Below are 57,196 nucleotides of genomic sequence, written 5' to 3' on the forward strand. Positions count from 1 at the left end.
CGGGCCCGGTCGCCACGGGCCCCGCCACCACGGGCCCGGTGGCCCACGGCCCGGTCGCCGGTGTTCCGCCGGTCGGCCGGGGACCGGCCGGCCCGGTGCCCCCGGCCCAGGTGCCGCCGGGCGCGGTGCCGTCGCCCGGTGCGGTGGAGATGTCCGGCGGGGCGGTGCAGGGGTTGCTCTTCGTCCTGGGTGGACTTCTGCTCGGTACCGCCGCGGTGGTCTTCACCGCCGTCGCCTGGGCGGCGGTGGGGGTCGCCGGCCGGGCGCTGATCCTGGCCGCGGTCACCGCGCTCGTGCTGGCCCTGCCGCTGGTGGCGGTCCGGCGTCGGCTGCGCGGTACGGCGGAGACGCTGGCCGCGGTGGGCCTGCTGCTGGTGCTCCTCGACGGGTACGCCGCCTGGACGGTCGACCTGTTCGGCGTGACCGCCTGGCCGGGTACCCGGTACAGCGCGGTGGTCGGGGTGGTCGGCGCGGCCTTCGCCGCCGGGTACGCCCGGCTCAGCGGGCTCACCGGGCCGTGGTTCTGGGCGCTGCTGACCGCCCAACCGTTGTTGCCGTTGTTCGCCGCCGGGGCGCGGCCCTCGGCCACCGGCTGGACCCTGGTCTTGCTCGGTACCGCTCTGCTCAACCTGGTGGTGGTGACGGTGCTGCGCGGCCGGTCCCCGGAGACCGGTGGCCCACCGGAACCGGGCGCGGGGCAGGGCCCGCCGCACCGGCCGGCCCGGATCGTCGGGCAGGTGGTCGCGGGGCTCGGCTACGCGGTGGCGCTGGCGGTGGCCGCCGGCTTCGCGCTGGCACCGCTCGCCGGGGGGCGGGCGTTCGGGGTGCCGGCGCTGGCCGGGCTGCCGTTGCTGCTGGTGGTGGCGGTGCTGGCGGCCGCCGCGCCGGCCCTGCGGAGCCGGGGGATCGGCGGGACCGCCGCCGGGCTGGCGGTGCCGGTGCTGGCCGCCGCGATCCTCCGGCCGGTGGTGCAGCAGTGGCCCGCGCTGTCCCTGCTGGCGGTGGTGCTGGTCGCCGTCGGCCTGGCCGGGGCGGTCCGGCTGGTGCCCGACCGGTGGCGGACCGGCCCCCGCATCGGCGCGCTGGTGGTGGCGGGGAGCACCGCCCTGGTGACGACGCTGGTGACGGTGGTCTTCGCCGCCGCCACCGTGCACCGGTCGATGCTGTGGTGGCGGGGCGCGGATGCCGGTCCGGACCTCACCTGGGGCTGGCAGCTTCCGGTGGCGGTCCTGCTCGGCGTGGTCGCGCTGGGGCTGCTCGTGCCCCGTGGCGCCCGGCTCGGCCTCGGGGTGGCCGCCGGGGCGCTCGTCGTGCTCGCCCTGCCGGCGGTCGGGCCGACGTCCTGGCCGCTGGTGGTGACCCTCGACCTGGTCGCCGGGGTGGGGCTGCTGCTGGCCTCGGTGCTGCGGCCGGGTACCCGGGCCGGGGTGGCGGTGCCGCTGGCGAGCGCCGGGGCGGTCCTGGTCGGGCACGCGCTCCCGGTGGCCCTGGCCGCGCCGGCCGGCGCGGCGCTGGCCCTCGCGGTCACCGCGCTGACCGGGCTGGTGCTGGCGTGGCGGGGCCGGTCCGGCAGCGCCGGGCAGCGGGGGATCGCCGGGGTGGGCCTGGCCGTGGCCCTGGTCGCCGCGCCGCTGGCGGTGCCGCTGGGGGCGTTCGCCGCCGGGGTGCCACCCTGGTGGCAGGCCCGGTTCCTGGTCGCCGCCGTCGGGCTGGCGGCGGTCGCCCTGGTCGCCGTCCGTCGCGGGTGGCCGGACCTGCGCGGGTACGCCTCCGTGGGGTACGCGGTCGCCGTGACGCTGGCCGGGCTGGTGGCGATGGTGGCTGCGGCCGACGAGCCGGTGTCGCTCTACGCCGCGCTGGGCGTCCTGCTGGTGGTCCTGGCCGCGCCGGGGTTCCGGCCGGACCCGCTGCTGCGCGCGCCGGGGCTGGTGCTGCTGGCGGTGGCGGTGCTGGTGGCCCTGCCGGTCACGGTGAGCGCGCTGGTCGTGCCGTACGGGCCGCCGTCGGCTCTCTGGGCCGGGGCTCCGGCGGGCCGGCCGGCCACCGGGGACCTGCCGGTGGCCCTCGCCCTGCTGGTGCTGGCGGTCGCCGCCCTGCTGACGGGCCGGGGCCGGCGTGGCCGGCTGCTGCTCGCCTGGCCGTTCGCGGCGTTCGCGGCGCCGGTGCTGCTGACCGCCGTGGGTGCCCCCTGGCCGGTCGTGCCGGCCGTGGTGCTGCTCATCGGGACGGCCGCCCTGCTGGTCGTGGCGCTCGTCCGGCCGTACCCGGCGCTGGTGGCCGGCGCGCCGCCGGTGGGGCTGGTGGCCGGCGCGCCGCCGGTGGGGCTGGTGGCCGGCGCGCTGCCGGTGGGGCTGGTGGCCGCCGGGTCCGGGCTGCTGGGGCTGCTCGCCACCCGGGCCGGCACCCTGGCCGGTACCGGCGTGGTGATCGGGGCGGCGCTGACGGTCGGGGTGGCCGCCCGGTACGACGCCGTGCGGGTGCTCGGCTGGGTGGTGGCCGTACCGTCGGCCGTCGGGTTCGCGGTGACCGCCGCGCTGGCCGGTGGGCTGTCGCTGCGGACGACCGCGTTCGCGGTGCTCGCGGTGGCGGCGCTGGCGCTCGCCACCGCACCGGTGCTGGCCCGCTGGCAGCCGCTGTCGGCCCGGGTGCTGGAGGTGCTGGCCCAGGCCGCCGCCGGGCTCGCGCTGCTGCTCACCGTCGGGGCGATCCGGCACGCCGCCGTGGTCTGCGTCCTCTGGGGGACGGCGGTCGCCGTCCGGGTGCTCGTCCCGGGCGGGTCGGCCGGCCGGCGGTGGGTCTTCGCGGCCGTCGCGGGCGGCAGCGAACTGCTCGGTGCCTGGCTGCTGCTGGTCGCCGGCGAGGTGCTGCTGGTGGAGGCGTACACGGTGCCGGCGGCGGTGCTGGCGCTGGCCTTCGGGACGGTGGCGCTGCGGAACCGGACGGGGCTGACGAGTTGGCTCGCCCTCGGTCCGGGGCTGGCCGCCGCGCTGCTGCCGAGTCTGGTCCCGGCGCTGGTGGCGGCGGACCCGCAGCCCTGGCGGCGGCTCGGGCTCGGGCTCGCCGCGCTCGCCGTGGTGCTGGTGGGGGCGGCCCGGCGCTGGCAGGCGCCGGTGGTGCTGGGCGCGGTGACGCTGACCCTGCTGACCCTGCACGAGCTGGCGCGGGGCTGGGACCTGCTGCCCCGGTGGATCTACCTGGGCCTGGGCGGGATCGTGCTGATCTCGGTGGCCGCCACCTACGAGCGGCGGCGGCGTGACCTGTCCCGGCTCCGCTCCGCCGTCGGCCGGATGAGCTGAGCCGTACCCGCCCGCCGCCGACCCGGACCCGGTGGCCGCGCCGGGTACGGCGGCGGGGGCGGCACCGTCCGGTGCCGCCCCCGCCCGTACCGTCGTCGGTGTCGCTCAGGTGGTGGTGCCGCTGAACGAGCGGATCAGCTCCTCGGGGGCGTCCTGGGTCTCGCCGGCCGGGGGCTTCTGCACGTCCACGGCGGTGCCGAAGTCCGAGTACGTGGTGGTCATCGTGCCCAGCGACTCGTGCAGGACGCTGGTGTCGACCACCAGCTCCACCAGGCGGCCCTGGCCGTCGACCTTGGCGGTGAAGGGCACCGCCTTGCCCTTCTCGCCCATCTGCTCGACGGCCTTGTCGCCGGGCTTGGCCTTGGTGTAGTCGATGGTGCCGGAGAAGCTGTCGTCGCCGGTCTTCTCCACGTCGACCACGCCGTTGACGAGCTGCTGGGCACCGCCCGGGTCGCCGTCGGGCATCAGGTTGAGCTGGCCGTTCGCGCCGAGCTTGGTCACGTCGAGGCGCAGCCACTTGTCCGGCAGCCCCGGCACACCGGAGAACTTGAGGTAACCGTCGTTCTCGATGGTGATCATACGGAACGTGCCCTGACCACCCATCTCCATCGTCATGTCGGCGCTCTTCGACTTCGGGTCCATCACGCCGCCACCGCTGAGCACGGACGACGCGATCTTGACCCGGAGGCTGTCCTCGTTGAGCTTGAGCGCCGCCGCGCTGAGCTCGGCGCGGGCGTCCGCCGGGGCGGAGCTGGCGGCCGGGGCCGCCTCGCCGGGGCCGGCCGGGGTGTCCGACGTCCCGTCGGTGCCACAGCCGGTCAGGGTGAGACCGAACGCGGCGACGAGTGCGGCCCCCGTGGTCGCCAGCCGTCGAGTCTTCATACTGGGATTTCTCCTTGCGCAGGGTGGGCCGGGCCGCCCGGAACGGGCCCCGGCCGGGTCACCGCCAGGGTAACGGCGCGGTGTGACACCCGCCGGGCGACGACGGCCCGGCGACGCTCGCCGGCCACCCCGCCCACCCGGCGGTCATCACCGCTGACCAGCCTGGACCGGCGTGGCGGCCACCGCCCCGACCTGCACCGGTAGGGTCTTCCCCATGGCAGACGCGCTCACCGCCGAGGCGGTACGAGACGAGCTGGGCCGGTTGACGGGCTGGTCGGGAAGCCCGGCCGGGATCAGCCGGACCGTCGAGTTGGCGAGTTTCCCGGCCGCTGTCGCGGTGGTCGACCGGGTCGCCGTGGTGGCCGAGGAACTCGACCACCATCCCGACATCGACATCCGGTGGCGCACCGTGACGTTCCGCTGTGTCACCCACTCCGTCGACCGGGTCACCGTCCGTGACCTGGAGCTGGCGCGACGGATCGACGAGATCATCGGAGGTGCTCGGTGAGGTTCGAGATCAGCAAGGTGCTGGACGCGATCGAGGGCCGGGTCTGCACCGACCCGTCCCTGGCGCGGGCCGTGATCGACCTGGCCGAGGTCATCCGGTACCAGGATCTCGACGGTGGCCGGCCGGCCAACCTGCTCCGGCTGGGGATGATCATCGACGCCCTCTCCCGGCAGTTCGAAGAGGACAGCGTCCCGGTCTACGCGGTGGTGCACCGGGCCGTGCTCTCCGACGCGGACCTGACCTCCAACGAGCGGATGGTGGTCCGCCGCTGGGCCGACGACGGGCTGGTCGAGGTGCTCGACAACCCGGGCGACCGGATGCTGGAGGTGGCCGACCTGCTCGGCCTGCCGGTGCTCAGTCGGGGGCGCTTCGACGGGCTGCGGGGACGGTACCCGTGGGTGGTCGAGCAGCCCGGCCGGATCCTCGCCCCGGTGCCGGGGCCGGGCGGTCCGGCGTTCGTCGCCCACGTCGGCTCCGCGACCGTACCGGTGGAGGGCCAGCCCTCGCCGGTCGGCGAGAAGCTGCTCGCCCGGCAGTGGCGCTGCCCCGAGCCGGGGTGCGCGCTGTTCGGCGGCGGGGGTGGCGGCGGAGCCTTCGCCGACCTGGCCCGGGTGGACCGGGCCCCGGCCGGCCAGCCACCGCCGTCCCTGCGCAACGGGGTGCCGACCTGCCCCCGGCACGGCACCCGGCTCTCCGACGCCGGCCCCCGGCCCCGCGCCGAGGTGTTGGCGGTCAGCGTCGGCGGCCTGATCCGGCGGCGCTTCGTGCTCACCGCCGACCAGCCCGTCCAGGTCGGCCGGGCACCGGACCAGCCCGGCGGCGTCACCCTCGGGCAGTGGCTCAACGACGAGGCCCGGCGCTGGATCAGCCGCAGCCACCTCCAGTTCGAGCTGCGGGCCGGCGAGGTGATCGTCACCGACGTCAGCACCAACGGCTCCGGCATCCGGCCGGGTGGGTCGATGGACGAGGCCGACCGGCAGCCGCTCAAGCCCCGGCAGTCCCGGATCCTCGACGGCGGGGACATGGTCGAGCTGTACCCGGGTGTGCAGGTCGGCCGCCCCGGCGAGCTGGCCAGCGGTGCGCCCATCACCCCGGCCTCGGTGATGGCGGAGGCGCCCACGATGGCGATGCGGCTGCCCAACGCCTGACCCCCGCGCGCAGCCTGACCCCCGCGCAGCCTGACGCGCGCCTGACTGACGTGCGACGGCGCCCCCGCCCGGATCGGGGCGGGGGCGCCGCCGGTACCGGGGTCAGCCGGCCAGGACGGCGGCCAACTGGGTCAGCGCCTCGTCGATCTCCGCCTCGGTGACCACCAGGGGCGGGGCCAGGCGGATCGTGGAGCCGTGGGTGTCCTTGGCGAGGACGCCCCGCTCGGCGAGGCGTTCGCAGGCCTGCCGGCCGGTCATCAGCGCCGGGTCGATGTCCAGCCCGGCCCAGAGGCCCCGGCCCCGGACCGCCACCAGGCCCTCGCCGACCAGTTCGTGCAGGCCGGCGTGCAACCGCGCGCCCAGCTCGGTCGAGCGGTGCTGGAACTCGCCGGTGGCGAGCAGCCGGACCACCTCGGTACCCACCGCGCAGGCCAGCGGGTTCCCGCCGAAGGTGGAGCCGTGCTGACCCGGCCGGAGCACCCCGAGCACGTCGGCGTCGGCGGCCACCGCCGAGACCGGGACGATACCGCCGCCGAGCGCCTTGCCCAGCAGGTACATGTCCGGCACCACGCCCTCGTGGTCGCAGGCGAAGGTGTCCCCGGTCCGCCCCAGCCCGGACTGGATCTCGTCGGCGAGCAGCAGCACGTCCCGCTCGGTGCAGACCCGGCGGACCCCCGGCAGGTAGCCCTCCGGGGGCACCACCACCCCCTGCTCGCCCTGGATCGGCTCGATCAGCACCGCCACGGTGGTGTCGTCGATCGCGGCGCTCAGCGCGTCCAGGTCGCCGTACGGCACGATCCGGAAACCCGGGGTGTACGGCCCGAAGTCGTCGTGCGCGTCGGGGTCGGTGGAGAAGCCGACGATGGTGGTGGTCCGCCCGTGGAAGTTCCCCTCGGCGACCACGATGGTGGCCTGCCCGTCGGGTACCCCCTTGACCCGGTAGCCCCACTTGCGGGCCACCTTGATCGCGGTCTCCACCGCCTCGGCGCCGGTGTTCATCGGCAGGACCAGGTCCTTGCCGCACAGCTCGGCCAGCTCCCGGCAGAAGTCGGCGAACTGGTCGTGCACGAACGCCCGGCTGGTCAGCGTCAACCGGTCGAGCTGGGCGTGCGCGGCGGCGATCAGCCGGGGGTGCCGGTGGCCGAAGTTCAGCGCCGAGTACCCGGCGAGGAAGTCCAGGTACCGGCGGCCGTCCACATCGGTGAGCCAGGCGCCCTCGGCGGAGGAGATCACCACCGGCAGCGGGTGGTAGTTGTGCGCGGTCCAGCGTTGCGCGTCCCGGACCGCGTCCGGCGTCCGCAGCCTGTCGTCGACGATCACGTGTCGGCCCTCCCCTGACGGAGTCGCAGTGTGCAGCACTTCGGTCCACCGCCGGCCCGGCGCAGCTCGGAGAGGTCGACCCCGATCGTCCGGTACCCCCGGTCGCGCAGCGTCGCGGCCAGGTCGACGGCCTGGGCGGGCAGCACCACGTGCCGGCCGTCGCTGACCGCGTTCAGCCCCAGCACCTCGGCGTCGGCCATGGTGGCGTGCACCGCGTCCGGGAAGAGCCGGCGCAGCACCGCCCGGCTGCCGGGGGAGAAGGCCTCCGGCAGGTACGCCACGGTCTGCTCGTCGAGCACGGTCAGCGCGGTGTCCAGGTGGTAGAAACGCGGGTCGACCAGGTGCAGGGTGACCACCGGGTAGCCGAAGACCTCCTGCACCTGCGCGTGCGCGGCGTGCGCGGTGCGGAACCCGGTGCCGGCGAGCAGGTGGTCGCCGGCCAGCAGGAGATCGCCCTCGCCCTCGTTGACGTGCTTCGGGTCGGCCACCGTGAAGCCGGCCGCCTCGAACCAGGCCCGGTACGCGGGGGCCTCGTCGGTGCGCTGCGGGTCCCGGAACTGCACGGCCATCGCCGTACCGTCGATCACGGTGCCGCCGTTGGCGGCGAAGACCATGTCCGGCAGGCCGGGCAGCGGCTCGATCAGCTCGACCTCGTGGCCCAGGTCGAGATACGTGCGGCGCAGCCGCTCCCACTGCCGGACCGCGAGGTCGGTGTCGACCGGGGTGGTCGGGTCCATCCACGGGTTGATCGCGTAGTCCACGGCGAAGTACGTCGGCCGGCACATCAGATAGCGCTGGCGGATGGCGTCCATCGTCACTGTCCCTGCTCCCAGGCTCGGGCGCGCCCGGCCACCGTCGGCCCACGGGCTGGCGCCGTCACTCCACGCTATGCGGCACCCGGCGACGGCATCCACCGCTGAGACTTGCGTGCACCGGCGGATCGTTGCGTCTGCCCGGCCCGCTTCTGCGATTCGTTGCGCCGACGGCGTGGCGCGTCCGGCCGGGGCGGGAGGCGGCGCGGGACCCGGACATGCTTCGGGGGGCGGCTGCGTCGCCGCCCCCCGAGAAGGTGTGCCCTCGCTGGTGAACCACCGGCTGGCCGGGCCTGCCGCCGGTGAACCACCGGCGAGCCGATATGTGCCCGTCAGAAACGACCGACAAACTGTGAGTCAAGCCACTCCCGCAGCCGCAGCACCCAGTCGCCGTCGGTGCTGGGCCAGGCGTACAGGCCGGTCATCGCCAGGATGCCGACCACCACCGCGCCGAGGCCGAACCCGATGCCGAGCAGCGCGTCTATCTTGCCGGCCACGTGCCGGCGGCGGGTGGCGACCAGGCCGAGCACGCTGAGCACCGCGCCGGCCGCGCCGAGCCCGATGCCGTACCCGGCGAGGGTGCCGGTGAGCACGAAGAGCGCGCCGGCCACCCCAACGACCAGGCCGAGGGTGGCGAGCAGACTGGCCCGGGGCTTCGCGCCGGCCACCACCGGGGCGGGCCGTGGGTCGGTGGTCGGCTCCGGGGCCGGCACGTCCCGGTCGACGGTCGGCGCGGTCCGTTCGACGGTCGGCGCGTCCCGGTCGGTGGTCGGCGCGTCCCGGTCGGTGGTCGGCGGGGGCGGCGGTGGCGGGGCGGACCGGCGTACCCGGTCGGTCAACGCCGTCCGGCGCGCGGGCGGCGGGGGCAGCGGTCGCTCGACGGTGCGGTCCCGGTCGAGATCCACGGTCTGGTCGGTCTCGGTGGTGCGCGCGGGTGCGGTTACGGGTGGGGGTGCGGTCGCGGTGGCGGTCGCGCGGTCCGCCGCGTCGACCCGTCCGTCGCCGTTCTCGTCGCCCGCCGGGGCCGGTTCGGTCCGGCGCGACAGCGAAGGAATCCTCATGTTCCACCTCCTGGTGAGCGCGGGGCGGCCAGCGCCGGAGAGCGTCGCTCGGCGGCCACGCGGTAACACCCAGCGAGGTACCCAGCCGGCATCGCGCTGACACCCGGACCGCGCCGACCACCCGACCGGGTGACGTCGCGGCGACGTCACGGCCCGCCGGGGTCGACGGTCCCCGACGGATGCCGGGCGGGTCAGCGTCGGGCGCGCGACGAGAGCCGGGTGAGGCCGGCCAGGGCCGAGGTGAGCAGGGCCATCCGACGGGGGCGGGAGACCTGCACCGGACGGGTCCGGACGCAGTCCATCAGGATCTCGACCGCCCGGTCGACCGACAGCATCAACGGCCGGACCGGTCCCTTGGCCATCTTGGTGTCCACGAACCCGAACCGCACGGTGGTCACCTGCACGCCGTGTCCGCGCAGCGCCGCCGACAAGCCCCGCAGGTACGTCGACAGCCCGGCCTTGGACCCGGCGTACCCGGGGGCCTCGGGGGAGACCATCCGGTCGGCGAGGCTGGACAGCCCGACCAGGTGCCCGGAACCGGCCGCCACCATCACCGGTACGACCACCGCCACGGTCCGTACCGCGCCCATCAGGTTCACCTCGACGGCGTGGGTCTGCGTGGTCAGGTCGGTCACGTCGACCGGCTCGCCGACGCCGGCCGCGTAGACGCAGAGGTCGACCCGGCCGAGGCCGGTCACCGCGCGGCCCAGCACCTGCGGGTAGTCCGCCGAGGTCACGTCCACGGTGTGGTGGGCGTACCCCGGTTCGGTCAGGTCGACCGCCCGCCGGGAGAAGCCGGCGACCCGCCAGCCGTCGGCCAGCAGCCGGCGGGTCAGCGCCAGCCCGATCCCGTCGCTGTTGCCGACCACGACCGCGTTCCGTACCGCATCCGACATGGAGATCCGTCCCTCGCCGCGCCCGGGTGGTGCCCGTCACCGGCGCACCGGCCCGCCATTGAACCACCTGCCCCGCCCGCCGTCCGCAGCGGAGGCGACGTCGGCGGTGGCGCGGCCTGACGCCGACGGGGTGGGTACTGCTTCCGCGAGAGGCGCGGCGCGGCTGTCGCGTTACGCTTGCCGTCGTGCCGGAGGGTCACACCATTCATCGTCTGGCGGCGCGGCACGGCGACCTGTTCGCCGGGGACAAGGTGCTCGCCGCCAGCCCGCAGGGTCGGTTCGCCGAGGGCGCCGCCCGGCTCTCGGGCACCGTGCTGGAGGAGACCGAGGCGTACGGGAAGCACCTGCTGCACCACTACGCCCACGAGCTGACCCTGCACGTCCACCTCGGGCTGTACGGCAAGGTCACCGACGGCGACGGGGAGCCCCCGGAGCCGGTGGGGCAGGTCCGGCTGCGGCTGACCAGCGACCGGCACTGGCTCGACCTGCGCGGCCCGGCCGCCTGCGAACTGCTCACCCCACCCGAGGTACGGGCGCTGCGGGCGCGGCTCGGCCCCGATCCGCTGCGCGCCGACGCCGACCCGGCGCGGGCGTACGCCCGGATCGCGCGCAGCGCGACGCCGCTGGCCGCCCTCCTGCTCGACCAGTCGGTGGTGGCCGGCACGGGGTTGATCTTCGTCACCGAGGCGCTGTTCCGGGCCGGGCTGCCGCCCACCCGGCCCGGCCGGGAGCTGACCCCGGCCGGCTGGCGGGACCTCTGGGCCGACCTGGTCGAGCTGATGACCGCCGCCGTCGCGCACGGCCGGATCGACACCGTCCGCCCCGCGCACTTGCCGGAGGTCACCGGCCGGGCACCCCGGGTCGACCGGCACGGCGGCGAGGTGTACGTCTACCGTCGCCCCGGGCAGCCGTGCCACGTCTGCGGCACCGGCATCCACCGGGGCACCCTGGCCGGCCGCAACCTCTACTGGTGCCCCACCTGCCAGCGCTGACGCCGCGTCCGGTGGTGCCCCGACGCGCCGGCGGCGGTCGCGGGCCGGCGCGGGTCCGGTGCTCCGGCCCGGCTCACCGCTGCTCGACCAGCCACCGGACCACCTCCAGGTGGGTGGGGATCACCAGGTCGGGGCCGGTGCTCCAGGCCAGGGTCTGCCCGATCGTCCAGCCGAGCACCCGCTCCCGGTCCAGCCCCAGGTCGGCGGTGAGCCGGTCCAGCCGGCGGCGGAGCAGCGCCGGACCGTGCCCCAGCTCCGGCCCCCGGATCATCGGTACCACGCTGAACTCCCGTTCGCCGACCAGCGGCTTCGGGTCGATCACCAGCCACGGCTCGCGGGTGGCGGCGAGCACGTTGCCGGCGTGCAGGTCCTGGTTGACCAGCACCTGCTCGCCCTGGGTGCCGACCAGCCCGGCCAGCCGGTCACAGGCCACGTCCAGCAGCCGCCGCTCGTACGGCCGGCCGGCCCGCTCCCACTCCACCGGGAGCTGGGCCAGCCAGCCGGTCGCCTCCTCGGCCAGCGACCTGATCGGCGTCACCGCCTCGGGACGGGCCGGTCGCCAGAGCCGGGGCAGCAGGCCCGCCGTCACGTCGAGCGCCTCCTCCAGCGGCAACCGGTGCAGCGGCCCACCCGGTTCGCAGCGCTCGACCAGCAGCGCCCGCCGGTCCGCGTCGTACGCCAGCAGCCGGACCGCCCCGGTGCCGTCCCAGGCGGCCAGGGCCGCCGCCTCGTGCCGGCTGTCCGGCCCCGGGTACTGGAGTTTCAACACCGCCGCCGTCCCGTCCGGCCGGTACGCCGGCAGCGCCAGCGACACCATGGCGTACGGGAACGGCGGGCCGAGCCGCAGCGACCACCGCTGCGCGCACTCGGCGACCAGCCGGGGCAGCTCGGCCAGCCAGGCCCGTCCGGCCGGCACCTGACGCATCCAGCCCAACCCGGCGGGCAGCGTCCCGTCGAACCCGGCCGATGGCTCCACCCTGCTGCCCATCCGGCCATCGTGGACCACCGGCCGGGGCGGGCGACAGCGGTTTCCACGCCCGGCCGGTGTCACCGCCCCCGCTGCGCCCGCTGGCGGACGCGGTGGCCGGCCGTGTCACCGGACGTCGCCGTGGTCGGCACCGTCACCGGCCGCGTCACCGCGCCGGGCGGGGTCGACGTCGTGGTCGGCCGGTGTCAGCGCAGCCGACGGATGTCGCCGTAGGCGCGGTAGAAGCCGCCCCGGCCGGACTCCCGGATCTCGCTGACCAGGTAACGGGCGCCCACCTCCCGGATGCCCTTGGGGAACTGCACCGACCAGTCCCGCCGGAAACCGTCGGAGAGCACGTGCATCCGCAGCCGGCCCTGCTCGGTCACACACTCGACGATCACGCCGGCGCTCGTGTCGGTGGTCACCTCGACCACCGTCGGCGCCGCCGGGACCGGGGCGGTGGTCGGGGCCTTGATGTCGACCGGCTTCGGCACGTCGCCCGCCTCGGCGGCCCGGATCGCCGGCTCGCTGGCGTCCACACAGGCCAGTTGACCGCTGGTGGTCACCACGTACAGCTTCTCCTGGTGGTACTGCATGGAGTACGCCGAGCCGCAGCCGGTGCCGAGCTTCCACAGCCGGTTGCCGGCCGCGTCGAAGCAGTAGATGGAGGACTGGTTGTCCCCGGCGAAGACGTACCGGCCGTCGGAGGCGGTGGCGCAGGAGAAGACCGGCGCGTCACAACGGAAGGTCTGCTCGCTGCGGCCGTCCTTGCCCAGCCGGACCACCTGGCGAGTCGCCGTGCCGGCGAACACCGAGCCCGACTCCTGCCAGCCGAACAGCACCGCCCCGGTGCCGGTGTGCCAGAGCTCCTGCCCGGTCCGCCAGTCGTAGCCGGTGACCCCCTGCGAGTGGCCGTGGTAGAGCGCCGCCGCGTCACAGCGCACCATCCACGCCGCGCTGCCGCGCCCGCCCCGCCGCCACAGGAACTCGTCCTCGTGGTCCACCGCCGCGATGCCGCCGTCGGCGTCGGAGACCCCGAGTACCCCGTCGTGGATGTCCAGCCAGTAGATGTCGATGTCCGGCGCGATGGTGTACGCCACCCGGGGCATCTTGCCGGAGAGGTCGTAGACGTTGCCGTCGTCGCAGCCCGCGTAGAGCCAGTCGTCGTCGGCGACGATGCACTTCACCCCGTCGGGGAGCTGCACCTGACCGACCACCCGGGCCTGGTGGTCCAGCGTGGTGATCACGCCCCGCTCGTTGCCGACCATGCACCGCTCGCCGTCGACGAAGATGCCGAACGCCGGGGCGCCGGAGTTGTACCGCCAGAGCACCGGGGCGGTCCGGGCGGTCGAGCGGGTGCTGACGATCTGGCGGCGGGAGACGGCCCGCTTCTGCCGGAGACCGGGCACCGCCGGGGCGTACCCCTTGCGGACCTTGTCCCCGATCTTCTTCGCCGCCGCCGCGCGGGCCTTCGCGTTGTCCGGGTAGGCGGTGGACTTCACCTGACCCGAGTCGCCGATGCGGCCGTAGCGGACCGTCAGCACGGTGTCGTCGACGACCACCTCGTAGAACTTGTGCGCGCCACCGCCGGCCTCGGACAGTTCGAGGTACGTCGTCTCCTGGGCCATCGCCGGGACCTTCCGCTGAGGGGTTGATCAGTCGTCGCCGACCCTAAACACCCCCACCGACATCTTCTCCGGGTGCATCCGTGGTCGCGGTGACCACAACGGACGCACCCGGAGCGTGGCGCCTCCGCACGGTGGTCAGGGGTGCCAGCCAGCGGCGGTGAGCGCGGCCCGCAGCTGCGCCACCACCTCCGCCGGCCGGTGCCGGACGTCGAACGCGGTGAACCGGAGAATCCGGTCCCCCTCGATCCAGACCTGGTTCTGCCGGCGCAGGTCGGCCGCCCAGCGCCGGACGTCCATGTGGTGGGCGCCGTCCACCTCGACGTGCAACCGCCACCGTGGCCAGTACGCGTCGAGGAACCGGAGCCGGCCGGTGGCGTCCCGCCGTCGCTGCTGACCCTGCGGAGCGGGGAGCCCGTGCCGGCGGCACAACCGGACGAGATTGATCTCGGAGAGGGCCTCGGCGCCACCCGCGACATCCGCCAGGGTCTGCCGGATCAGCGGGCGCCGCCGGGCCCGGGGCAGCCGGTCCAGGACCGCCGCCAGCTCCGCCGTGGTCACCCGCCGCTGCTGACATCCGGCGGCGAGGATCTCCTGCGCCTGCTCGTCGGTACGCGCCCACTGCGCGGCGTCCACCAGCGAGCGGGCCATGCCGGTGCGGTCCGGATGACCTCGTTGCAGATCCTCCGCAGGCAGGATCCGGGTCCGGCGGACCCGTACCCCCGGCAGCCCGGGAGGCAGCCGGCGGGCCAGCCCGGTCGCGCGTCGCCGGTGCGGCACCAGCACGTCGACCACGTCGGGCGCCCAGCCGCCGCGCAGCCCACCGGCCCGCGCGGCGGCCAGGCCGGCGAGCAGCGCCCCCTCGCCGGCGGTCAGCACCGCCACCCACCACCCCTGTTCCCGCTGGTACGGCGTGTCTTCGGCGCCGACGCGCAGGATGCCGTGGCAGACCGGGTGCCACCGGCGGGTGGCCAGCAGGTGCCGTACCTTCGCCGGGGTCAGCTCGGCCGTGGCCTGCGCCCAGCTCAGCACCCCCGACTGGCGGAAGAGCAGCCAGTCCAGCCCTGACCCATCGTCACCCGGCATCCGCATGCTGGCAGCAGAACGCAGGACGGGTGCATCCGTTGTCGTCACTGCGACAACAGATGCACCCGAAACCGACAGTGGACGGTACGGCGGGTCAGCGGCTGTGCGCGGCGAGGGCGTCGACGGCCGTCCGGGCGGCCACCAGCACCGGGTCCCAGACCGGCGCGTACGGCGGGGCGTAGCCCAGGTCGAGCGCGGTCATGTCGTCCACGGTCATCCCGTTCCAGAGCGCCACGGCCAGGGCGTCGATCCGTTTGGCCGCCTCGGACCAGCCCACGATCTGCGCGCCGAGCAGCCGCCCGCTGGGCCGTTCGGCGATCAGCTTCACGGTCATCGGCCGGGCGCCCGGGTAGTAGCCGGCCCGGTTGGTCGACTCGATGACCACGGAGACGAACTCGAACCCGGCCGCGTGGGCGTCCCGCTCCCGCAGGCCGGTCCGCCCCACCTCCAGCTCGCAGACCTTGGTCACGGCGGTGCCGATCACGCCGGGAAAGGTGGCGTACCCGCCGCCGATGTTGATCCCGGCCACCCGGCCCTGCTTGTTGGCGTGCGTACCGAGGGGCACGTGCACCGGCAGGCCGCTGACCCGGTGCAGGGTCTCCACGCAGTCCCCGGCCGCCCAGACGCCGGGCACCCCGAGCACCCGCATCCGGCGGTCCACCTGGACGCCCCCGCTGGGGCCCAGCGGCAGGCCGGCCGCCTCGGCGAGCGCGGTGTTGGGGCGTACCCCCAGGCCCAGCACCACGACGTCGGCCGGCAGCGGCCCGTCGTCAGTGACCACGGCGGACACCCGCCCGTCCTGTTCGGTCAGGCCGGTCACCTCGACGCCGGTGCGGATCTCGATGCCCACCCCGCGCATCGCGGCGGCGACCAGCACCGCCATGTCGTCGTCGACGGTGCTCATCGGCTGTTCGCCCCGCTCGACGAGGGTCACGTCGAGCCCGCGCTGGACGAGCGCCTCGGCCATCTCCACGCCGATGTACCCGCCGCCGACCACCACCGCCCGCCGGGGCCGGGGCTCGGCCTCCAACCAGTCGCGCAGCGCCGCGCCGTCGTCGAGGGTCTGCACCCCGAAGACCCCGGCCACCCCGGATCGGGCCCAGTCGGGCAGGCGGGGCGTGGCACCGACGGCGTACACCAGGGTGTCGAAGCCGGCGCGGACCTCGCCGCCGCCGGCCAGGTCCCGGGCCACGACCTCGCGTCGGCCCAGGTCGATCGCGGTGACCTCGTGCTGCAACCGGACGTCGATGTCGTACTCGTCGCGGAAGGTCTGTGGGGCGCGGGCGATGAGCTGGTCCCGCTCGGGCACCAGGCCCCCGATCCAGTACGGAATGCCGCACGCCGAGTACGACGTGAAGTGGCCCCGCTCGAAGGCGACGATCTCCAGATCGTTTCGGCCCCGACGCCGTCGGGCCTGGGACGCCGCCGACATTCCGGCGGCGTCCCCGCCGATCACGATCAGTCGTTCCGCCACCGGCTCAGTCTGACACGCGGTGCCGGTCCCGGCCCGGCACGCCTGTGAGGAGGGGACCCTTTCCAGTCAGAAAGCGTTAACAGGGGGCCCTTCCTTGCATGGGGTCAGGTGCCGCGGGTCTGGCGGGCGACGTCGGCGACCACGTCGGTGAGGCGGCCGGTGCGGGCGTACACGGCCCGTTGCCGGGCGGCCCCGCTGCCGTGCCGGCGCAGCGTGTCCAGCAGGTCGGTGACCTCGGTCAGGTCGCCGTGCCGGTCCAGCGCCGGGCGGAGCCGGTCGACCAGGTCGTCCAGCAGTGCCCAGGCCGGGCGCAGGTCACCGGTGGTCAGGTCGACCCCGTCGCCCTCCAGCCCGTCGTGGGCGGCCCGCCAGTGCGCCGCCACCAGCAGGTGGTGATCGGTACGGAGGGCCGGGCGGCCCGCCTCGATGTCCGCCATGGCGGTGGAGACCAGTGCCCGGACCAGGGCGGCGACCAGGACGGTGTCGTCCACCGACGGGCAGACGTCACCGATGCGGATCTCCACGGTCGGGTACTTCGCGGAGAGCCGGGCGTACCAGTACAGCATCCCCTCGTCGAGCATCACGCCACTGGCGATCAGTTGCCGGATCAGCCGCTCGTAGTGCTCGTGGGACTCCAGCCACGGGGTGGGCGCCACCGACGGCCAGCGTTCCCACTCGATCGAACGCCAACTCGCGTACCCGGTGTCCACGCCGCCGCTGAACGGCGAGTTGGCGGTGACCGCGTGCAGGACCGGCAGCCAGGGGCGGACGTGGTTGAGCACCTGCACGCCGGTCTCCGCGTCCGGCACGCCGACGTGCACGTGCATGCCGTTGTTGCCGGGTCCGGGGACCAGCAGCCGGAACCGCTCGATCATCCGGTCGAAGCGCGGCTTGTCGACCACCGGCGGGACCGGACCCTCGACCGGGCCGGTACCGATCGCCAGCACCCGGACCCCGGCCCGCTCGGCGGCGTCGGCGAGCGCCGCGCGCAGCACGCCGAGGGAGTGCCGGATGGAGGAGAGTTCCAGCCCGGGCGGGCTGCCGATCTCGATCTGGCTGGTCTGGAACTCGCGTTCGACCTGCCCGCGCAGCTCCGCCGGCACCTGCGCCATCACCAGGTCGACGGCCGGCACCGCGGCGCCGGTGTGCGGGTCGACCAGCAGGAACTCCTCCTCGACGCCGACGGTGAGCAGGTCGGGTCGGGCCGTCCCTGTCGTCTCCACCGGCGCCTGCGCGACCTGCCCTGGCATCGTCACCACCGTCCGTTCGGTACCGTCGACGGCCCTCCGCCGTCGCTGCGTTGGTACCCGCGCTGGTCGGCGCGGGAAACCCGGACTCCGGCGTGTCTGTCCGGCATGTCCGGCGCAGCCGACATGTCCGTACTGCCGCCCGGCGTCGCCGCCGGTTCGCCCCGTCGCCTCCGTCGCCCGCCGCGCCGCGTGGCCGGCGTCGCCGGTGCCGGGGGTGACAGCCGGTTGTAGCCTGGCCGTGTGCTGGTCCGGATGCTGCTGCTCGCCTGGGTGTACCTGCTCACCCAGGTGACCCTGCTCGCCGACCGGCCGGCCGAGGCCCTGGCCGGGGCCGCCGTCGTCGCGGCGGTGCTGCTGGCCACGTTGCTCACCGCCCGTCCCGGCACGGACCGGCCGCGCCGGTCCGCCCGACGCGGCATCGCGCTGCGGGAGCGGTCCCGCCGACGGCGGGTGCCCCGACAGGTCGACCCGGACGCGGCCGGCCGACCCCGGCCCCGCGCGCCCGGGGCGCTCCCCTCGGCCGCGTAGCGCACCGCTCCCGTAACCCGTAGCCCAGCCCGCTGCCCGCCGCCCGCCGGTCGCGCGGGTCGGCCGACGTCGCCCGTTCCGTCCGGGTGCCGTCGGGCGGGTCCCGGTTCGGGGCAGGTCCCGCCGTGCGCGGCCGATTCCCCGCGTTCACCGTCTACATCGGACGACCCGGAATCGGACCGAGGGGTCACCCATGCTCGCTTTCGCACCATTCGACCACGCGGTCGGCGCCGCCGGCGCCGCCGTGCACCTGCTCGCCGGCGTGGTGGAGCCGCTGGCCGCCGGTGGCGCCACCGCCGCCGCGATCGTGCTCTTCACCGTCGCCGTCCGCCTGCTGATCTCCCCGCTCACCGTCGCGCAGGTACGCGGGGAGCGGCGCCGCGCGGCGCTCGCCCCCGCCGTGCGTGACCTGCGCCACCGGTACGCCGACGACCCGGCCCGCCAGCAGCGGGAACTGGTCGAGCTGTACCGCTCGGCCGGGGCCAGCCCGGTCGCCGGCTGCCTGCCCGCGCTGCTCCAGGCGCCCTTCTTCATCCTGATGTACCAACTCTTCACGACCGCCGACGCGGGGCGGAGCCTGCTGGCCGAGCAGGTCGCCGGGGTCTCGCTCGGGCACCGCCTCGCCGACGGGTTGGGCGGTGCCGCCGGGCCGCTGTTCGGTGTGCTCCTGGTGGTGCTGACCGCGTTGGCCTGGTGGTCGTCGCGGCGGATGCGCCGGGCCGCCGCAGCGACCGGGGACCCGGTCGGCGGGCTGGCCGCCGGCTCGGCCGGCATCGTCCCGGCCGACCCTGACCGGCGGGGGGATCGCATCGGCGGCACCGACCGGCAGACGGACCGTGCCGGCGGCACCGGGCGGCGGGGGGACCGCACCGGCGGGACCGGGCGGCGGGCGGGCGGCCCGGAAGGTGCGGGTGGGCAGCCCGGCGCGGACGGGGCGACGGCGGTGCCGGGGTTGGCGCTGCTCGGTCGGGTGCTGCCCCTGCTGCCGTACGCGACGGTGCTGGCCGCCCTGGTGCTGCCGTTGGCGGCGGTGCTCTACCTGGTCACCACCACGGCGTGGACCGCGCTGGAACAGGTGGTGCTTCGGCGCCCGGTACCGCAGCCCGCCGCGTGATCGATATTGACAAATGTGAGGAAGCTCCGTACAACCTCTGAGAGAGCGCTCTCTCGAACCGTCCCCGTTGAGAGGCATGCCCATGACCCCTGCCCCGGCGGCCCCCGCCGCCCTGCCCCCGCGACGCCGGCTGCGACTGGTCGTGGCCCTGGTCGCCACCGTCACCACCGGGCTGGCCGGCGTCGCCGTCAGCGCCAACGCCGCCGTCCCCGCCCCGGCTCCGGGCTGGAGCCTGGTCTGGGCCGACGACTTCACCGGCGCGGCCAACACCCTGCCCTCGGCGGCCAACTGGATCATCGACACCGGCACCAGCTACCCGGGCGGCCCGCCCAACTGGGGCACCGGCGAGATCCAGACGTACACGAACAGCACCGCGAACGTCAGCCACGACGGTGCCGGCAACCTGCGGATCACCCCGCTGCGGGACTCCGCCGGCCGGTGGACCTCGGCCCGGATCGAGACCGTCCGCAGCAACTTCAAGGCCCCGGCCGGTGGCGTGCTGGCCATCGAGGGGCGGCTCCAGATGCCCAACGTCACCGGGGACGCGGCGCTCGGCTACTGGCCGGCGTTCTGGTCGCTCGGCTCGCCGTACCGGGGGAACTACCACAACTGGCCGGGCATCGGCGAGTTCGACGTGATGGAGAACGTCAACGGGATCAACCAGGTGTGGGGCGTGCTGCACTGCGGGGTGGCGCCCGGCGGCCCGTGCAACGAGAACAACGGCCTCGGCAACTTCCGTACCTGCCCCGGCAGCAGTTGCCAGTCGGCCTTCCACACCTACCGCTTCGAGTGGGACGCCTCGGTCAGCCCGCAGCAACTGCGCTGGTACGTCGACGGGCAGCAGTACCACACGGTCACCCAGAACCAGATCGGTGAGCCGTACTGGAGCCAGATGACCAGCCACGCCGGGTACTTCCTGCTGCTGAACGTGGCGATGGGCGGCGGCTTCCCGAACGGCGTCGCCGGCTTCACCACCCCGACCGCCGCGACCGTCCCCGGCCGGCCGATGCTCGTCGACTACGTGGCGGTCTACCAGCGTGGCGGCGGCACCCCGCCGACCACGCCCCCGACCACCCCGCCGACCACGACCCCGCCGCCGACCGGGGTGCGGGACGCGTACTCGACCATCCAGGCCGAGTCGTTCAACGCGCAGAACGGGGTGACCGTCGAGGCCTGCTCCGAGGGCGGGCAGAACATCGCCGCCGTCGGCAACGGCAACTGGGTCCGGTTCGACAACGTCGACTTCGGCTCGACTCCGCCCCGGGACTTCGTCGCCCGGGTGGCGTCGGGCGCGGCCGGCGGGGTCAGCGGCCTGGTGGAGGTACGCCTGGACAGCCCGACCAGCCCACCGATCGGCAGCTTCGCGGTCGCCAACACCGGCGGCTGGCAGAGTTGGCGCTCGGTGCCGGGCAACGTGTCGTCGGTGACCGGCCGGCGGACTGTCTACCTCACCTTCACCAGCGGCCAGCCCGCCGACTTCGTCAACGTCAACTGGTTCCAGTTCCGCCGCTGAGCAGTAAGGCACCGAGCGGTAAGGAAGGGCCCCTTGTTAACGCTTTCGGTAGAGGAAGGGGCCCTTCCTAACCTCCGGCCGGCCGGTACACCCGGCCGGCCGGTTCGTGTGCCGGCCGACGGGGCGGCGGGGATCAGCGGGAGGTCGAGCCGGCGTGCGGGCGGGTACGGCGGCGGCGTCGGATCTTCTTCACCGCCCAGTTGGCGATCATGAGGACGATCAGGGCGACGATGGCGTAGTCGAACCAACTGCTGTACTGGTCGACCTGCTCCCAGCGGGAGCCGAGGGCGTACCCGAGCCCGACGAACAGGGCGTTCCAGATGCCGCTGCCCAGCGTGGTGAGCAGGACGAACTCCGTCAGCGGCATCCGGTTCGCCCCGGCCGGGACGGAGACCAGGCTGCGGACCACCGGGATCATCCGCCCGAAGAGCACCGCCCAGCGGTCGTACCGCTCGAACCACCGGTCGGCGCGTTCGAGGTCGTCGGTGTCGACCAGGGGGATTCGGTCGAGCCACCGTTTCAGCCGGTCCTCGCCGAGCGCCGCGCCCACCCAGTAGAGCACCAGCGCGCCGAGCAGCGACCCGGCGGTCGCCGCCAGCCCGACCACCACCACGTTGAACCGGCCCTCGCCGGCCAGGTAGCCGGCCATCGCCAGGACGATCTCGCTGGGGATCGGCGGGATGATGCTCTCCAGCGCGACGAGCAGCGCCACTCCGAGCGCGCCGGCCGACTCGATCACGCCGGCCACCCAGCCGGTCAGGCCACCGAGCTCGCTCGGCTCGACGTTCTCGGCGAGTGCCATGGGCGGGGCGTCCTTCCGCGCGGCCGGATGGTGGCGACGGCCGCACGGTGACGAAGGCGGCCGGCGATCACGCTGAAGTACCCTGCCCCCGCCCGGTCACACCCTGCCCGGCCCTCGGCGTCGAAAACCGGCCCCGGGCGTTAAGAAGGGGCCCTTCCTCTACCGAAAGGGTTAACAGGGGGCCCTTCCTTACACCTCAGTCGGTGGGGTGCAGGTCGTGGTCGGCGGGGCCCTGACGCCAGGCGGTGAAGTGGACGGTGAGCCCGTCCCGGGTCGGGGCGCAGCAGAACGGGCCGGCGAGCGCGGTCGCCTCCGGCGCCAGCGGGGCCAGCCGGACCAGGTGCCACGGCTCGCCGTCGACTCGGGCGCGGACGGTCAGCGCGTCCCCGGCCCGGCTGACCCGGACGCTGACCAGCCGCCCCGTCCACCCCGGCACCGGGGCCGTCGACCAGTCCGACATCTCCCGGGTGACCACCGCGCCGACCTGGGGCAGGCCGTCGCAGAACTCCACCCCCGTCTTGACCCAGTTCCGTTCGTCGACCCGGACCAGCACCCCGGCCTGGTCGAACTGCCCGGTGAAGTCCAACCGGAAGTCGACCTCGACGGCCTGCCCGACGGGCAGCGGGGCGAGCAGGGCCTCCCCGTTGTCGTGGACGAACCCGTAGCTGGTCTGCCGCCAGAAGTCCCCGCCCTTGCCCGGCTGCACCCGCAGTCCGCCCTCCGGGGTCGGCTCGGCGCTGACCGGCGGGTTCAGCCACACCCCCTGGGACCAGTCGACGGGGTGGGCGGCAGGTACCAGGTCCGGGCTCATGCCGCGACCGTACCGGAGCGCCCGCCCGGCCGTCCGACCCGTGTGCGCTCCATCGACCCCGATCAGCGGACGGGGTCGAGGGTTCTCGCGTTTGCCGTGGGTGGCGTCCGGAAAAGGGAAGTCCGCATGGGCGACAGGTGGTATCAGGAGGCGGTCGTCTACTGCCTCGACATCGACACGTTCGCGGACTCCGACGGCGACGGGGTGGGTGACATCCCGGGCCTCATCGGCCGCCTCGACTACCTGGCCAGGCTGGGCGTGACCTGCCTCTGGCTGCACCCGATCCACCCGTCGCCCAACCAGGACGACGGCTACGACGTCACCGACTTCTACGCCGTCGACCCGCGCTTCGGCACCCTCGGCGACTTCGCGGAACTGCTGCACGAGGCGGGCAACCGGGGCATCCGGGTGATCATCGACCTGGTCGTCAACCACACCTCCGACCAGCACCCGTGGTTCCAGTCCGCCCGTTCCTCGCCCGACTCGCCGTACCGGGACTGGTACGTCTGGGCCGACCACGAGCCGGCCGACCGGTACCAGGGCATGGTCTTCCCCGGTGAGCAGCACGAGACCTGGACCTACGACCGCACCGCCAAGGCCTGGTACTACCACCGGTTCTACAAGTACCAACCGGACCTGAACTTCCGGAACCCGGCGGTCCGCGCCGAGGTCAAGAAGATCATGTCGTTCTGGCTCCAGCTCGGGGTCGCCGGGTTCCGGATGGACGCGGTGCCGTTCATCATCGAGCTGACCGAGCCCGGCCACGCCGACGGGGCCAAGGACTTCGGGTACCTGACCGAGCTGCGCCAGCACGTGCAGTGGCGCCGGGGCGACGCCGTCCTGCTGGCCGAGGCGAACGTGGAGCCGGACGAACTGCCGCAGTTCTTCGGCGACAGTGGCGGCTCCGGCAACCGGGTGCACATGCTCTTCGACTTCATGCTCAACGGGCGGCTGATGCTGGCCCTGGCCCGCCACGACCCGGAGCCGGTGATCGAGGCGCTGCGGGACACCCCGACCCTGCCCACCGGCGGGCAGTGGGCCACCTTCCTGCGCAACCACGACGAGATCGACCTGTCCCGGCTCACCGCCGACCAGCGCGAGCAGGTGTACGAGCAGTTCGGCCCCGAGGAGGAGATGCGGATCTACGGGCGGGGCATCCGCCGCCGCTTCGCTAGCATGCTCGGCAACGACCGGCGGCGCATCGAGTTGGCGTACTCGTTGCAGTTCTCGCTGCGGGGCACCCCGGTGCTGCGCTACGGCGAGGAGATCGGCATGGGGGAGAACCTCGACCTGCCCGGCCGGGAGGCGATCCGTACCCCGATGCAGTGGTCGTACCAGCCCAACGCCGGGTTCTCCACCGCGGAGCCGGAGAAGCTGGTCCGCCCGGTGATCGACACCGGGGACTTCGGCTACCGGAAGGTCAACGTCACCGCCCAGCGCAAGGACCGGGGTTCGCTGCTCTCCTGGTTCGAGCGGATGATCCGGACCGTCCGCGAGTGCCCGGAGATCGGCTCCGGCTCCACCACCCACATCGACATCCCGATGCCGTCCGGCGTGCTGGCGCACCGTGCCGACGGGCCGACCGGGACGATGGTCTTCCTGCACAACCTCGGCACCGACGACGCCGTGGTGGACCTGGGCATGCTGGCCGCCGAGGCGGACCTGCCGATCGACGTGCTGACCGACCGGTCCTACGAGGACGTCGGCAAGCTGGACGCCCTGCGGGTGGCCGGATACGGGTACCGGTGGATCCGGCTCGGCCGGGGTTAAGCTCCTTCGACCAGTCGTGTTACCGGGAGGTAGTCATGTCGGAGGAGCCCCGCGTCGCCATCGTCACCGGAGCCGCGCGCGGCATCGGGGCGGCCACCGCCCGCCGGCTGGCCGCCGACGGCCTGACGGTCGCCGTGGTCGACATCGAGGAGTCGGCGACGAAGGAGACCGTGGCGGCGATCACCGCCGCCGGCGGCCGGGCGATCGGGGTCGGGGCGGACGTGGCCGACCGGGCGCAGGTCGAGGTGGCCGTGGACCGGGTCGCGGCCGAGCTGGGCCCACCCACGGTGCTGGTCAACAACGCCGGGGTGCTGCGGGACAACCTGCTGTTCAAGATGACCGACGCCGACTGGGACACCGTCCTGGCCGTGCACCTGCGCGGCGCGTTCCTGGTCAGCCAGGCCGCCCAGCGGCACATGGTCGAGCAGCGGTGGGGCCGGATCGTCAACCTGTCCAGCACGTCGGCGCTGGGCAACCGGGGCCAGGCGAACTACGCGGCGGCCAAGGCGGGGATGCAGGGCTTCACCAAGACCCTCGCCATCGAACTGGGGCCGTTCGGGGTTACGGTGAACGCGGTCGCGCCCGGGTTCATCGTCACCGACATGACCGCCGCCACCGCCGCCCGGATGAAGATCGACTTCGCCGACCTGCAGAAGCACGCCGAGGCGGAGATCCCGGTCCGCCGGGTCGGCCGCCCGGAGGACGTGGCGCACACCATCTCGTTCCTGGTCAGCGAGGGGGCGTCGTTCGTCTCCGGGCAGGTCGTCTACGTCGCGGGCGGCCCGAAGGACTGACCCCGCCCGCGGCGCGCCGCCGGGACCGGGCGTCAGACCGCGCGGTCCCGGGTCCGCCAGAGCCAGGCGAGGCCGAGCACCGGCAGCACCAGCGGGATGTAGCCGTAGCCGCTGCCGAACTCCGACCAGACCGTCTCGTCGGGGAAGAGCGCCGGTCGGGCCAGGCTCAGCGCGCCCACGCCCAGCACCCCGACGAGTTCCACCAGGCAGCAGACCAGCGCCGTCCGGCGTCCGCCCGTCCCGGCGCGGGCCAGCCCGACCGCGGCGACGATGTAGATCACCGCCGCCAGGCCGGAGAGCAGGTACGCCACCGGCGCCTCGGCGAGCCGCGTCGCGATCTGGAGCCCGGCCCGCGAGGTGGCCGCGATGGCGAACAGCAGGTACACCGCGATCAGCAGTCTGCCGGGGCCCCGGTTGGTGGCCGGCGCTCCCTCCGCCGTCGTGCCGCCCGGGGGCGTCGCCGCCGGACCGCCCGGGGACCGTACCGGGTCAGCCACCGGTGCCCCCGGTGCCGACGAACTCCCAGGTCTGCTGCAACCGGACCACCACCACCGGGGTGACCAGGCAGATCGCGCAGACGATCGCCGAGCCCCAGCGGGTCGGCTCCATCCGGGCCAGCACCGCCGCCAGCGGCGGCAGGCAGACCAGCGTCGCCACGTACCCGAAGAAGGCGCCCGGCTCGCCCGGTCGCTCCCCGCCGCCGAGCGCGACCAGCGCCACCACGGTCAGCGCGAGCAGCCCGACTTCGAGCACGGCCAGGCCGACGAACTGCACCCGGTCCGGCGGCCGGTGGCGCAGCGTCGCCACCAGGGCCCACCCCGCGAGGACGAGCGACAGCACGATCGTCACCGTCGCCAGGACGCCGTCCACCGGCGAGCCGGTCGCGGCTGGGCTGGTCACCGGGGAGCCCCGGTCGTTGCCTCGGTCACCGGCACAGCCTACTAAGCGTCGTAGTACTCGCCGACGGTGGCGGCGGTCGCCGGCGCGGGGGTGTCGGAAGGCACCGGCCTCCGGGAGGGCGGGGGCGCCGGCCTTCGGGGGTGCTGTGTCGGCCCGCCGCCCGCCAGCCGGGTCCGGGCACTAGCGTGGAGCGCGACCGCCGCGTCCGGTGGCGGACCACGACACCAAGGGGGTACCCGTGCTGCGGTTCGGCGTGTTCGGCACCGGCCACTGGGCGGCGAAGACGCACGCCGCCGCGCTCGACGCGCACCCCCGCGCCGAACTCGCCGGGGTCTGGGGCCGCGACCCGGCGAAGGCCGCCGCGCTCGCCGACCGGCACGGGGTACCGGCGTACACCGACGCCGACGCGCTGATCGAGGCGGTCGACGCGGTCTCGGTCGCGCTGCCGCCGGACGTCCAGGCCGACATCGCCTACCGGGCCGCCACCGCCGGCCGGCACCTGCTGCTGGACAAGCCCCTCGCGTTGACCCTGGCCGACGCCGACCGGGTGGTGGCCGCCGCCGGGCAGTCGGGGGTCGCCTCGGTGGTCTTCTTCACCGGTCGGTTCCACCCGGACGTCGCCGCCTTCCTCGCCTCGACCGCCGCCGCCGGGGGCTGGCACACCGCCCACGCGGTCCGGTACGGCTCGGTCCTGCAGCCCGGCAGCCCGTACCACAACTCGGCCTGGCGGCACCAGCACGGCGCGCTCTGGGATCTCGGCCCGCACGCCCTGTCGATCCTGCTGCCGGTGCTCGGCCGGGTGACCCGGGTGGCCGCGATGGACGGGGCGCGGGGCGTGGTGAACCTGCTGCTCACCCACGACGGGGGCGCGACCAGCACGGTGTCGCTCACCCTGGAGGCCCCGCCCGACGCGATCGGCAGGGACACCGTGTTCTACGGCGAGAACGGCGTGGAGACCGCCCCGCCGGGCGACGGCAGTTCGCTGACCGCGTTCGGGGTGGCGATCGACCAGTTGCTGGAGGAGATCGACGCGGGCACCCGCGACCACCGCTGCGACGTCCGGTTCGGCCGTGAGGTGGTCGCCGTGCTCACCGCCGCCGAGACCGCCCGCGCCACCGGCCGGACCGTCGACGCCTGACCCGGCCGGCCACCCCGTCAGGTGCGGCTGGCGAGGGCGTCGGCGAGGTCGACGGGGGAGTCGAAGCTCTCCGCCGGCAACGCCTGGAGGAGTTGCAACAGCGGGGTGCTGGCCCCGTTCTCCTGGCCCCAGCGGATCAGGTCCGCCCGGGAGACCGGGTAGTCGAGCCCGGCCAGGTACTCCTGCAACTGCGCCCCGGTGACGGTCATGGGCATCGGCTACCCGCTGCGCCGCGTCGCACACCGGTTTGTCGCCGTGGGCGCCGGGTAGCCGCGACCATGCTGGTACAGCGGCTCGGCGTGCCGAGCGACTTCGACCCGTTGCTGGCGCGGGCCCGGGACGCCCGGGTGGTCATGATCGGCGAGGCCACGCACGGCAGCCACGACTACTACCGGCTGCGGGAGCAGCTCACCCGGCGGCTGATCGCCGAGTGCGGCTTCTCCTTCGTGGCGGTGGAGGGGGACTGGCCGGACTGCGACCGGGTGCACCGCTCGGTGGTCGGCGCCGCCGGGGGCGCGGCGGACCCGCGTACCGCGTTGGAGCGGTTCGAGCGCTGGCCGACCTGGATGTGGGCGAACGCCGAGGTGGCGCGCTTCTGCCGGTGGCTGCGGGCGTGGAACCTGGAGCGACCCGAGGCGGGCCGGGTCGGCTTCCACGGGCTCGACGTGTACAGCCTCTGGGAGTCGATGCAGGCGATCTTCGACTACCTGGGCGAGGAGGACCCGGACTCGCTGGAGGCGGCCCAGGAGGCGTACCGGTGCTTCGAGCCGTACGGCAAGCGGGTCGAGGAGTACGGCATGGCCAGCCGGTTCGTCTCGGCCCGGTGCGAGGAGGAGGTGGTCCGGCTGCTCGCCCGGACCCGGGAACACGCCGCCTCGGACGGCCCGGACAGCTTCTCCGCCTGGCAGAACGCGGAGGTGGTGGCCGGCGCGGAGCGCTACTACCGGGCGATGGTCGGCGGTGGGCCGCAGTCGTGGAACGTGCGGGACGTGCACATGGCCGACACCCTGGACCGGCTGCTGGACCGGTACGGCCCGGACGCCCGGGGCGTGGTGTGGGCGCACAACACCCACGTCGGGGACGCGCGGGCCACCGACATGGCCGCCGACGGGATGGTCAACCTGGGTCAGCTCGCCCGGGAGCGGCACGGGGCCGGCGCGGTCTGCCTGGTCGGGCTGGGCGCGTACCGGGGGACGGTGGTCGCCGCGCCCCGGTGGGGGTCGGCCGCCGAGACGATGGTGGTCCCGCCGGCCCGGCCGGGCTCGGTGGAGCACCGGATGCACGAACTGCTGCCGGAGCGGGCGGTGCTGGTCTTCGGCGGCCCGGACCAGCCGGGCTGGGTGACCGACACCGTGGACCACCGGGCGATCGGGGTGGTCTACGACCCGAGCTTCGAGTCCTGGGGCAACTACGTGCCGACCCGGCTGGCGCAGCGGTACGACGGGTTCATCTGGTGCGACGAGGCCACCGCGCTGCACCCGCTGCCCGCCCTGGTCGCCCCCGGCGAGCTGGAGACCTGGCCGGCCGGGGTGTGAGGGGCAGCAGCCGCCGGGGCGGACGTGGCGCGGCCCCCGTCACCACGGGGGTGACGGGGGCCGGTCGGGCCGGTGTCGCGGTTACGCCCGGACGGGGGCCTGCTCGTCGAGCTGGGCGCGCAGCTTCTCGCCCTCGATGTCGACGTTCGGCGTGATCCGGTCCAGCCAGCGCGGCAGCCACCAGGCCTTCCTGCCGAGCAGGGACATCACCGCCGGGACGATGGTCATCCGGACCACGAAGGCGTCGATCGCCACGCCGATGGCGAGGGCGAAGCCGATCGACTTGATCACCGGGTCCTCCAGGAAGAAGACGAAGCCCCCGAAGACCGCGATCATGATCAGGGCGGCGGCGGTGACCACCCGGGCGCCGTGCCCCATGCCGTTGATGGTGGCCTGCTGGGCGGTGTCCCCGTGGACGAAGTCCTCCCGCATCCGGGAGACCAGGAAGACCTCGTAGTCCATGGCCAGGCCGAACAGGATGCCGATGAGCAGGATCGGCAGGAAGCTGATCAGCGGGCCGGGGGTGTCCAGCCCGACCAGCCCGGCCAGCGTGCCCTCCTGGAACACCGCCACCGTGATGCCGAAGGTCGCCGCCACGGTGAGCAGGAAGCCCAGCGCCGCCTTCACCGGGACCAGGATCGACCGGAACACCAGCATCAGCAGCAGGATCGACAGGCCGACCACGAGCACCAGGTAGACCGGCATGGCGTCGGCGAGCTTCTCGGAGACGTCGATGCCGACGGCGGTGACCCCGGTGAGCAGCACGTCGACCTGGTTGACGTCGGCCACCGCGGCGCGGATGTCGTGGACCAGGTCCTCGGTGGCCGGGTCGGTCGGCCCGGCCTGCGGGATGACCGCCAGCAGGGCGGTGTTCCCGCTCGGGCTGAACTGGGCCGGCGCCACGGCGATCACCCCGCCGGTGCCCTGGATCGCCTGGCTGACCTGCGGGATCGACGCCTGGACGGCCTGCGGCTGGTCACCGGTGACGACCACGGCGAGCCGGCCGGTGAAGCCCGGTCCGAAGCCCTCCCGGATCAGGTCGTTGTTCGCCCGGGCCGGCGAGTCGACCGGGGCGGTCCGGTCGTCCGGCAGGGCCAGGCGCATGTCCTGGGCCGGCAGCGCGAGCGCCCCCAGGCCGATCAGCCCGACCAGGATCACCGGGATGCGCAGCCGGGTGATCCAGTGCGCCCACCGGAAGCCGAAGGTGGTGCGGTCCTCGGCCGGGACCGCCCGCTCCGGGTCGCCGGCCTGGCCGGCGACGGCGGCCCGCTGCTTGCGGGAGAGCACCCGGTGACCGGCGAAGCCCAGCAGGGCGGGCTGGAGGGTGATCGCGACCAGCACGGCCACCGTGACGGTGCCCGCCGCGGCGAGGCCCATCGCGCTGAGGAAGGGGATCCCGACGACGGAGAGCCCGGCCAGGGCGATGACCACGGTGGCCCCGGCGAAGACCACGGCCGAGCCGGCGGTGCCGACCGCCCGGCCGACCGCCTCGTCCGGTGCCAGCCCTTCAAGGAGGTTCTGCCGGTGCCGGGAGGTGATGAACAGCGAGTAGTCGATGCCGACGGCCAGGCCCAGCATCAGCGCCAGGATCGGGGTGACGTCGGTCATCTCGAAGACGTTGCTCAGGGCGTACAGGCCGGCCATGCCGACGCCGACGCCGATCAGGGCGTTGAGCATGGTCATCCCGGCGGCGACCAGGGAACCGAAGGTGATCACCAGGACGACGGCGGCCACCAGGACGCCGAGCGCCTCGGTGGAGCCGACCTCCGGTACGGCGGCGAGCACCTCACCGCCGGGGGCGACCTCCCAGCCCTGCGCCTCGGCCGCCGCGCCGACCTTGCCGTACGCCTCGCGCTGCTCGTCGGTGATGCTGTCCGCCCGGTCGGCGAACTGCACCTGCACCAGGCCGTACCGGCCGTCGGGGGAGACGGCGCCGGCCTGCACGGGGTTCACCGCGGCGACCACCCCGGGCACCTGGGCCGCCTCGTCGACCAGGCCCTGCACCACCGCCTGCCCCTCGGGGCTGGCCAGCCCGCCCTCCGCCGGGGCCTTGACCGCGATGGTGCCGGTGGCGCCGCTGGCGGCCGGGAACTGCTCGGCCAGCAGGTCGATCGCGCGCTGCGACTCGGTGCCGGGCATCGAGAGGTTGCTCGACATGGGGCCGCGCAGCGTCGCCGCGGCGAGGCCGAGGCCGACGAGTACGACGAGCCAGACGGCGACGACGAGTCGCCGACGGCGCAACGATGCCCGGCCGAGCCGGTACAACAGGGTCGCCATGGAGATCCTTGTCCTCGGGGTTGGTGGGGTCGGTCGGTCCGGGGGCCGGTCGGGGCGGGTCCGCCGGAGGCGGTCAGTCGGGTGGTTCGACGGCCCGGCCGAGAACCGCCAGTAGGGCGGGGCGTAGTTCCTCGTCCGGCAGGTCGCCGAACTCCGGGCAGGTGTGGGCGATCCCGGCCAGCGCGACCAGCGCGGCGACCCGGGCGGTCGGCCGCGGCGAGCCGGCGAGCGCCTCGATCAGCCGGTCGGTGCCCTGGCGGACGTGGGTGAACTCGGGGTGGTGCAGCAGCTCGGGCAGGTCCCCCCGGAGCAGCGCGATCTCCCGGCGGAACCGCACCGCGAGGTCGACGAAGCCCTCGACCGCGGCCCGCTGGGCCGCGGCTCCGGTCAACCCGTCGAAGCGCGTGACCATCGCGTGGAACGCCGCGATCGCCGGTGCCATCAGCTCCCCGAGGAGCGCCTCCTTGCTGGCGAAGTGGTAGAGCACCGCCGCCTTGGAGCAGCCCACCTCGCGGGCGATGTCCTGCAACGACGTGCCCTTGTACCCGGACACGGCGAACCGCCGCGCCGCCGCGGCAAGGATCTCGTCGTGGGTCTCCGGTACCGCCCGTGCCATCCGGCCACCTCCCGGCGACCAGGATGCCTGACCGATCGGTCAGACCCTGACCGATCGGTCAGAATCGTGGCGCAGGACACACCGACTTGCCCGGATTGGTACCCGCCGAGGGGTCGGGTAGGAGGGCCGGCGAGGCTCAGGCGGCCGGGGCGGGGCGGGGGCGGACCAGGTACAGCAGAACGGCGGCGGCGACGAAGAAGACGCTCATCGAGGCCGCCATCGGCAGCAGCGAGTCGTACCCGAAGATGCCGGTCAGCGGGGTGACCAGGGCCCCGGTGAGGAAGCTCAGGCCGCCCTGGAGCGCGGCGGCGGTGCCGGCGGAGCGGCGGCCGGCCTCCTGGGCGAGCGCCGTCGTGGCCGGCATGGTGAAGCCCATCCCGCCCACGACGACGCAGAGCAGGGCCCACGGTACGGCCAGCGGCACCGTCGCCGGATCGGCCAGGGCGGCGCCCAGCAGGCCCAGCGCGGCCACGGTCGAGGCGACCACCCCGACGGTCCGCAGCCGGACCGCCCCGACCCGCAGCACCAGCAGCCGGAACAGCAGCCCGGCCCCGGCCATCGCGGCGGCGTTGGTGGCGAAGACGACGGTGTACGTCGACGGGCTGACGTCGAAGGCGGACTGGAGGACGAAGGACGAGCCGCCGATGTAGATGAAGAACCCGCCGGTGGCCAGGCAGACCAGCACCACGTGTCGCATGAACGCCCAGTCCCGGGCCAGGTCGGCCATCCGCGCGCCGGTCTGGCGCAGCCCGGCGGGCTGCCGGCGGTGCCGGGGCAGGGTCTCCCGGATGCCGAGCAGCACCGCGACGAACATCGCCACGCCGAGCCCGGCGAGGGCGGCGAAGACGGTACGCCAGGTGCCGTGGGCCAGGATCAGGCCGCCGACGGCCGGGGCGACGACCGGGCTGAGGAAGGTGATCGACGAGATCAGGCCGAAGGTGGCGGCGGCCCGGTCGCCCCGGTGCGTGTCGGTCACCGTGGCCCGGGCCAGCGCCACCCCGCCGCCCGCGACGACGCCCTGGAGCAGCCGGGCCGTCACCAGCACCGGGCCGTTCGGGGCGAGGGCGCAGACCACGGAGAGGAGGGCGAACAGGGCGCAGCCGACCAGCAGCAGCCGGCGTCGCCCCCATGCGTCGCTGAGCGGGCCGAGCAGGAGCTGTCCGGCGGCCAGCCCGACGACGAACGCGGTGAGGGTGAGCTGGGCGACGGCGGCGCTGGTGGACAGCGAGCGTTGCAGGTCCGGCAGGGCGGCGATGTAGGTGTCCGTGGCGAACGGGCCGACCCCGAGCAGGAACACCAGGGCCACCAGCGAGGGGGCCCGGACGGGCGACTGCGGGCCGGCCGGGTCGGGCCGGACGGCGGACTGCTGCGTCGTGCTCACGGGGGACCTCACACTCCGGGGCGGGCCGTGCGGGGACGGGCGGACGCCGGTGACGCGGGCGAGGGCGCGGCGGGCACCCTCGCCCGCGCCGGGACGTCCGGCGTGGTCAGTGGTGGGGGCCCGAGTACCGGGACATGTCGCCGCGCAGCACGACGGCGGGTCGGCCGTCCACCCCGACCGGTACGTCACCGGCGACGGTGACCCGTTCGCAGCGGCGGTGCGCGGTGCCGTAGTCGTAGATGGCGTAGTGCTGGGTGGCCCGGTTGTCCCAGATCGCCAGGTCACCGACGCGCCAGCGCCAGCGTACCGTGTGTTCCGGCATGGTCACGTAGTCCTGGAGGGCGCGCAGCACGTCCCGGGAGGCCTGCGGGCTGAGGCCGCTGATCCGCCGGGCGAAGCCGCCGAGGACCAGGGCGCGTTCCCCGGTCTCCGGGTGCACCCGCACCGCCGGGTGCTCGGTCTCGAAGACGGTCGAGACGTAGTCGAGCTTGCCGCGGACCACGGTGGCGTCGGTGTAGTCGGAGTCGTTGCTGTGCACCACCCGCAGCCGGTCGGCCAGCTCGCGCAGCTCGGTGGGGAGGGCGTGGTACGCGGCGACCGCGTTGGCCCACATGGTGTCCCCGCCCACCGGCGGGATGACCACGGCGTGCAGCAGGGCGAGGGCCGGCGGCCGGTCGACGAAGGTCAGGTCGGTGTGCCAGTGGTTGGCCCGGGTGCCCTGGGCCGAGTCGATCTCCCGCAGGTACGGCTTCTCCTGCGGCGGCGCGAAGATCGGGTGTCCCTTGGTCAGCTCGCCGAAGCGCTGGGCGAACTCCACCTGCCGGGCGTAGTCGAGGCGCTGGTCGCGCAGGAACACCACCTTGTGCTCCAGCAGCGCCGCCCGGATCCGGGCGATCACGTCGTCGCCGAGCGGGCCGGCGGCGTCCACCCCGGTGATCTCGGCGCCGATCGCGCCGGCCAGCCGGGTCACGCCGATCTCCGTCTGCGGCGGGGCGTACGAGTCGAGCATGTCGGTCTCCTCTCTGGGGGCGGGCGGCGGGGCCGGCCGGTCCACGCGCGTACCGGCCGGCGGACCCGCCGCTACCACGGGACGGGGCCCTGGTCGTCGAAGAAGCCGCCGGTCGGCCCGTCGGCCGGCAGGGTGGCGAGGTCGACGATGATCCGCGCGCCGTCGTGCACGCTGCGGGTGCCCCGGAACGCGTTCATGTCGGTGGCGGTGTACCCGGGCGTCGCCGAATTGATCTTCACGTGGGCGTGCTCCGGGTCGTCCCGGAACGCCCGCGCGTACTGGATGGTCAGCATGTTCAGCGCCGCCTTGGCGGCGGTGTACGCCATCCGGACGCTGGCGTCGCCGGGCAGGTCGGCGCCGTCGGCGGTGAGGGCGAGCGAGGCGGTCGTACTGGACACGTTGACGATGCGGGGGGCGGGGGAACGGGCCAGCAGGGGCAGCAGCGCCTGCGTCACGGTGACCACGCCGAAGACGTTGACCTCGAAGATCTCCCGCATGGTCGGCGCGGTGGTCGCCACGGCGGTCGCCGGGCGGAACGCCCCCGCGTTGTTGACCAGGATGTCCAGCCGGCCGAGCCCGTCGGTGAGCTGCCGGGCGACCGCGGCCACGCTCGCCGGGTCGGTGACGTCCAGCGGTACCGGCACCACGTGTGCGCCCTCGGTGGCCAGCTCGGCGGCGACCGCCGCCCCGCGCCCCGGGTCACGGCTGCCGAGCAGCACGGTCACTCCCTTGTGCGCGAGTTGGCGGGCGGTCTCCCGACCCAGCCCCCGGTTTCCGCCGGTCACCAGCGCGACCTCGCCCGATCCGGTCACCACGCCTCCCTCGCCGATCCGCCCGGTCCGTGGGACGTGCCCGATGACGCCGGGACGTCCGCTCTCTTCACCCTCGCACAGGGTTGTCTGAGTTGCCAATCGACGCGGCGATGGTTGGCAAATTTTGGCAAGAGTTGGCACACTGGGTGGGCCGCGCGCCGGGCGGGGCCCGTCCGGACGAGTCGGGCGACCGCGCCCGGCCGAGACCGTGGCCGAGCCGCCCGGACGAATCCGTGGCGGAACCCGAGCCGGAAGGCGTACCCATGACACCGCTGCACCGACCCTGTGCCCGGCCCCGTACCGACACCGCCCACCGGGAGCCCCGGTGAGCTGGCTGGTCGTCGGCGGCGCCGGGTACATCGGCTCCCACGTCGTCCGCCGGCTGCGGGCCGACGGGCGCGAGGTGGTGGTGCTCGACGACCTCTCCACCGGCGTCCGCGAGCGGCTCCCGGCCGACGTCCCGCTCGTCGTCTCCGGGCTCGACCGGGCCACCATCGCGGCGACCCTGCGCCGGTACGCCGTGACCGGCGTGGTCAACCTCGCCGCCCGCAAGTCCGCCCCCGAGTCCGTCGCCCAGCCGCTCTGGTACTACGAGCAGAACGTCGAGGGGATGCGGGCCCTGCTGGAGGCGGCGGTCGACGTCGACGTCCGACAGGTGCTGCTCTCCTCCAGCGCCGCCGTGTACGGCCGCCCGCCGGGCACCCGGGTCACCGAGGAGACCCCGACCGAGCCGATCAACCCGTACGGCGAGACGAAGCTGATGTGCGAGTGGATGCTCCGCGCGGCCGGGGTCGCGCACGGCGTCTCCTGGATCGCCCTGCGGTACTTCAACATCGTCGGCTCCACCGACCCGGTCTGCGCCGACACCAGCGGCGACAGCCTCTTCCCCCGGGTCTTCCAGCGGCTGACCACCGGCCGGCCGGCGGTGGTGACCGGCCGCCACTTCCCGACCCGGGACGGCACCGGGGTCCGGGACTACGTGCACGTCGCCGACGTCGCCGACGCGCACGCGGCGGCCATCGCCCGACTGGAGTCCGGCCGGTGCGCGGACGTCTACAACGTCGGCACCGGCAGCGGGTACTCGGTGCTGGAGGTGCTGGCGGCGGTGCGCGAGGTGACCGGCCTGCCGGTCGAGGTGGAGGTGCTCCCGCCCCGCCCCGGCGACCCGCCCGAGGTGGTCGCCGCCGTCGACAAGATCGGCCGGGAGATGTCCTGGCACGCCCGCAACGACCTGTACGACATGGTCCGCAGCACCTGGCAGGCGTGGCGGCCGATGGTCACCGCGCCGACCCGCCCGGCCCGGCGTCGGCGCAGCCCGGCCCCCGGCCGCCGCCAGCGCGTCCGCTGACCGGCCCTCCGGCCGCCGCCAGCGCGTCCGCTGACCCGCACTGCCACCCGTACCGCTGGCGGACCTGGAGCCCGCCGGCCCGACCGATCGGAGTAGTGGCCCATGTCCGAGCCCCGCGCCCGCAACTGGGGCGGCAACGTCACCTTCGCCGCGGCCCGGCTGCACCGGCCCCGGACCCTCGACGAGCTGCGCCGGATCGTCGCGGCCAGCCGACGGATCCGGGCGCTGGGCAGCGGCCACTCGTTCAGCGCCGTCGCGGACACCACCGGCGACCTGGTCCGCCTCGACCGGCTGCCGCACACGGTGGACGTCGACCCGGACAGCTCGACGGTGACCGTCGCCGCCGGGGCCACCTACGCCGAGGTCGCCACCCGGCTCCAGGCGGCCGGGTACGCCCTGGCGAACCTCGCCTCCCTGCCGCACATCTCGGTCGCCGGCTCGGTCGCCACCGGCACCCACGGCTCCGGGGAGGCCCTGCCCTGCCTGGCCGCCCAGGTCCGGGCGGTACGGCTGGTCGGCCCCGAGGGCGACCTGGTCGACCTGGACCGCGACGCCGACCCGGACACCTTCCCGGGCGCGGTGGTCGCCCTCGGCGCGCTCGGCGTGGTGACCCGGCTGACCCTCGACGTGGAGCCGACCTACCGGCTCGCCCAGCACGTCCGGGTCGGGGTACCGCTCGACGAGGTGGCCGAGCGGCTCGACGAGGTCTTCGGCGCGGCGTACAGCGTCAGCGTCTTCACCCACTGGATCGACGGGGAGGCGGTGGTCTGGCTCAAGCGGCGGACCGACCGGCCGGTGGCGGACTGGGCCGGCGGCCGGGCGGCGACCGTACCGGTGCACCCGGTGCCGGAGCTGCCGGCCGACAACTGCACCGACCAGCTCGACGTGCCGGGGCCCTGGCACGAGCGGCTGCCGCACTTCCGGCCGGACTACGTGCCCGGCTCCGGGCGGGAACTCCAGTCGGAGTACTACCTGCCCCGGCACCGGGCCACGGAGGCGATCGCTGCGCTGCGCCGGCTCGCGCCGGTGCTCGACCCGGTGCTGCAGATCTCCGAACTGCGCGCGGTACGCGGCGACGACCTGTGGCTCAGCCCCGCGTACCGGCGCGACAGCGTGACCGTCCACTTCACCTGGGCCGACGACCCGGTGGCGGTGCCGCCGGTGATCCGGGCCGTGGAGGAGCTGCTGCTGCCGCTGGGCGCCCGCCCGCACTGGGGCAAGCTCAGCGCCGCCGACCCGGCGCGGATCGCCGCCGGGTACGAGCGGGCCGAGGACTTCCGGAAGCTGGCCGCGAGCCTCGACCCGGTCGGCAGGTTCCGCAACGCCCACCTCGACGCCCTCTTCCCCGCCTGACCCCGGACCGCCCCCTGCCGCCGTCGATGAGGAGACGACCGTGACCACCACCAGAGGACTGCGCATCGCCCTGCAACTCCAGCCCCAGCACGCCGAGTACGCCCGGATCCGCGAGACCGTGGCGCGGGCCGAGGAGCTGGGCGTGGACGTGCTCTTCACCTGGGACCACTTCTTCCCGCTCGACGGCGACCCGGCCGGGCGGCACTTCGAGTGCTGGACGATGCTGGCCGCCTGGGCCGAGGCCACCTCCCGGATGGAGCTGGGCCCGCTGGTCTCCTGCACCGGCTACCGCAACCCGGACCTGCTCGCCGACATGGCCCGGACCGTCGACCACGTCAGCGGCGGCCGGGTGATCCTCGGCCTCGGCTCCGGCTGGTACGACCGGGACTTCACCGAGTACGGCTACGAGCTGACCACCCCCGCCGAACGCCTCGACGACCTGACCCGGGCGCTGCCCCGGATCGAGGCGCGGCTGGCCGCGCTGAACCCGCCACCGGTACGGCGGATGCCGGTGCTCATCGGCGGCGGCGGGGAGCGCCGGACCCTGCGGCTGGTCGCCCGGCACGCCGACATCTGGCACTCCTTCGGCGACCCGGACACCCTGCGGCAGAAGGCGGACGTGCTGCGTCGGCACTGCGCGGCGGTGGGCCGCGACCCGGCCGAGATCGAGATCTCCGGCAGCGTCGGCGGCGGCCCCTCACCGGCCGGCGAGCCCGACGACCTCGGCCCGAAACTGCGCGACCTCGGCGTCACCCTGTTCACCCTCGGCGTCGACGGCCCCGACTACGACCTCACCCTGCTGCGCCGCTGGCTCGCCTGGCGCGACGCCCAGTAGCCCCGACCGGCGACGTCCGCCGGTCGGGGCGGTGGTGGCTCTCCGACGCCTTCCCCGGCGGGTCGCGTCGGGAAACCGCCACCGCTCAGCGGTGGTGCCGGTCGGCAGGTGGTGCCGGTCAGCGGGGGGTGATGTGCAGGGGGAGGTGTTCCGGGCCGGCTACCGCGATGGAGCGGACCCGGTGCACCGGACCGGCCGGCTCGATCCGGCCGGCGGTGTCCAGCAGCTCGGTCAGCAGGATCCGGAGCTGGGTACGGGCGAGCGTGCCGCCGATGCAGACGTGCTCGCCGATGCCGAGGGCGAGGTGCCGGTTGGGGCTGCGTCCCACGTCGAACCGGTACGGGTCGGCGAAGACGCGCTCGTCCCGGTTGGCCGACGGTACCCAGAGCACCACCCGGTCCCCGGCGGCGATCCGCTGGCCGGCGACCTCGCAGTCCCGGGTGGCGGTGCGCATGCTGTGCGTGGCGCTGGACGTCCAGCGCAGGATCTCCTCGATCGCGCCGGGCAGCAGGTCCCGGTCGGTGCGCAGCCGCTCCCACTGGTCCGGGTGGGTCAGGAAGGCCGCCATCCCCCCGGCGACGGCCAGCCGCCCGTTCTCCGTGGCGCCGATGATGTTCTCGCAGTTGAGCAGGATCTCCTCCTCGGTGAGGAGGTCGTCGCCGAGGGTCCCGCCGGCCATCATGCTGACCAGGTCGTCGGTCGGCTCGGCGATCCGCCGCTCCATCAGGTCGATGAAGTACCGCATCAGCTCGTGGTGCGCGGCCAGCGAGACGCCCGCCTCGAACGCCTCGTTGGTCCAGCGGAACAGGTTCTCGTGGTCGCGTTCCGGCACCCCCATGATGGTGCCGATGACGTGCATGGAGAGCCGGCCCGCCACGTCGTGCACGAAGTCGCAGCGCCCCTGCTCGTACGCGCGGGCGAGCACGTCGCGCACGCAGGTGCGGATCGTGCCCTCCAGCGAGCGCACCGCCCGGGTGGTGAACCAGTCCGCGACCACCGCGCGCAACTGCTTGTGCCGGGGCGGGTCGGTCAGCGCGAGGGTCATCCCGCCGCCCGGGTCCTCGCCGAGCGCCACCGGGCGCAGCAGCACCCCGTGCCGGGAGCTGAACGTCTCCGGGTCGCGGTAGACGGCGCGGACGTCGGCGTACCGGGTGAGCGACCAGAACGCGGGCAGCTCGCCGGCCGGGTGCCGGTGCACCGGGGCGTGCCGGCGCAGCCACCGCCAGATGCCGTGCGGGTCGCCGTGCGCGTGCAGGTCCGCCTCGACGAGCAGCTCCGGACGCGGGTCCTCGGCGGGCGCGGCGGACGGCGGCGGGGCCGGCCGGTCGGGGACGGTGACGATCATCGGGAGCCTCCCGGGGAGCTGGTGTGCAGCCGTTCCTCGAACCGTTTGGCCAGCTCGCGGGCGCACGAGCCGGCGACCGCGTCGCGCCGGTACCAGACGGTCAGCCGCAACCCGCCGTCCGCCTCCGGCCACAGCTCGGTGTGCAGCTCCAGCGGCAGGTCCAGGTAGGGCTGGCGGACGAAGGTGGCCTCGGCCCCGTCGAGCGCCAGCGTGGGCGGGGCGTTGTCCTGGAGCGCGAAGAGGGTCTGGAACAGCGGCGGGCGGTGCCCGCCCGGCAGGTCGGCCATCCGTAGCAGGTCCTGCAACGGCACGTCCTGGGCGGCGAACGCGGCGCCGAACGCCTCGCCGACGGCCCGGGTGGCGGTCGGCCCGTCCCCGAGGGCCGCCCCGCGCAGCCGGACGCAGAGCATGGTGAGGTGGCAGCCGACGGCGAGTTCCGAGCCGGCGCCGTGCCGTTGGGCGACCGGCACGCCGACCGCGAGGTCCCGTTCCCCGGTGACCTCGGCCAGGGCCGCGCCGTGGTGGCGCAGCAGCACGACGAAGCGGCTCACCCCGGCGGCCCGCGCCTGCGCGTCCACCCCGGCCACCACCGCCGGGGACAGCGGCACCTCGATCAGTCCGGGCTCGCCGCCGTCGGCCGGGCCCGGGTACCCCGGCCAGCGGATCGCCGGCACCCCGGCCAACTCGGCGCGACGCCGTTCCCGGTGCGTGTCCAGCCCGCTGTCGGCGAGCCGGGCCAGGTGGTCACGGTGGGTCCGGGCCAGCGACGGCGGCGCGGGCGTGTCCGGTGCCGCACTGCCCCGCCGGGCGGCGTTGTACGCCGCCGCGAGGTCCCGCGCGAGGACCGCCTCGGACCAGCCGTCGAAGGCGATGTGGTGCACGACCACGCCGAGCACGGTCACCGGCCCGGCCGGTACGACCGCGACCCGCCACACGTCGGCCTCGCCGATCAGCAGCTCGGTGCCGAAGAGGGTGCGCAGCGCGCCGACCGCCGCCGCCACCGACGGCTGCGCGGGCAGCGCCTCCACCGGCGGCGGGGCCAGGTCGACGACCTGGGCGACCGGCCGGGGGTCGGCCAGGTACGCGGCGCGCAGCGGCTCGTGCCGGGCGTGCACCGCGCCGACCGCCGTCGCCAGCGCCGCCTGGTCCAGGTCGCCCGCCACCACCCAGGTCAGCAGGCAGTGTGAGGTGAGGTCGGTGGGGTCGAGCAGGTGCCGGGTCAGGTACACCAACTGGAGCGGGGTGAGCGGGACGAGGCCGGGGTCCGGCTCGGCCCCGGTGCGCTCCGGTGGCGGATTGTCGTCGAGCCAGCCGGCGAGGGCGGCGACGGTGGGGTGGGCGGCGAGGCGGGCCAGCGGGACGGGGCGGTCCAGCCGGGCGGCGAGCCGGGCGCAGACCCGCCCGGCGTCCAGTGAGGTGCCGCCGAGGGCGGCGAAGGGCACGTCGGCGGGGACGGTGGGCCGTCCGAGGACGGCCGCGACCACCTCGGCGACCACCGCCGCGGTACCCGTGTGCCCGCCGTCCCCGGCCCCGGTGGCGGTGCCGGCGGGCTCGGGACGGTACCCGGCCAGCAACGCCCGCTCGTCCAGCTTGCCCTGCGGGGTGACCGGGAACGCCGCGACGGTCAGCACCTCGGCGGGGACCTGGTACCCGGGCAGCGCGGCCCGGAGCACGTCACGCGCGTCGGCGAGCCGGTCGCCCGCGCGCTGCGGCACGCACCAGGCGAGCAGCTTCGGCTCGGCGTCGGCGGGGCGGTCCACCAGCACCCGGCAGGCGCGTACCGGCAGCAGGTCGAGCAGCCGCCGCTCGATCTCGGCCGGCTCGATCCGGTGCCCGCGCAGCTTCACCTGCCGGTCGGCCCGGCCCCGGAAGTGCAGCAGCCGGTCGCCGTCGCGCACGCCCAGGTCACCGGTGCGGTACGCGCGCACGAGCCGGCCGCCGAGGCGCAGCGTGACGAACTTCTCGGCGGTCAGCGCCGGGTCGCCGAGGTAGCCCAGGGCCAGCCCGTCGCCGGTCACGCAGATCTCCCCGACCTCGCCGACCGCGCACGGCCGTTCGCCGTCGAACACGTGGACCCCGGTGCCGGGCACCGGCCGCCCCAGCGGCACCCCGTCGGGGCGTTCGCAGTCGGCCGGGGTGATCGGGTGGGTGGTGGCGAAGACCGTGCTCTCCACCGGGCCGTACCCGTTGAGCAGCAGCACCTCCGGGTGCTGCCGCAGGAAGCGCGCGACGTGGTCGGGGGAGAGGCGTTCCCCGCCGATCATGAGCTGGCGCAGCCCCCGGAACGCGGCCGGGTCCTCGTCGACGACCATGTTGAACAGGCTGCTGGTCAGCCAGGCGGTGGTCACCCCGTGCCGGCTGACGACCTCCCGCAGCGCCCCCGCCGTCAGGTACGGCTCGGTCACCACGACCGAGGTGCCGCCGTGGTAGAGGGCGGCCCAGAGTTCGAGCGAGAAGGCGTCCCACGGCACCGGCGCGGCGAGCGGGACCACGGTCCGCTCGTCGAAGGTGGCGAAGGTGCCGGGAGCGAAGAGGCGGGCGGTGGCCCGGTGCGGGGTGAGCACGCCCTTGGGCCGGCCGGTGGTGCCGGAGGTGAAGAAGACGCAGGCCGGGGCGTCGCCGTCGACCTGCGCGGGCCGGAAGCCGGGCGGCGGGGTCACCGGGCCGGCCGGCGGGGTCCACACCGGCCGCCCGACCCCGGTCACCGGGGCGGGGGCGACCAGCAGCGGCGCGGCCAGGACGTCGGTGACCTCGGCCAGCCGGGCGGCCGGCCAGGCCGGGTCGAGCAGCGCGTACGCGGCGCCGGTCTTCAGCACCGCGAGCAGCGCGGTGACCAGCTCGGCGCTGCGGGGCAGCAGCACCGGCACCCGGTCGCCCGGCCCGACCCCGGCCGCGACCAGCGCGGCGGCCCAGGCGTCGGCGGTGCGGTCCAGCTCGGCGTAGCTGATCCGGCGGTCACCGGCCACCAGTGCGGTGGCCTCGGGCCGGTGGCGCGCGGTGTGGGCCACGCGCTGGTGCAGGCCCTCGTCGGCCGGCGTGGACGGTGGCCCGGCGGTCCACCTGAGGTCTGGCTGCACGTGTTCCCCTCCCGTCTCGCACGTGTCAGGCATCTCGTCCCATCGGCTCGGGCATCGACACCACGCATCAACGTTGCCAAGTGTGCCTCACACGTTGCCAGAGTTTGCCTAATGCGGCAACCTGGAGTGACCGCTGTGCCGAGCGGCGGCCGTACCCCGGACCCGCGTCGAAGGTGAGGACATGAGCCGAGACCGATCACTCGACATCGCCGTCACCGGTGTGCACGCCCGCCTGCCCGGCGTGACCGACCTCGACGACTGGTGGGCCGCCACGCTGGCCGGCCGGGTGCTCACCACCCGCCTCGACCGCGCCGACCTGCTCGCCGCCGGGGTGCCGGCGGCCCTCGTCGACGACCCGGACTACGTGCCGGCGCGGGGTCACCTCGCCGACGCCGACCGCTTCGACCACACGCTGTTGCGGGTCAGCGCCCGCGACGCCGAGCTGATGGACCCCCAGCACCGGCTGATGCTGGAGACGGCCTGGGCCGCGCTGGAGGACGCCGGCACCGCCGGCCCCGCCGCCGCCGAGCACACCACCGGCGTGTACGCCTCCGGCAGCGGCAGCGGCTACCTGCGGGCGATGCTCGCCAACGGGCCCCTGGACCCGCTCACCCTCGACCAGGCGCTGCACGGCACCGAACCGGACTTCGTCGCCAGCCTGATCTCGTACAAGCTCGGCCTGACCGGGCCGGCGCTGGGCGTGCAGACCGCCTGCTCCTCGTCGCTGGTCGGGGTGCACCTGGCGGTGCAGGCGCTGCTGGCCGGGGAGTGCGACCAGGCCGTCGTGGTCGCCGCCGGCATCGACTTCCCGCAGGCCGGGCACCTGCACGTACCCGGTGGCATCCAGTCCGTCTCCGGGAACTGCCGGCCGTTCGACGCCGCCGCCGACGGGGTGGTGGCCGGCTCCGGGGTGGTCGCCGTGGTGCTCCGCCGCCTCGCCGACGCCCTCGACGACGGCCCGGAGCCGTACGGCGTCCTGCTCGGCACGGCGGTCAACAACGACGGCGCGGCGAAGGCCGGCTACTACGCGCCCTCGGTGACCGGCCAGGAGGCGGTGATCCGGGCCGCCCTCGCCAGCGCTGACGTCGGCGGGGAGAGCATCGGCTACCTGGAGGCGCACGCCACCGGCACCCGGGTCGGCGACCCGATCGAGTGGGCCGCCGCCAGCGCCGCCCTCACCACCGCCGGAGCCCGGCCGGGCCAGGTGGCCGTCGGCGCGCTGAAGGCCGCCATCGGTCACCTCGACTCGGCGTCCGGGCTGGCCGGGCTGGTCCGCGCGCTGTGGGTGGTACGGGAGGGGGTGGTGCCCCCGGTCGCCGGCTTCACCGCGCTCAACCCGCTGCTGGAGGCCGACGGCTCCCCGCTGTACGTGCCCACCGAGGCGGCTGCCTGGTCCGGCCCGCAGCCGCGCCGCGCCGGGGTCAGCTCGTTCGGCATCGGCGGCACCAACGCGCACGTGATCGTCGAGCAGCCGCCGGCGGCGCCGGCCGTACCGCCGCGCCCCGAGCGGGAGCGCCTGGTGGTGCTCTCCGCCGCCGACGGTGCGGCGCTGACCCGTACCGCCGCGCGGCTCGCCGAGCACCTGCACCGGGCCGGACCGGACCTGGCCGACGTGGCGTACACCCTGGCCGCCGGCCGGGCGGCGCTGCCCGAGCGGCTGGCCGTCACCGGGCGGACCGCCGCCGAGGTGGCCGACCGGCTCACCGGCGACGCGGGGGCGCTGCGGGGCCGCGCGCCGGTCGACGGGCCCGCCCCGGTGGTGTACCTCCTCCCCGGGCAGGGCACCCAGCAGCCGGGCATGGCCGCGCCGCTGGCCGGGGCGCTCCCCGGCTTCGCCGACCACCTCGACGAGTGCCTCGCCGCCTTCGACGCCGAGCTGTCCGCCCGGCTGCGCCGGGCGCTCCACGACCCCGACGCCCCCGCCGACGAGCTGGCCGCCACCGCCCTCGCCCAGCCGGCGCTCTTCGCCGTCGGGTACGCCGCCGGCCGGGCGCTGACCGCGCTCGGCGTCGCCCCGGCCGCCCTGGTCGGCCACAGCCTCGGCGAACTCACCGCGGCCTGCCTGGCGGGCACCTTCGGCCTGGCCGACGCGGCCCGGTTCGTGGCCGCCCGGGGGCGGGCCATGCAGGACTGCCCACCCGGCGCCATGCTCGCCCTCGGCTGCGACCCGGACACCGCCCGCGACCTGCTCGCCGAGACCGGCGCGGAGCTGGCGGTGGCGACCGTGAACAGCGCCGACGGCTGCACCGTCGCCGGCGCCGTCGAGGAGGTACGCCGGTTCGCCGACCGGCTCGGCGACCGGGTCTTCCACCGGGTGCTGCGGACCAGCCACGCCTTCCACAGCGCCCTGGTCGAGCCGGCCCTGCCGGCCCTGGACCGCGCCCTGGACGGGGTACGGGCGCACCCGCCGGCCGTGCCGTACGCCAGCAACCTCACCGGCCGGCTGGTCCAGCCCGGGGAACCGGTCGACGCGCGGTCGTACGTGGCGCAGGCCCGCCGGCCGGTCCGGTTCGCCGACGCGCTCGCCGACACGATGGCCCGGCTGCCCGGGTGCGTGGCCGTCGAGGTGGGACCGGGGCGGGTGCTGACCGGCCTGGCCGAGGCCGCCGGGCTGCCCGCCGTGCCGCTGTGCCCGCTGCGCACCGACCGCCCCGAGGGGGAGGTGCTGGCCGCCCTGGGCACCCTCTGGACCTGGGGGCAGCCCGTCCCCGCCGGGCTGCTCGGCGGGGCCGACGGGCGGCTGGCGCACCTGCCCGGGTACGCCTTCGGTGGTCGCCGGTGGCTGGCCCCGGAGGCGACCCCGCCCGCCGCCCGCGCCCCCGCCGATCGTGCTGTCGCCGACCGCGCCGTCAGCGGGCGCGCCGACACCGATCCTGCCGTCGGTGAGCGTGCCGGGGTCGACCGGCCGCAGCGGTCCGGTGCCGGCGGGCCCGACCCGGCGGTGCTGGTGCCGAAGCTCTGGGCCGAGGTGCTCGGCCACACCGACCTGGCCGACGACTCCGACTTCTTCGCCCTCGGCGGGGACTCGCTGCTCATCACGCAGCTCGCCCGCCGCGTCCACGAGGAACTGGGCCTGCGGGTGCCGCTGCGGGAGATGCTCGCCGGCCGCACCCTGGGCCGCCAGACCGCCGTGGTGCGCGACGCGCTCCGGCGCGACCGCGCCCGGCCCGAATCCTGACCCTCGGCCCGCCCACCCGCCCGCCCGACCACGGGCCACCGGCCGCCGGACCATCCGTGACGACGTGAGGAGATGCCATGCGCTCCACCGACCAGCCGGACACCCTGCGTGCCCCGGCCCTCCCCGACCAGCCGGACACCCTGCGCGCCGCAGCCGTCCCGGAGCATCCGGGCACCGACCCGATCGTCCTCGGGCGGGGCGAGCCGCTGCCGGAGACCGGCCGGGAGCCGGTGCACGAGGCGGTCGCCCGGTTCGCCGCCGACCGGCCCGACCACCCCGCGCTCCAGACCCACACCGGCCCGGTGACCTACCGCGACCTGGACGCCTGGGCCGGGCGGATCGTCGCCGACCTCACCGCCGCCGGGGTCGGGCGCGGGGCCCGGGTGGGTGTCCTCACCGAGCCCTCCCCGGCGATGGTCGCCGCCGTCGTCGGCATCCTCCGCTGCGGGGCCGCGTACGTGCCGGTCGACGCGAGCTGGCCGGACCGGCGGATCGCCGACGTGCTGACCGACGCCCGGGTCGCCGCCGTGGTCACCGGTGACGACGGGGACGCCGCCCGGCTCGGCGCGCCCACCGTCCCCGTTGTACCCGCCGGCACCGCCCCGCCCGCCGGCACTACCCCGCCCGCCGGCCCGGCCGGGCCGGTCGCGGCCGGTGGTGTCGGCGGGCCGGTCCATGGCGACGACGCGGCGTACCTGATCTACACCTCGGGCAGCACCGGCGAGCCCAAGGGCGTCCGGGTGAACCACGCCCACCTCGCCGCCGCCACCCTGGCCCGCCGCCTGGTCTACCCCGGTGCCCCGGTCTTCCTGTTGGTCTCCCCGCTGGCCTTCGACTCCTCGGTGGCCGGGCTGTGGGGCACCCTGACCGCCGGTGGCACCCTGGTCGTCGCCGGCCGCGACGAGGTACGCGACGCGGAGCGCCTGGTCGACCTGATCCGCCGGCACGGCGTCACGCAGACGCTCTGCGTCCCGTCGCTGTACGGGGTCCTGCTCGACGCGGCCGACCGGGCCGGCGGCGACGCGCTGGCCACCCTGGAGACCGTGGTGGTGGCCGGTGAGCCGCTGCCGCAGCCCCTCGTCGACCGGCACTTCGCCCGCCCCGGGGCGGGTGCGCTGGTCAACGAGTACGGCCCGACCGAGGCCACCGTCTGGTGCACGTACCACCGGCTGACCGCCCCCGGGCCGGTGTCGATCGGGCGGCCCGTCCCGGGTACCCGGATCTATCTGCTCGACGACGACGGGCGGCCGGTGCCGATGGGTGACGAGGGGGAGATCCACGTCGGCGGGGCGGGGGTCTCCGCCGGGTACGTCGGCCGGCCGGACGCCACCGCGCGGGCCTTCCTCCCCGACCCGTTCGTGGCGGACGGTTCCGCGCTGATGTACCGCACCGGCGACCGGGCCCGCTGGAACCCCGACGGCACCCTGCACTTCGTCGGCCGCCGTGACCACCAGGTCAAGATCCGGGGCCACCGGATCGAGCTGGGCGCGGTCGAGTCGGCGCTGCGCGCCGTGCCGGGGGTACGCGACGCGGTGGTGGTGCCCGACACCGGGTACGCCACCCTCGTGGGCTTCGTCCAGGCCGACGCCGGCACCGACGCCGAGACGGTGCGGCGCGACCTGGCCGGGCGGCTGCCCGGGGCGTGGGTGCCCGGCCGGATCCGCCTGCTGGCGCACTTCCCGCTTACCTTCAGCGGCAAGGTGGACCGGGAGCAGTTGCGCGCCGCCGCCGACGAGCCGGAACCCGGACCGCGACCGGCGGCCCCGGCGGCCCCGGCGGCGACCGGCCCGACCGCCACGGCGGCCGTGGCGTCGGCCTGGGCCGAGGTCCTCAAGGTCGGTGAGATCCCGGCGGACGCGAACTTCTTCGACCTCGGCGGGCACTCGCTGGCCATGTTCCAGCTCCAGGACGCCCTGGAACGGCACACCGGGGTCCGGCCGTCCGTGGTGGCGCTCTTCCAGCACCCCACGGTGCAGGCGCAGGCCGACCTGATCGGCAGCGGTGGGAGCCGGGCCGGACGGGGCCGCCCCGACCGGTCGCAGGCGGTGGCCCGCCGGGCCCAGGCGGTCGCCCGCCGGACGCAGGCCGTCCGGGCCCGCCGCCAGGCCGCGACCCGGGAGCGTGCCTGATGACCGCCGAACGTGACCGCTGGCTGCACCGGGCCGTCGAGTGCCCGGACGCGCACCGGCGGCTGATCGCCTTCCCGCACGCGGGCGGCTCCGCCTCGTTCTACCGGGAGTGGGGCCGGCACCTGCCCGGCACCGACGTGCTCGGCGTGCGGTACCCGGGGCGGGCGGAACGGATCGACGAGCCGGCCCCGACCGACCTGGTCCGGCTGGGCGGGCAGATCGCCGCCGCGCTGGCCGGGCTGGACGACCTGCCGTTGGTCCTGTTCGGACACAGCATGGGCGCGGTGGTCGCGCTGGAGACCGCCCGTGCCCTCCAGGCGCGCGGGGTACGGCCGGCGCACCTGGTCGCCTCCGGCTCCCGCGCCGGGCCCCTGCCGCCCTCCGCGCCGGCCGACGCCGACGGCGACGGCCTCGCCCTGCGCCTGGCCGCCCTGGGCGGGACCGACCCGGAGATGCTGGCCGACCCGTTCTTCCAGGAGCTGGTCCTGCCCTACATCCGCAGCGACGGCGAGATGTTCCACGGGTACGCGCACCGCACCGAACCGGTGCTGCACTGCCCGATCACCACGATCGTCGGGGACGTCGACGGCGACGCCGACCGCCGGCCGTGGCCGGAGCTGACCGACGCGGGGTTCCGCGAGCACGTCGTCCCGGGGCACCACTTCTACCTCGTCGACCGGCCGCCGTACGGACTGTTGACCGACCTGGCGGAGGTGGGCCGATGAGCGTGCCGACCCGGCCGGCGGAACCCGTACCGGTGCCCCCGGCGACCGGGCAGGCAGCGCCCCCGCCGGTGGACCACGAGCTGGCCGGGCCGCTGGCGCGGATCCTCGCCGGGCTGCCCGGCCCCCTCGGCCCGGACCTGGTCGCCGACCGGCGGGCCAGGACGGCGGCGGGCCGCCTCACCGACGACGAGATCCGCCGCGACGGCGCGTTCGACCTGACGGAACTCACCGTGCCCGGCCCGCCGGGCGCGCCCGACATCCGGCTGCTGGTCTGCCGGCCGACCGGGGTGCCGGGGCCGTACCCGGTCATCTACAACACCCACGGCGGCGGCATGGTCGCCGGCGGCACCCGGACCGTCGAACTCGCCGACGAGCTGGACCGCGCGCAGCCGCTCGGCCTGGCCGTGGTGGCGGTGGAGTACCGGCTGGCCCCGGAGCACCCCGACCCCGCGCCGCGGGAGGACTGCTACGCCGGGCTGCTCTGGACCGCCGAACACGCGGCGGAGCTGGGGCTGGACCCGGAGCGGATCGTGGTCAGCGGGAACAGCGCGGGCGGCTGCCTGGCCGCCGGGTTGGCGCTGCTGGCCCGGGACCGGGGCGGTCCCCGCCTGCTCGGGCAGATGCTCCAGTGCCCGATGCTCGACGACCGCTGCGCCGCCCCGTCCCAGACCCAGCTCGCCCGCGCCGGGCTCTGGGACGGCACCTCCAACCGGTACGGCTGGACGGCCCTGCTCGGCGCGCGCCGGGGTACCCCCGACGTCTCGCCGTACGCCGCCCCGGCAAGGGCCGGGGACCTCGGTGGCCTGCCGCCGGCCTTCATCGACGTCGGGTCGGTGGAGGCGCTGCGGGACGAGGCGGTCGACTACGCCACCCGGATCTGGCAGGCCGGTGGCGAGGCGGAACTGCACGTCTGGTCCGGTGCCTTCCACAGCTTCGACGAGTGGGTGCCGGAGGCGGTCGTCTCCCGGACCGCCAAGCGGGCCCGGGAGGACTGGCTGCGCCGCCTGCTGGAGCGCAGCGGCCGACGGCGCTGAGCGTCGCCGTACCCCAGCGCGACGCTGTCGCGGCCGGACCGTCCCGGGCGACCGCGCGTGACGCCGCTCGACCAGGGCGACCGGCCCCGGGCAGCCCGCCCGGGGCCGGTCGTCGTGGGTGACGACCGGCCGGCGCGTGGCCGACTGCCCCGCCGTGGCCGACTGCCCCGCCGTGGGCGGGCAGGGGAGCGGGGTGGGTGGGTCAGCGGGTGCGGCCGGACCGGCCGCTGCTCCGCCGGGGCGCGGCCGGGGCGGCGGGCGGCGGGTAACCCTGGGCGAGGGTCTCCGCGAGGGTCCGCCAGATCTCGGCGGCGAGCTCGGCGTTGCGCGCGGCCTGGGCTTGCTCGGCGAGCTGCTGGAGGGTCTCGATGCCGCCGGCCCGGTCGCCGTCGATGACGTGCAGCCGGGCGCAGAGGGCCCGGAACCGGGTCCGGTCGCGGAAGGAGAGCAGTAGCTCCTGCTCCTCGATCCGGGCGCAGATCTCCCGCGCCTCGTCGAGCCGGCCGCACTCGAACGCGAGGTGCGCGCGGAGGGTCAGCAACTGCTGCTGGTGCAGCTCGGTGCCGACCAGGTCGAGGGCGGGCGCCACCTCGTCGAGGTACGCCTGGGCGCGGTCGGTCAGGGGTGGGGTGCTCTGGAGGTACAGCGAGGCGGCGGCGAGCCGCAGCCGGACCCAGAGGGTCAGGTCCTGCCGGCTGTCGAGCCCCGTCAGCGCCTGCTCCAGCACCTCCTGGGCGGTGGCGTGGTCGCCCTGTCGGATGAGGACCGTCGCCGCCGCCCAGAGCCCCTCGACCCGCAGGGTGCCGGGCGCGGTGGCGGTGAGGGCGCAGAGTTCGTCGGCGTGCGTCCGGGCGTCGGCGAGCAGGCCCAGCTCCGCCTCGGCGGAGACGAGGGCGTGCAGGACGCCGGCCCGGTCGGCCACCGACAGGTCGGCGGCGAGCGGGCGGGCCTGCTGGGCGTGCTCCCGGGCGGCGGCGTTGTCGCCGAGCACCCGGGCGCAGCGGGACAGTTGGGTGCGTGCCCGCACCCGCAGCGCCGGGGTGCCGAGCTGGTCGCTGAGCTGGGTCAGCTCGGTGAGCAGGTCGTGCTCCTCCTCGTGCCGGCCCTGCCCGTCGCGGAGCTGGGCCAGCAGCCACAACGCCTGCCAGCGCAGGGCCGCGTCCCACCGGTCGCCGGTGCGCAGGGCGGCGGCGAGGCACTCGCCCAGGTCGTCGTCGGGGGTGGCGGAGATGACGGCGGCGAGGATCTGGGCCAACGACGAGGTCTGCGCGGCGCCCGGCCCGGCCTCGGCGGGCACCTCGAACTCGGAGGTCGGCACGCCGAGACGTTCCGCCAGGTGGGCCACGACCCGGCTGGTCGGCCGGCGGGCGCCGGACTCCAGTCGGGACAGGTAGCCGGTGGACATTCCGTCGCCGGCGAGTGTGGCCTGCGACAAGCCCTGCTTCACCCGCAGCGCCCGGAGACGTTGACCGAAGGCCGGTTGTTCGAGCATGTCATCCTCTGCGAAACCAGTGGGGGCGTACCCCTCGCGACTGTGCCGTCGGCGAGGCGTCACCCTCGGTCGGCGCGCCACCGGACACGGTGTCGTCGTGACCACAGTATGACCAACCGGTACCCCTTTTGACAAATCGTGTCATGACCTCCAGGTGCGCCCGGGGTGCGCGTTCAGGGAATCGCGGGGCTTCCTCCGGGTCGGAGGCGCCGACCGTTCCTGGCAAGTCTGGTAACATCGTAGGCACATAATTGCCAAGATGCTGCCCGTCGGTGACCGCACCCGCACGCGCCTCGCACCGACGTGCCCGCAGCGCGGCGCGTCCCCGGTCACCGCCGGTGGCCGCCCCGGCACCCGTCCCGCCGCCGGCCGTCCTGGCGCATCCCGCGGCCCCGGCCGACACCCCGTGAAGGAGCAGGAGATGGGCCCCATCGACGCGGCAGTCGCCGCTGCCCGGTACGCCGACCCGGACGTGGTCCGCGAACGCGACCGGCGACACGTCTGGCACACCTGGACCCCGGTCGGCGCCGACCGGTCCGCCGCGATGTTCACCCACGCCAGCGGGTACCGGATCTGGGACATCGACGGCCGGGAGTACATCGAGGGGTCGGCGCTGAACTCGACCTGCGGGTACGCCCATCCGGAGGTGACCCGCGCGGTCGCCGAGCAGGCCGGCCGGCTGCACCACGTGGACGTCTCGTTGACCAGCCACGACCTGGCCGGCGCGCTGGCCGAGCGGATCGCCTCGTACCTGCCCGCGCCGCTGACCCGGACGCTCTTCGTCAACAGCGGGTCGGAGGGGTTCGACGCGGCCGTGCTGATGGCCGTCGGCCACGCCGCGCACCAGGGCCGGCCACGGTCGCGCATCGTCGCCTTCGCCCGGGGGTACCAGGGCGCGACGGTGCTCGCCCGGAGCCTGTCCGACCTGCCCCGGTGCCGGCACCCGATGACCGCGCCGCTGCCGGTGACCCTGGTCGACCTGCCGCTGCCGCCCCGGGACCTGCGCCGGCCGGAGGCGCTGCCGGTGCTGCTCGACGCCTTCGAGCGGGCCATCGGGGCCGATCCGGCCGATCCGCCGGCCGCCGTGGTGGTGGAGCCGTTCCTCAACGTCGGCGGCGGAGTGGTGCTGCCGCCGGGGTTCCTGGCGGGGCTGCGCGCGCTCTGCGACGCGACCGGCACCCTGCTCGTCGTCGACGAGGTCTTCACCGCGTACGGGCGGGCCGGCGCGATGTTCGCCTGCGCCCGGGACGGGGTCGTCCCCGACGTGGTGGTCTCCAGCAAGGGGCTCGCCGGCGGGTACGTGCCGATCGCCGCGGTGACCGCCGGTGAGCACGTCTACGAGGGGTTTGCCGCCGACCCGGTCATCGGCGGCCTGCGGTACGGCCACACCACCTCCGGGCACGCGGTGGCCTGCGCGGCGGCGCTCGCCACGCTCGACGTGCTGGAGAAGGAGAACCTGGTCGAGCGGGCCGAGTGGCTCGGCGGGCGGATGGCGGCCCGGGTGGCGCACCTGGCCGGCACCGGTGAGGTCGTCGACGTGCGACGGCTGGGACTGGTGGTGGTGCTGGAGATGACCACCGAGGACGCCGCGCTCGCGGTGCTGGCCCGCGCCCGCGCCCACGGGCTGCTGCTGCGCCGGCAGGGGGCGGCGGTCATGGCGGTCCCGCCGCTGGTCATCGACGACGCGGGCGCCGACGCGCTGGTGGACCGGCTGTTGGCCGCGCTGCCCGGACCGGCCTGACCGGTCACCCCAGGGCAACTTGCCAAAAGTTGGCAAGTTCGAGCGGTTCTTGTCAAGCTTGGCAATGACGTGGGCGGCCGGACCGCCGGAGACCCGCGAGGGAGGAGACCGACATGTTGTACTCGGGAGTGGCCTGGGATGCCGACGGCTACACGGTCGACGTGCTGGACGAGACCGGCCGACCCGCCCGCCCCACCGTCCGCTTCGGCCGGGGTCGGATCGACGACCTGGTCCGCCACCTCGGGGCCACCGGCGACGCCCAGGTCACGGTCGTGGACAGCACGAACGGCATCCTCGACGGCCGGCTGATGGCCGCCGGCCTCACCGTGTACCGGGCCGACCCGCCGGTGCTGCCGCCCCGGCCGGAGTTCGGCTCGGTCCCCGCGACCGAGCTGGCCCGCGCCGCGCAGCGGGACCTGGCCGCGCTGACCCGCCTCGACCCGCGCCGGGGCACCCAGACCGGGCGCGAGCACGACCTGGAGACGGGCATCGCGGCGAGCGCCGACGCGCTCGGCGCGCTCACCGTCGCCGGGCGGGTGCTCAGCCACGGTGACCGCGACCGGCCGGAGGTCGCGCTGACCTTCGACGACGGTCCGCAGCCGCCGTACACCGGCCGGGTCCTCGACGTGCTGGAACGCTACGACGTGCCGGCGACCTTCTTCTGCGTCGGGCTGCACGCCGGGGGCCACCCCGACGAGCTGGCCCGGATGCGGGAACAGGGGCACGAGCTGGGCAACCACACCTGGTCGCACCCGTTCCTGCCGGAGCTGACCCGCGCGCAGCTCGTGGCGCAGGTCGAGCGGACCGCCGAGGCCGTCGAGCGGGCCGGCGGCAGCGTACCCACGCTGTTCCGCCCGCCGTACGGGTCGCGGACCCCGCAGGTGATGCGTTGGCTGTCCGAGCTGGAGCCCCGGGTGGTGCTCTGGGACGTGGAGCCGTTCGACTGGGCGATGCCCGGCGCGGAGACCATCGCCCGGATCGTGCTCGACCGGACCCGCCCCGGCTCGGTGATCCTGCTGCACGACGGCGGCGGCGACCGGTCGCAGACCGTCGACGCGCTGCCGGCCGTCATCGAGGGCCTGCTCGGCCGGGGGTACCGCTTCGTGCCCGCCGGCCGGCTCGCCACCCCGACCCCGGCGGCGACCACGTCGGCCCGCTGACCGGTCCGGCGCCGGCTGCACCGATCCCTGACGAGCACCGGCGCGGGCCGCCCGTCCGCGCCGGTCACGACGAGAGCGGAGACACCACCATGGCCCTTCGCGCCCCGACCTCGGACGCGCCCACCCGCACCGGCCCCGCGCCGCTGTCCACCGCGCAGGTCGAGCAGTTCCACCGGGACGGGTTCCTGGTCCTGCCCGGCTTCCTCCCCGACGACCTGGTCACCCGGCTGCGGCCCGAGGTGGACCGCTGGGTGGACGAGGGCCTGCGGGCCCGCTCCATCGCCTGCGCCGTCGACCCGGCCGCCACCGGCCTGCCGCCCGTGCTGGAGCTGGAGCTGCCCGCGCACGGCGCGCTCATCGCGCACCCGCCGCTGCTGGAGCTCCTGGCCCGGCTGATGGGGCCGTCCTTCGTCTTCCACCACCTGCACAGCGACCGGCAGGAGCCGGACCGGCCGGGCAAGCCGTGGCACCACGACTACGAGCAGCACCCGCAGACCGACCGGACGTTCACCATGATCCACACCCTGCACTACCTGGACGGGCTCACCGAGGACACCGCCTCGCTGGTGGTGCTGCCCGGCTCGCACCGGGAGGTGGCCGCGAAGGACGCCCGCGCCGACCGGGGCACCGACCCGCTCCCCGGCGAGCTGGTGCTGGACCGGCTGCCCGTCGGCTCCACCGTGGTCCTGCACTCCGCGCTGTTCCACGCCCGGCGGGCGCTGCCCGGGGGGCGGGGCGCCCACCGGTACTTCCTCGACTCGTCGTACTGCCAGACGGGCCGGCGCTGGCCACCGGTGAAGCCGTACTGGCGGTACGCCCTGCGGCGGGCCCGCGAGCTGCGGCTGGACGGCGGCCGGTGGCCGGAACTCTTCGCCGAGCGGCACTTCACGGAGTACGAGCGGCCCGCCTGAGCCGGGTGTCAGGTCGTGGTGACCGGTCCGGAGCCGTGACCGGGCCGCTTCCTAATCTCTGGAACCCACCGGTCACCGCTTGTTTAGGAGTGCTCCGCCGGGGAGACAAGCATCGACGGCAGTGGTTCCGTCCGGGGGAGAGACATCAGTATGGTCACCTGGTGCGTCAGTCGGATGCTCATCCACCCCTACCTTGCCGTCACGCTCCTCGTCTCCGCCGCCTCGGCCCGGAGACGACCACGGGGCGCGATGCCGGCCACGATGGGGGTTGCGGTCGCCGCCTGCGCCAGTTCGGACATCGACTGGCCGTGACGGCCACCGGGCCAGCAACCGGCGGCCCGTCCACCGCAGCGATCGGCTGTGGCGGACGGGCCGCCTTCGGTATGCCGGGGACTCCGGGCGGTCAGGTCCCGCCCGGGGTGGTGGCCGCCCGGCGGAGCCGGACGTCGGCGGCGTGTTCCAGGACGGCGTCGGCGAGGAACTTCGCCGCCCAGTTGGGGAAGGCGAGCGGCTCGAAGCCGCCGCTGAGCGGCCAGGAGCCGGCGAGCGCGCCGACCGTCGCCGGCTCCAGCGGCTGGTGCACCTGGAGCTGCGCCAACCGGTCGAGCACCGCGCCGCTGCGCTCCCGTAGCGTCTCGTCGCCGGTGCGCCGGGCCACGTCCAGCCAGATCGTGACGAGCTGGGCGTCGCCGGTGAGGCAGGCGTAGTCGACCAGCGGGGTGAAGCCGGGGCCGATCTCGCCGGGCAGCAGCGGGTGCAGGTCGGTGCGGAGCGCGGCCAGGCGTACCGCGCAGGCCACCGCCGCGTCGGCGGCGCGCCGCGCCGGCTCGGGCAGCTCCGTCGCGACCAGGTCCGCGCAGCGGAGCAGGCCGCGCAGCGCGTACCCGATGGTGTGCGTCCAGGCGGTGTGGTCGGCGCTGAACGCCATCGCGTCGATCCAGCCGTCCGGCCGGACCTGGTCGAGCAGCCAGTCCAGCGAGCGGCGGACCCCCGCGAGGTACGCCGGCTCCCCGGTGGCCCGCCACAGCTCGGCCAGCGCCCAGGTGACCCGGGACGAGTAGGTGTTGGGGGTGTCGAAGTGGGACAGCCAGGCGCCGGTCGGCTGCTGGGCGGCGAGCAGCCAGTCCCCGGCCCCGACCGCCGTGTCGAGCAGTGGCTGCTCGCCGGTGGCCCGCCAGAGCGCCAGCAGGCCGAGCAGGATCTGACCGGTGTCGAAGACCACCGGTGGGCCGTCCACGCCCGTCCCGCCCGGGAAGCTCCCGTCCGGGCGTTGCAGGTCGAGCAGCCACTCGCCGATCTCCGCCGCCCGGTCGGCGAGTTCCGGCCGGTCCAGGGCGGCGGCCCCGCGCAACAGGGTGGGGATCAGGTAGCCGCTGGTCTCCGGGTACGTCGGTTGCCAGCCGGTGCGCAGGTCGTAGCCGGCCGAGACGCCCCGGCGGCCGGTGGCGTCGTGGGCGGCGCAGACCCAGGTCAGGGCGTCGTCGAGGACGTCGCGGTACGCCAGCGGGGCGCGTTCGTGGGACATCTGACCGGCCTCCCGACTCTCGCGTGACACAACGGGCCGGTGGGGTCCCGGCCTCCCGACCAGCCTACGGCGGCCCGCCGCCGTCAGCCACGCGGACGAGGCACAAGTATTGCCACGATGTTGTCTGATTGCGCCGAGATTTGCCAAGGGTTACCGTGGCGGGTGACGACGACGGTGAGGTGGTCATGAACGAGCTGAAGTGCAGTGTGGTCATCCCGTACCGGCAGCGGCTGCGCAACGTCGGCATCGCGCTCGCCTCGCTCGCCGAGCAGACCATGGACCGCACCGAGTTCGAGGTGGTCGTCGGCGCGCTGGAACACTGCCCCGAGTACGCGGCGGCGGCCCGCGCCCACGCCGACCGGCTGAACCTGGTCACCGTCATGCGCGACGGCGAGTGGAACCCGAGCCGCGCCCGCAACCTCGCGCTGCGCCACGCGACCGGGCGGGTCGTCGTCCTCCTCGACGCCGACATGGCCGCCCCGGCGACCTTCCTGGAGCACCTCTACCAGCGGTACTTCGCGCACGGCCAGCGGGTCTGCGTGGTCGGCCAGATGGCCGGCTACGACGAGATCATGGAGAAGGACCTGGGCGCGGTCGAGGTGCCGCCGTGGGCGCACTACCGGGACGTCCTCGCCGGGCTGGACCCCGACGGCGAGCCCCCGCTCGACCGGCGCTGGACCGGGCGGTACGCCCCGGCGACCGTCCGGTTCCCGTGGGCCTTCGCGCGGACCGCCGTGATGGCGCTGCCCCGTTCCCTGGTCACCGAGCACGGGCTCTGGTTCGACGAGGGGTTCCGGGGGTGGGGCGCCGAGGACCAGGAGTGGGCCTTCCGGATCCACCGCACCGGTACCCCGATCCTGATGAGCCGGGACGTCTTCGCGCTGCACGTGCCGCACCCGCGCGACGCCCGCGCGGAGGAGCGTTCGGCGCAGGCCAACCGGCGGTACTACATCGGCAAGTGGCCCCGGCTCGACCTGGAGATGGCCTACGCGTACGGCTGGTTCGAGACCGCCGAACGCTACGACG

Annotated in this window: 46 protein-coding genes (1 of these 46 cut by a window edge); 22 read left to right on the top strand and 24 right to left on the bottom strand. The window is 75.3% G+C overall.

The window, feature by feature from the left end; all coding sequences use genetic code 11:
* The coding region (locus AWW66_RS04610; RefSeq protein WP_067360227.1) for an SCO7613 C-terminal domain-containing membrane protein at window positions 1-3,296 on the top strand (3,296 nt) is incomplete at its 5' end.
* Between the two features lie 105 nt (window positions 3,297-3,401).
* Here the strand turns inward: AWW66_RS04610 and AWW66_RS04615 are convergent.
* Window positions 3,402-4,178 carry a hypothetical protein gene (locus tag AWW66_RS04615; protein ID WP_067360229.1) on the bottom strand — a complete coding sequence of 259 codons (777 nt, stop codon included), beginning with the start codon at window positions 4,176-4,178 and terminating at the stop codon, window positions 3,402-3,404.
* A 214-nt stretch (window positions 4,179-4,392) separates the two neighbouring features.
* Between AWW66_RS04615 and AWW66_RS04620 the strand changes: the two genes are divergently transcribed.
* Together AWW66_RS04620 and AWW66_RS04625 are read left to right on the top strand one after the other, a co-directional pair.
* Window positions 4,393-4,686 (top strand): 4a-hydroxytetrahydrobiopterin dehydratase, encoded by a 294-nt coding sequence (locus AWW66_RS04620; RefSeq protein ID WP_067360337.1) that lies wholly within the window; start codon window positions 4,393-4,395, stop codon window positions 4,684-4,686.
* A complete protein-coding gene (locus AWW66_RS04625) occupies window positions 4,683-5,834 on the top strand; it encodes an FHA domain-containing protein (RefSeq protein ID WP_067360231.1) in 1,152 nt (383 codons plus the stop codon). The genes AWW66_RS04620 and AWW66_RS04625 overlap by 4 nt, the downstream gene beginning before the upstream one ends.
* Before the next feature lie 102 nt (window positions 5,835-5,936).
* Here the strand turns inward: AWW66_RS04625 and rocD are convergent, their stop codons facing one another.
* From rocD to AWW66_RS04645, 4 genes are all read right to left on the bottom strand, one after another.
* Window positions 5,937-7,151: an ornithine--oxo-acid transaminase gene (gene rocD, locus AWW66_RS04630; protein ID WP_211271835.1), complete on the bottom strand. Its 1,215-nt coding sequence runs from the start codon at window positions 7,149-7,151 to the stop codon at window positions 5,937-5,939.
* Window positions 7,151-7,966: a dimethylargininase gene (ddaH, locus tag AWW66_RS04635; protein WP_211271832.1), complete on the bottom strand. Its 816-nt coding sequence runs from the start codon at window positions 7,964-7,966 to the stop codon at window positions 7,151-7,153. The genes rocD and ddaH overlap by 1 nt, the downstream gene beginning before the upstream one ends.
* Before the next feature lie 332 nt (window positions 7,967-8,298).
* Window positions 8,299-9,027: an MFS transporter gene (locus AWW66_RS04640; protein WP_067360236.1), complete on the bottom strand. Its 729-nt coding sequence runs from the start codon at window positions 9,025-9,027 to the stop codon at window positions 8,299-8,301.
* Window positions 9,028-9,218: 191 nt separating this feature from the next.
* Window positions 9,219-9,923 carry an SDR family NAD(P)-dependent oxidoreductase gene (locus AWW66_RS04645; RefSeq protein WP_067360238.1) on the bottom strand — a complete coding sequence of 235 codons (705 nt, stop codon included), beginning with the start codon at window positions 9,921-9,923 and terminating at the stop codon, window positions 9,219-9,221.
* Window positions 9,924-10,108: 185 nt separating this feature from the next.
* On the opposite strand from AWW66_RS04645, the gene AWW66_RS04650 reads away from it, so the two are divergent.
* The gene (locus AWW66_RS04650; protein ID WP_067360240.1) at window positions 10,109-10,915 is read left to right on the top strand and encodes an Fpg/Nei family DNA glycosylase; all 807 of its coding nucleotides are present in this window, start codon (window positions 10,109-10,111) and stop codon (window positions 10,913-10,915) included.
* A 73-nt stretch (window positions 10,916-10,988) separates the two neighbouring features.
* Here AWW66_RS04650 and AWW66_RS04655 read toward each other — a convergent pair whose 3' ends face one another.
* The 5 genes from AWW66_RS04655 to AWW66_RS04675 form a co-directional block, all read right to left on the bottom strand.
* Entirely contained in the window at window positions 10,989-11,903 is a 915-nt protein-coding gene (locus tag AWW66_RS04655) for an aminoglycoside phosphotransferase family protein (RefSeq protein WP_067360242.1), read from the bottom strand.
* 185 nt (window positions 11,904-12,088) lie between these two features.
* On the bottom strand, window positions 12,089-13,510 hold the full coding sequence (locus tag AWW66_RS04660; protein ID WP_067360244.1) for a WGR domain-containing protein: 1,422 nt from the start codon (window positions 13,508-13,510) through the stop codon (window positions 12,089-12,091).
* 135 nt (window positions 13,511-13,645) lie between these two features.
* Window positions 13,646-14,593: an endonuclease domain-containing protein gene (locus AWW66_RS04665; RefSeq protein WP_342671909.1), complete on the bottom strand. Its 948-nt coding sequence runs from the start codon at window positions 14,591-14,593 to the stop codon at window positions 13,646-13,648.
* 94 nt (window positions 14,594-14,687) lie between these two features.
* A complete protein-coding gene (locus AWW66_RS04670; protein WP_067360247.1) occupies window positions 14,688-16,067 on the bottom strand; it encodes an FAD-dependent oxidoreductase in 1,380 nt (459 codons plus the stop codon).
* Between the two features lie 104 nt (window positions 16,068-16,171).
* A complete protein-coding gene (locus tag AWW66_RS04675) occupies window positions 16,172-17,317 on the bottom strand; it encodes a carboxylate-amine ligase (protein WP_157527152.1) in 1,146 nt (381 codons plus the stop codon).
* A gap of 240 nt (window positions 17,318-17,557) precedes the next feature.
* Between AWW66_RS04675 and AWW66_RS04680 the strand changes: the two genes are divergently transcribed.
* From AWW66_RS04680 to AWW66_RS04690, 3 genes are all read left to right on the top strand, one after another.
* Complete coding sequence (locus AWW66_RS04680) at window positions 17,558-17,845, top strand: DUF6412 domain-containing protein (protein ID WP_245647904.1); 288 nt, start codon at window positions 17,558-17,560, stop codon at window positions 17,843-17,845.
* A 193-nt stretch (window positions 17,846-18,038) separates the two neighbouring features.
* Window positions 18,039-18,959, top strand: a complete 921-nt coding sequence (locus AWW66_RS32385) for a YidC/Oxa1 family membrane protein insertase (RefSeq protein WP_083978216.1) — start codon at window positions 18,039-18,041, stop codon at window positions 18,957-18,959.
* Between the two features lie 82 nt (window positions 18,960-19,041).
* A complete protein-coding gene (locus AWW66_RS04690; protein ID WP_067360251.1) occupies window positions 19,042-20,472 on the top strand; it encodes a carbohydrate-binding protein in 1,431 nt (476 codons plus the stop codon).
* 133 nt (window positions 20,473-20,605) lie between these two features.
* Here the strand turns inward: AWW66_RS04690 and AWW66_RS04695 are convergent, their stop codons facing one another.
* Window positions 20,606-21,274, bottom strand: a complete 669-nt coding sequence (locus tag AWW66_RS04695) for a DedA family protein (protein ID WP_067360253.1) — start codon at window positions 21,272-21,274, stop codon at window positions 20,606-20,608.
* Between the two features lie 196 nt (window positions 21,275-21,470).
* Window positions 21,471-22,085, bottom strand: coding sequence for a DUF1349 domain-containing protein (locus AWW66_RS04700; protein ID WP_067360255.1), 615 nt, complete (start codon window positions 22,083-22,085; stop codon window positions 21,471-21,473).
* A 126-nt stretch (window positions 22,086-22,211) separates the two neighbouring features.
* Between AWW66_RS04700 and AWW66_RS04705 the strand changes: the two genes are divergently transcribed.
* Window positions 22,212-23,855, top strand: coding sequence for an alpha-amylase family protein (locus AWW66_RS04705; protein ID WP_067360257.1), 1,644 nt, complete (start codon window positions 22,212-22,214; stop codon window positions 23,853-23,855).
* A gap of 35 nt (window positions 23,856-23,890) precedes the next feature.
* The gene (gene fabG, locus AWW66_RS04710) at window positions 23,891-24,649 is read left to right on the top strand and encodes a 3-oxoacyl-ACP reductase FabG (protein WP_067360259.1); all 759 of its coding nucleotides are present in this window, start codon (window positions 23,891-23,893) and stop codon (window positions 24,647-24,649) included.
* Window positions 24,650-24,681: 32 nt separating this feature from the next.
* Here the strand turns inward: fabG and AWW66_RS04715 are convergent, their stop codons facing one another.
* Together AWW66_RS04715 and AWW66_RS04720 are read right to left on the bottom strand one after the other, a co-directional pair.
* Window positions 24,682-25,047, bottom strand: coding sequence for a hypothetical protein (locus AWW66_RS04715; RefSeq protein ID WP_067360341.1), 366 nt, complete (start codon window positions 25,045-25,047; stop codon window positions 24,682-24,684).
* A gap of 91 nt (window positions 25,048-25,138) precedes the next feature.
* A complete protein-coding gene (locus tag AWW66_RS04720; RefSeq protein WP_067360261.1) occupies window positions 25,139-25,549 on the bottom strand; it encodes a hypothetical protein in 411 nt (136 codons plus the stop codon).
* 238 nt (window positions 25,550-25,787) lie between these two features.
* Between AWW66_RS04720 and AWW66_RS04725 the strand changes: the two genes are divergently transcribed.
* Entirely contained in the window at window positions 25,788-26,687 is a 900-nt protein-coding gene (locus AWW66_RS04725) for a Gfo/Idh/MocA family protein (protein ID WP_067360343.1), read from the top strand.
* 17 nt (window positions 26,688-26,704) lie between these two features.
* Here AWW66_RS04725 and AWW66_RS04730 read toward each other — a convergent pair whose 3' ends face one another.
* Window positions 26,705-26,896, bottom strand: a complete 192-nt coding sequence (locus tag AWW66_RS04730) for a DUF2795 domain-containing protein (RefSeq protein ID WP_067360264.1) — start codon at window positions 26,894-26,896, stop codon at window positions 26,705-26,707.
* Between the two features lie 69 nt (window positions 26,897-26,965).
* Here AWW66_RS04730 and AWW66_RS04735 point away from each other — a divergent pair, with 69 nt between their 5' ends.
* Entirely contained in the window at window positions 26,966-28,222 is a 1,257-nt protein-coding gene (locus tag AWW66_RS04735) for an erythromycin esterase family protein (protein WP_067360265.1), read from the top strand.
* 81 nt (window positions 28,223-28,303) lie between these two features.
* Here AWW66_RS04735 and AWW66_RS04740 read toward each other — a convergent pair whose 3' ends face one another.
* The 5 genes from AWW66_RS04740 to AWW66_RS04760 form a co-directional block, all read right to left on the bottom strand.
* Window positions 28,304-30,499, bottom strand: a complete 2,196-nt coding sequence (locus tag AWW66_RS04740) for an MMPL family transporter (protein ID WP_067360267.1) — start codon at window positions 30,497-30,499, stop codon at window positions 28,304-28,306.
* Between the two features lie 73 nt (window positions 30,500-30,572).
* Window positions 30,573-31,115 carry a TetR/AcrR family transcriptional regulator gene (locus AWW66_RS04745; protein ID WP_067360269.1) on the bottom strand — a complete coding sequence of 181 codons (543 nt, stop codon included), beginning with the start codon at window positions 31,113-31,115 and terminating at the stop codon, window positions 30,573-30,575.
* A gap of 136 nt (window positions 31,116-31,251) precedes the next feature.
* Window positions 31,252-32,496: a multidrug effflux MFS transporter gene (locus tag AWW66_RS04750; protein ID WP_169807055.1), complete on the bottom strand. Its 1,245-nt coding sequence runs from the start codon at window positions 32,494-32,496 to the stop codon at window positions 31,252-31,254.
* Window positions 32,497-32,602: 106 nt separating this feature from the next.
* Window positions 32,603-33,505, bottom strand: coding sequence for a TauD/TfdA dioxygenase family protein (locus AWW66_RS04755; protein ID WP_067360271.1), 903 nt, complete (start codon window positions 33,503-33,505; stop codon window positions 32,603-32,605).
* A gap of 71 nt (window positions 33,506-33,576) precedes the next feature.
* Complete coding sequence (locus AWW66_RS04760; RefSeq protein WP_067360347.1) at window positions 33,577-34,317, bottom strand: SDR family oxidoreductase; 741 nt, start codon at window positions 34,315-34,317, stop codon at window positions 33,577-33,579.
* Window positions 34,318-34,642: 325 nt separating this feature from the next.
* On the opposite strand from AWW66_RS04760, the gene galE reads away from it, so the two are divergent.
* From galE to AWW66_RS04775, 3 genes are all read left to right on the top strand, one after another.
* Complete coding sequence (galE, locus tag AWW66_RS04765) at window positions 34,643-35,665, top strand: UDP-glucose 4-epimerase GalE (protein ID WP_067360273.1); 1,023 nt, start codon at window positions 34,643-34,645, stop codon at window positions 35,663-35,665.
* 102 nt (window positions 35,666-35,767) lie between these two features.
* Window positions 35,768-37,018, top strand: a complete 1,251-nt coding sequence (locus AWW66_RS04770; RefSeq protein ID WP_067360274.1) for an FAD-binding protein — start codon at window positions 35,768-35,770, stop codon at window positions 37,016-37,018.
* Window positions 37,019-37,058: 40 nt separating this feature from the next.
* Complete coding sequence (locus AWW66_RS04775) at window positions 37,059-37,853, top strand: LLM class F420-dependent oxidoreductase (protein ID WP_067360276.1); 795 nt, start codon at window positions 37,059-37,061, stop codon at window positions 37,851-37,853.
* Window positions 37,854-37,971: 118 nt separating this feature from the next.
* Here AWW66_RS04775 and AWW66_RS04780 read toward each other — a convergent pair whose 3' ends face one another.
* Window positions 37,972-39,198, bottom strand: coding sequence for a cytochrome P450 (locus tag AWW66_RS04780; RefSeq protein ID WP_083978219.1), 1,227 nt, complete (start codon window positions 39,196-39,198; stop codon window positions 37,972-37,974).
* Window positions 39,195-42,275, bottom strand: a complete 3,081-nt coding sequence (locus AWW66_RS04785; protein ID WP_067360278.1) for a non-ribosomal peptide synthetase — start codon at window positions 42,273-42,275, stop codon at window positions 39,195-39,197. The genes AWW66_RS04780 and AWW66_RS04785 overlap by 4 nt, the downstream gene beginning before the upstream one ends.
* A gap of 181 nt (window positions 42,276-42,456) precedes the next feature.
* On the opposite strand from AWW66_RS04785, the gene AWW66_RS04790 reads away from it, so the two are divergent.
* From AWW66_RS04790 to AWW66_RS04805, 4 genes are all read left to right on the top strand, one after another.
* Window positions 42,457-45,453, top strand: coding sequence for a type I polyketide synthase (locus AWW66_RS04790; RefSeq protein WP_067360280.1), 2,997 nt, complete (start codon window positions 42,457-42,459; stop codon window positions 45,451-45,453).
* Between the two features lie 77 nt (window positions 45,454-45,530).
* Window positions 45,531-47,582, top strand: coding sequence for a non-ribosomal peptide synthetase (locus AWW66_RS04795; RefSeq protein ID WP_083978221.1), 2,052 nt, complete (start codon window positions 45,531-45,533; stop codon window positions 47,580-47,582).
* Window positions 47,582-48,307: a thioesterase II family protein gene (locus tag AWW66_RS04800; protein ID WP_067360282.1), complete on the top strand. Its 726-nt coding sequence runs from the start codon at window positions 47,582-47,584 to the stop codon at window positions 48,305-48,307. Before AWW66_RS04795 ends, AWW66_RS04800 begins: the two co-directional genes overlap by 1 nt.
* Complete coding sequence (locus AWW66_RS04805) at window positions 48,304-49,341, top strand: alpha/beta hydrolase (RefSeq protein ID WP_067360284.1); 1,038 nt, start codon at window positions 48,304-48,306, stop codon at window positions 49,339-49,341. Before AWW66_RS04800 ends, AWW66_RS04805 begins: the two co-directional genes overlap by 4 nt.
* 202 nt (window positions 49,342-49,543) lie before the next feature.
* Here the strand turns inward: AWW66_RS04805 and AWW66_RS04810 are convergent, their stop codons facing one another.
* Window positions 49,544-50,833 (bottom strand): helix-turn-helix domain-containing protein, encoded by a 1,290-nt coding sequence (locus tag AWW66_RS04810; protein WP_067360286.1) that lies wholly within the window; start codon window positions 50,831-50,833, stop codon window positions 49,544-49,546.
* Between the two features lie 421 nt (window positions 50,834-51,254).
* Between AWW66_RS04810 and AWW66_RS04815 the strand changes: the two genes are divergently transcribed.
* The 3 genes from AWW66_RS04815 (at window position 51,255) to AWW66_RS04825 (ending at window position 54,645) form a co-directional block, all read left to right on the top strand.
* Complete coding sequence (locus AWW66_RS04815; protein WP_067360354.1) at window positions 51,255-52,574, top strand: aminotransferase family protein; 1,320 nt, start codon at window positions 51,255-51,257, stop codon at window positions 52,572-52,574.
* A gap of 113 nt (window positions 52,575-52,687) precedes the next feature.
* Window positions 52,688-53,734: a polysaccharide deacetylase family protein gene (locus tag AWW66_RS04820; RefSeq protein WP_067360288.1), complete on the top strand. Its 1,047-nt coding sequence runs from the start codon at window positions 52,688-52,690 to the stop codon at window positions 53,732-53,734.
* Between the two features lie 89 nt (window positions 53,735-53,823).
* Window positions 53,824-54,645, top strand: a complete 822-nt coding sequence (locus AWW66_RS04825) for a phytanoyl-CoA dioxygenase family protein (RefSeq protein ID WP_067360290.1) — start codon at window positions 53,824-53,826, stop codon at window positions 54,643-54,645.
* Between the two features lie 403 nt (window positions 54,646-55,048).
* Here the strand turns inward: AWW66_RS04825 and AWW66_RS04830 are convergent, their stop codons facing one another.
* A complete protein-coding gene (locus AWW66_RS04830) occupies window positions 55,049-56,170 on the bottom strand; it encodes a prenyltransferase/squalene oxidase repeat-containing protein (protein WP_067360292.1) in 1,122 nt (373 codons plus the stop codon).
* Between the two features lie 185 nt (window positions 56,171-56,355).
* On the opposite strand from AWW66_RS04830, the gene AWW66_RS04835 reads away from it, so the two are divergent.
* On the top strand, window positions 56,356-57,196 hold the 5' portion of the coding sequence (locus AWW66_RS04835) for a glycosyltransferase family 2 protein (protein WP_067360356.1). 338 nt of this gene lie beyond the right edge of the window; only the first 841 of its 1,179 coding nucleotides appear in the window; the start codon lies at window positions 56,356-56,358; the stop codon falls past the right edge of the window.

This window comes from Micromonospora rosaria (genome assembly GCF_001567585.1).
In the GTDB taxonomy this organism is placed as follows: Bacteria; Actinomycetota; Actinomycetes; order Mycobacteriales; family Micromonosporaceae; genus Micromonospora; species Micromonospora rosaria.

What these genes read in the sequence shown, in the direction of transcription:
- AWW66_RS04800 (WP_067360282.1), top strand. Translation starts at nt 47,582, where the DNA reads ATGACCGCCGAACGTGACCGCTGGCTGCACCGGGCCGTCGAGTGCCCG.
- AWW66_RS32385 (WP_083978216.1), top strand. Translation starts at nt 18,039, where the DNA reads ATGCTCGCTTTCGCACCATTCGACCACGCGGTCGGCGCCGCCGGCGCC.
- AWW66_RS04640 (WP_067360236.1), bottom strand. Translation starts at nt 9,027, where the DNA reads ATGAGGATTCCTTCGCTGTCGCGCCGGACCGAACCGGCCCCGGCGGGC.
- AWW66_RS04790 (WP_067360280.1), top strand. Translation starts at nt 42,457, where the DNA reads ATGAGCCGAGACCGATCACTCGACATCGCCGTCACCGGTGTGCACGCC.
- AWW66_RS04780 (WP_083978219.1), bottom strand. Translation starts at nt 39,198, where the DNA reads ATGATCGTCACCGTCCCCGACCGGCCGGCCCCGCCGCCGTCCGCCGCG.
- AWW66_RS04820 (WP_067360288.1), top strand. Translation starts at nt 52,688, where the DNA reads ATGTTGTACTCGGGAGTGGCCTGGGATGCCGACGGCTACACGGTCGAC.
- AWW66_RS04825 (WP_067360290.1), top strand. Translation starts at nt 53,824, where the DNA reads ATGGCCCTTCGCGCCCCGACCTCGGACGCGCCCACCCGCACCGGCCCC.
- AWW66_RS04810 (WP_067360286.1), bottom strand. Translation starts at nt 50,833, where the DNA reads ATGCTCGAACAACCGGCCTTCGGTCAACGTCTCCGGGCGCTGCGGGTG.
- AWW66_RS04795 (WP_083978221.1), top strand. Translation starts at nt 45,531, where the DNA reads ATGCGCTCCACCGACCAGCCGGACACCCTGCGTGCCCCGGCCCTCCCC.
- AWW66_RS04655 (WP_067360242.1), bottom strand. Translation starts at nt 11,903, where the DNA reads ATGGGCAGCAGGGTGGAGCCATCGGCCGGGTTCGACGGGACGCTGCCC.
- AWW66_RS04705 (WP_067360257.1), top strand. Translation starts at nt 22,212, where the DNA reads ATGGGCGACAGGTGGTATCAGGAGGCGGTCGTCTACTGCCTCGACATC.
- AWW66_RS04690 (WP_067360251.1), top strand. Translation starts at nt 19,042, where the DNA reads ATGACCCCTGCCCCGGCGGCCCCCGCCGCCCTGCCCCCGCGACGCCGG.
- AWW66_RS04660 (WP_067360244.1), bottom strand. Translation starts at nt 13,510, where the DNA reads ATGGCCCAGGAGACGACGTACCTCGAACTGTCCGAGGCCGGCGGTGGC.
- AWW66_RS04665 (WP_342671909.1), bottom strand. Translation starts at nt 14,593, where the DNA reads ATGCCGGGTGACGATGGGTCAGGGCTGGACTGGCTGCTCTTCCGCCAG.
- fabG (WP_067360259.1), top strand. Translation starts at nt 23,891, where the DNA reads ATGTCGGAGGAGCCCCGCGTCGCCATCGTCACCGGAGCCGCGCGCGGC.
- AWW66_RS04645 (WP_067360238.1), bottom strand. Translation starts at nt 9,923, where the DNA reads ATGTCGGATGCGGTACGGAACGCGGTCGTGGTCGGCAACAGCGACGGG.
- AWW66_RS04745 (WP_067360269.1), bottom strand. Translation starts at nt 31,115, where the DNA reads ATGGCACGGGCGGTACCGGAGACCCACGACGAGATCCTTGCCGCGGCG.
- AWW66_RS04740 (WP_067360267.1), bottom strand. Translation starts at nt 30,499, where the DNA reads ATGGCGACCCTGTTGTACCGGCTCGGCCGGGCATCGTTGCGCCGTCGG.
- AWW66_RS04830 (WP_067360292.1), bottom strand. Translation starts at nt 56,170, where the DNA reads ATGTCCCACGAACGCGCCCCGCTGGCGTACCGCGACGTCCTCGACGAC.
- AWW66_RS04755 (WP_067360271.1), bottom strand. Translation starts at nt 33,505, where the DNA reads ATGCTCGACTCGTACGCCCCGCCGCAGACGGAGATCGGCGTGACCCGG.
- AWW66_RS04700 (WP_067360255.1), bottom strand. Translation starts at nt 22,085, where the DNA reads ATGAGCCCGGACCTGGTACCTGCCGCCCACCCCGTCGACTGGTCCCAG.
- AWW66_RS04675 (WP_157527152.1), bottom strand. Translation starts at nt 17,317, where the DNA reads ATGCCAGGGCAGGTCGCGCAGGCGCCGGTGGAGACGACAGGGACGGCC.
- AWW66_RS04730 (WP_067360264.1), bottom strand. Translation starts at nt 26,896, where the DNA reads ATGACCGTCACCGGGGCGCAGTTGCAGGAGTACCTGGCCGGGCTCGAC.
- AWW66_RS04735 (WP_067360265.1), top strand. Translation starts at nt 26,966, where the DNA reads ATGCTGGTACAGCGGCTCGGCGTGCCGAGCGACTTCGACCCGTTGCTG.
- AWW66_RS04615 (WP_067360229.1), bottom strand. Translation starts at nt 4,178, where the DNA reads ATGAAGACTCGACGGCTGGCGACCACGGGGGCCGCACTCGTCGCCGCG.
- AWW66_RS04805 (WP_067360284.1), top strand. Translation starts at nt 48,304, where the DNA reads ATGAGCGTGCCGACCCGGCCGGCGGAACCCGTACCGGTGCCCCCGGCG.
- AWW66_RS04770 (WP_067360274.1), top strand. Translation starts at nt 35,768, where the DNA reads ATGTCCGAGCCCCGCGCCCGCAACTGGGGCGGCAACGTCACCTTCGCC.
- AWW66_RS04620 (WP_067360337.1), top strand. Translation starts at nt 4,393, where the DNA reads ATGGCAGACGCGCTCACCGCCGAGGCGGTACGAGACGAGCTGGGCCGG.
- ddaH (WP_211271832.1), bottom strand. Translation starts at nt 7,966, where the DNA reads ATGGACGCCATCCGCCAGCGCTATCTGATGTGCCGGCCGACGTACTTC.
- AWW66_RS04815 (WP_067360354.1), top strand. Translation starts at nt 51,255, where the DNA reads ATGGGCCCCATCGACGCGGCAGTCGCCGCTGCCCGGTACGCCGACCCG.
- AWW66_RS04695 (WP_067360253.1), bottom strand. Translation starts at nt 21,274, where the DNA reads ATGGCACTCGCCGAGAACGTCGAGCCGAGCGAGCTCGGTGGCCTGACC.